Source organism: Cesiribacter sp. SM1 (genome assembly GCF_020178975.1).
Taxonomy (GTDB): domain Bacteria; phylum Bacteroidota; class Bacteroidia; order Cytophagales; family Cyclobacteriaceae; genus Cesiribacter.
This window is the reverse complement of the sequence record NZ_JAHXBU010000088.1, coordinates 230,687-288,357: the sequence shown is the minus strand read 5'-3', so window position 1 is coordinate 288,357 and position 57,671 is coordinate 230,687. Positions and strand designations below refer to the sequence as shown.

At 47.0% G+C, this 57,671-nt stretch carries 47 protein-coding genes, 1 tRNA gene and 1 riboswitch (2 of these 49 running past the window's edge); of the genes, 28 read left to right on the top strand and 20 right to left on the bottom strand.

What is annotated here, in order from left to right:
* On the bottom strand, nucleotides 1-1,241 hold the 5' portion of the coding sequence (locus KWJ01_RS15005; protein ID WP_224997431.1) for a SusC/RagA family TonB-linked outer membrane protein. 2,014 nt of this gene lie to the left of the window's left edge; only the first 1,241 of its 3,255 coding nucleotides appear in the window; it begins with the start codon at nucleotides 1,239-1,241; the stop codon falls past the left edge of the window.
* A gap of 601 nt (nucleotides 1,242-1,842) precedes the next feature.
* Here KWJ01_RS15005 and KWJ01_RS15000 point away from each other — a divergent pair.
* From KWJ01_RS15000 to KWJ01_RS14990, 3 genes are all read left to right on the top strand, one after another.
* On the top strand, nucleotides 1,843-4,929 hold the full coding sequence (locus tag KWJ01_RS15000; RefSeq protein WP_224997429.1) for a two-component regulator propeller domain-containing protein: 3,087 nt from the start codon (nucleotides 1,843-1,845) through the stop codon (nucleotides 4,927-4,929).
* 47 nt (nucleotides 4,930-4,976) lie between these two features.
* Nucleotides 4,977-5,603: a response regulator transcription factor gene (locus KWJ01_RS14995; protein ID WP_224997427.1), complete on the top strand. Its 627-nt coding sequence runs from the start codon at nucleotides 4,977-4,979 to the stop codon at nucleotides 5,601-5,603.
* A gap of 253 nt (nucleotides 5,604-5,856) precedes the next feature.
* Nucleotides 5,857-6,954, top strand: coding sequence for a PAS domain-containing sensor histidine kinase (locus KWJ01_RS14990; RefSeq protein ID WP_224997425.1), 1,098 nt, complete (start codon nucleotides 5,857-5,859; stop codon nucleotides 6,952-6,954).
* A gap of 114 nt (nucleotides 6,955-7,068) precedes the next feature.
* Here KWJ01_RS14990 and KWJ01_RS14985 read toward each other — a convergent pair whose 3' ends face one another.
* The 5 genes from KWJ01_RS14985 to rpsA all read right to left on the bottom strand — a co-directional run bounded on the left by KWJ01_RS14985 (nucleotide 7,069) and on the right by rpsA (nucleotide 13,556).
* Complete coding sequence (locus KWJ01_RS14985) at nucleotides 7,069-8,166, bottom strand: PAS domain-containing sensor histidine kinase (RefSeq protein WP_224997423.1); 1,098 nt, start codon at nucleotides 8,164-8,166, stop codon at nucleotides 7,069-7,071.
* A gap of 469 nt (nucleotides 8,167-8,635) precedes the next feature.
* The gene (locus tag KWJ01_RS14980) at nucleotides 8,636-9,628 is read right to left on the bottom strand and encodes a phosphotransferase enzyme family protein (RefSeq protein ID WP_224997422.1); all 993 of its coding nucleotides are present in this window, start codon (nucleotides 9,626-9,628) and stop codon (nucleotides 8,636-8,638) included.
* A 223-nt stretch (nucleotides 9,629-9,851) separates the two neighbouring features.
* Nucleotides 9,852-10,607: a YsnF/AvaK domain-containing protein gene (locus tag KWJ01_RS14975; RefSeq protein WP_224997420.1), complete on the bottom strand. Its 756-nt coding sequence runs from the start codon at nucleotides 10,605-10,607 to the stop codon at nucleotides 9,852-9,854.
* A gap of 668 nt (nucleotides 10,608-11,275) precedes the next feature.
* Nucleotides 11,276-11,346, bottom strand: a tRNA-Cys gene (locus tag KWJ01_RS14970).
* Nucleotides 11,347-11,555: 209 nt separating this feature from the next.
* A complete protein-coding gene (gene rpsA, locus KWJ01_RS14965; RefSeq protein WP_224997418.1) occupies nucleotides 11,556-13,556 on the bottom strand; it encodes a 30S ribosomal protein S1 in 2,001 nt (666 codons plus the stop codon).
* Nucleotides 13,557-13,823: 267 nt separating this feature from the next.
* On the opposite strand from rpsA, the gene KWJ01_RS14960 reads away from it, so the two are divergent.
* From KWJ01_RS14960 to KWJ01_RS14930, 7 genes are all read left to right on the top strand, one after another.
* Nucleotides 13,824-14,564, top strand: coding sequence for a TerC family protein (locus KWJ01_RS14960; protein WP_224997416.1), 741 nt, complete (start codon nucleotides 13,824-13,826; stop codon nucleotides 14,562-14,564).
* A gap of 298 nt (nucleotides 14,565-14,862) precedes the next feature.
* The gene (locus KWJ01_RS14955) at nucleotides 14,863-16,248 is read left to right on the top strand and encodes a DEAD/DEAH box helicase (RefSeq protein ID WP_224997414.1); all 1,386 of its coding nucleotides are present in this window, start codon (nucleotides 14,863-14,865) and stop codon (nucleotides 16,246-16,248) included.
* Nucleotides 16,249-16,350: 102 nt separating this feature from the next.
* Complete coding sequence (locus KWJ01_RS14950) at nucleotides 16,351-19,173, top strand: FlgD immunoglobulin-like domain containing protein (protein WP_224997412.1); 2,823 nt, start codon at nucleotides 16,351-16,353, stop codon at nucleotides 19,171-19,173.
* 38 nt (nucleotides 19,174-19,211) lie between these two features.
* The gene (locus KWJ01_RS14945; protein ID WP_224997410.1) at nucleotides 19,212-19,919 is read left to right on the top strand and encodes a tetratricopeptide repeat protein; all 708 of its coding nucleotides are present in this window, start codon (nucleotides 19,212-19,214) and stop codon (nucleotides 19,917-19,919) included.
* A 33-nt stretch (nucleotides 19,920-19,952) separates the two neighbouring features.
* On the top strand, nucleotides 19,953-20,957 hold the full coding sequence (locus tag KWJ01_RS14940) for an L-threonylcarbamoyladenylate synthase (RefSeq protein WP_224997408.1): 1,005 nt from the start codon (nucleotides 19,953-19,955) through the stop codon (nucleotides 20,955-20,957).
* A 143-nt stretch (nucleotides 20,958-21,100) separates the two neighbouring features.
* The gene (gene pgk / locus KWJ01_RS14935) at nucleotides 21,101-22,288 is read left to right on the top strand and encodes a phosphoglycerate kinase (RefSeq protein ID WP_224997407.1); all 1,188 of its coding nucleotides are present in this window, start codon (nucleotides 21,101-21,103) and stop codon (nucleotides 22,286-22,288) included.
* A gap of 211 nt (nucleotides 22,289-22,499) precedes the next feature.
* Entirely contained in the window at nucleotides 22,500-22,961 is a 462-nt protein-coding gene (locus KWJ01_RS14930; RefSeq protein ID WP_224997405.1) for a hypothetical protein, read from the top strand.
* A gap of 154 nt (nucleotides 22,962-23,115) precedes the next feature.
* On the opposite strand, the gene KWJ01_RS14925 is transcribed toward KWJ01_RS14930, so the two are convergent.
* Complete coding sequence (locus KWJ01_RS14925) at nucleotides 23,116-23,550, bottom strand: hypothetical protein (protein WP_224997404.1); 435 nt, start codon at nucleotides 23,548-23,550, stop codon at nucleotides 23,116-23,118.
* 91 nt (nucleotides 23,551-23,641) lie between these two features.
* On the opposite strand from KWJ01_RS14925, the gene KWJ01_RS14920 reads away from it, so the two are divergent.
* Nucleotides 23,642-24,103: a hypothetical protein gene (locus tag KWJ01_RS14920; RefSeq protein ID WP_224997403.1), complete on the top strand. Its 462-nt coding sequence runs from the start codon at nucleotides 23,642-23,644 to the stop codon at nucleotides 24,101-24,103.
* Nucleotides 24,104-24,258: 155 nt separating this feature from the next.
* The gene (locus KWJ01_RS14915) at nucleotides 24,259-25,338 is read left to right on the top strand and encodes a DUF3616 domain-containing protein (RefSeq protein WP_224997402.1); all 1,080 of its coding nucleotides are present in this window, start codon (nucleotides 24,259-24,261) and stop codon (nucleotides 25,336-25,338) included.
* Between the two features lie 82 nt (nucleotides 25,339-25,420).
* On the opposite strand, the gene KWJ01_RS14910 is transcribed toward KWJ01_RS14915, so the two are convergent.
* The gene (locus tag KWJ01_RS14910; RefSeq protein WP_224997401.1) at nucleotides 25,421-26,356 is read right to left on the bottom strand and encodes a glutamate--tRNA ligase family protein; all 936 of its coding nucleotides are present in this window, start codon (nucleotides 26,354-26,356) and stop codon (nucleotides 25,421-25,423) included.
* 309 nt (nucleotides 26,357-26,665) lie between these two features.
* On the opposite strand from KWJ01_RS14910, the gene KWJ01_RS14905 reads away from it, so the two are divergent.
* Both KWJ01_RS14905 and dprA read left to right on the top strand, forming a co-directional pair.
* Nucleotides 26,666-27,004 carry a MerR family transcriptional regulator gene (locus KWJ01_RS14905; protein ID WP_224997400.1) on the top strand — a complete coding sequence of 113 codons (339 nt, stop codon included), beginning with the start codon at nucleotides 26,666-26,668 and terminating at the stop codon, nucleotides 27,002-27,004.
* Between the two features lies 1 nt (nucleotide 27,005).
* Nucleotides 27,006-28,109 carry a DNA-processing protein DprA gene (gene dprA, locus KWJ01_RS14900; protein WP_224997399.1) on the top strand — a complete coding sequence of 368 codons (1,104 nt, stop codon included), beginning with the start codon at nucleotides 27,006-27,008 and terminating at the stop codon, nucleotides 28,107-28,109.
* A 127-nt stretch (nucleotides 28,110-28,236) separates the two neighbouring features.
* Here the strand turns inward: dprA and KWJ01_RS14895 are convergent, their stop codons facing one another.
* The 5 genes from KWJ01_RS14895 to KWJ01_RS14875 all read right to left on the bottom strand — a co-directional run bounded on the left by KWJ01_RS14895 (nucleotide 28,237) and on the right by KWJ01_RS14875 (nucleotide 33,066).
* Entirely contained in the window at nucleotides 28,237-28,875 is a 639-nt protein-coding gene (locus KWJ01_RS14895; RefSeq protein ID WP_224997397.1) for a tetratricopeptide repeat protein, read from the bottom strand.
* 236 nt (nucleotides 28,876-29,111) lie between these two features.
* A complete protein-coding gene (locus KWJ01_RS14890; protein ID WP_224997396.1) occupies nucleotides 29,112-29,549 on the bottom strand; it encodes a DUF6146 family protein in 438 nt (145 codons plus the stop codon).
* Nucleotides 29,550-29,730: 181 nt separating this feature from the next.
* Nucleotides 29,731-30,603 (bottom strand): hydroxymethylglutaryl-CoA lyase, encoded by an 873-nt coding sequence (locus KWJ01_RS14885; protein WP_224997394.1) that lies wholly within the window; start codon nucleotides 30,601-30,603, stop codon nucleotides 29,731-29,733.
* Between the two features lie 169 nt (nucleotides 30,604-30,772).
* Entirely contained in the window at nucleotides 30,773-31,489 is a 717-nt protein-coding gene (locus tag KWJ01_RS14880; RefSeq protein WP_224997392.1) for a GntR family transcriptional regulator, read from the bottom strand.
* 119 nt (nucleotides 31,490-31,608) lie between these two features.
* Nucleotides 31,609-33,066, bottom strand: coding sequence for a TolC family protein (locus KWJ01_RS14875; protein WP_224997391.1), 1,458 nt, complete (start codon nucleotides 33,064-33,066; stop codon nucleotides 31,609-31,611).
* A 581-nt stretch (nucleotides 33,067-33,647) separates the two neighbouring features.
* Here KWJ01_RS14875 and KWJ01_RS14870 point away from each other — a divergent pair.
* Nucleotides 33,648-34,799 carry a hypothetical protein gene (locus KWJ01_RS14870; protein WP_224997389.1) on the top strand — a complete coding sequence of 384 codons (1,152 nt, stop codon included), beginning with the start codon at nucleotides 33,648-33,650 and terminating at the stop codon, nucleotides 34,797-34,799.
* A 139-nt stretch (nucleotides 34,800-34,938) separates the two neighbouring features.
* Here the strand turns inward: KWJ01_RS14870 and KWJ01_RS14865 are convergent, their stop codons facing one another.
* Complete coding sequence (locus tag KWJ01_RS14865) at nucleotides 34,939-36,063, bottom strand: sugar phosphate isomerase/epimerase (protein WP_224997387.1); 1,125 nt, start codon at nucleotides 36,061-36,063, stop codon at nucleotides 34,939-34,941.
* 229 nt (nucleotides 36,064-36,292) lie between these two features.
* Here KWJ01_RS14865 and pxpB point away from each other — a divergent pair, with 229 nt between their 5' ends.
* The 8 genes from pxpB (at nucleotide 36,293) to KWJ01_RS14825 (ending at nucleotide 42,847) form a co-directional block, all read left to right on the top strand.
* Nucleotides 36,293-37,045 carry a 5-oxoprolinase subunit PxpB gene (gene pxpB / locus KWJ01_RS14860; protein WP_224997385.1) on the top strand — a complete coding sequence of 251 codons (753 nt, stop codon included), beginning with the start codon at nucleotides 36,293-36,295 and terminating at the stop codon, nucleotides 37,043-37,045.
* Nucleotides 37,011-38,045, top strand: coding sequence for a biotin-dependent carboxyltransferase family protein (locus KWJ01_RS14855; RefSeq protein ID WP_224997383.1), 1,035 nt, complete (start codon nucleotides 37,011-37,013; stop codon nucleotides 38,043-38,045). Before pxpB ends, KWJ01_RS14855 begins: the two co-directional genes overlap by 35 nt.
* Entirely contained in the window at nucleotides 38,042-38,809 is a 768-nt protein-coding gene (locus tag KWJ01_RS14850) for a LamB/YcsF family protein (RefSeq protein WP_224997381.1), read from the top strand. The genes KWJ01_RS14855 and KWJ01_RS14850 overlap by 4 nt, the downstream gene beginning before the upstream one ends.
* Nucleotides 38,809-39,996 carry an NRAMP family divalent metal transporter gene (locus KWJ01_RS14845; protein WP_224997379.1) on the top strand — a complete coding sequence of 396 codons (1,188 nt, stop codon included), beginning with the start codon at nucleotides 38,809-38,811 and terminating at the stop codon, nucleotides 39,994-39,996. The genes KWJ01_RS14850 and KWJ01_RS14845 overlap by 1 nt, the downstream gene beginning before the upstream one ends.
* Before the next feature lie 145 nt (nucleotides 39,997-40,141).
* A complete protein-coding gene (locus KWJ01_RS14840; RefSeq protein WP_224997377.1) occupies nucleotides 40,142-40,792 on the top strand; it encodes a hypothetical protein in 651 nt (216 codons plus the stop codon).
* A gap of 47 nt (nucleotides 40,793-40,839) precedes the next feature.
* Nucleotides 40,840-41,250 carry a RidA family protein gene (locus tag KWJ01_RS14835; RefSeq protein ID WP_224997375.1) on the top strand — a complete coding sequence of 137 codons (411 nt, stop codon included), beginning with the start codon at nucleotides 40,840-40,842 and terminating at the stop codon, nucleotides 41,248-41,250.
* A 116-nt stretch (nucleotides 41,251-41,366) separates the two neighbouring features.
* Entirely contained in the window at nucleotides 41,367-41,987 is a 621-nt protein-coding gene (locus KWJ01_RS14830) for an SET domain-containing protein (RefSeq protein WP_224997373.1), read from the top strand.
* A gap of 245 nt (nucleotides 41,988-42,232) precedes the next feature.
* Nucleotides 42,233-42,847 (top strand): prolyl oligopeptidase family serine peptidase, encoded by a 615-nt coding sequence (locus tag KWJ01_RS14825; protein WP_224997371.1) that lies wholly within the window; start codon nucleotides 42,233-42,235, stop codon nucleotides 42,845-42,847.
* 142 nt (nucleotides 42,848-42,989) lie between these two features.
* Here the strand turns inward: KWJ01_RS14825 and KWJ01_RS14820 are convergent, their stop codons facing one another.
* Nucleotides 42,990-43,688, bottom strand: a complete 699-nt coding sequence (locus tag KWJ01_RS14820; RefSeq protein WP_224997370.1) for a hypothetical protein — start codon at nucleotides 43,686-43,688, stop codon at nucleotides 42,990-42,992.
* Nucleotides 43,689-44,068: 380 nt separating this feature from the next.
* On the opposite strand from KWJ01_RS14820, the gene KWJ01_RS14815 reads away from it, so the two are divergent.
* From KWJ01_RS14815 to KWJ01_RS14800, 4 genes are all read left to right on the top strand, one after another.
* Nucleotides 44,069-45,463 (top strand): MBL fold metallo-hydrolase RNA specificity domain-containing protein, encoded by a 1,395-nt coding sequence (locus KWJ01_RS14815; RefSeq protein WP_224997368.1) that lies wholly within the window; start codon nucleotides 44,069-44,071, stop codon nucleotides 45,461-45,463.
* A 450-nt stretch (nucleotides 45,464-45,913) separates the two neighbouring features.
* Nucleotides 45,914-46,912: an Ig-like domain-containing protein gene (locus KWJ01_RS14810; protein WP_224997366.1), complete on the top strand. Its 999-nt coding sequence runs from the start codon at nucleotides 45,914-45,916 to the stop codon at nucleotides 46,910-46,912.
* 39 nt (nucleotides 46,913-46,951) lie between these two features.
* Nucleotides 46,952-47,503, top strand: a complete 552-nt coding sequence (locus KWJ01_RS14805; RefSeq protein WP_224997364.1) for an RNA polymerase sigma factor — start codon at nucleotides 46,952-46,954, stop codon at nucleotides 47,501-47,503.
* The gene (locus KWJ01_RS14800) at nucleotides 47,487-49,076 is read left to right on the top strand and encodes a hypothetical protein (protein WP_224997362.1); all 1,590 of its coding nucleotides are present in this window, start codon (nucleotides 47,487-47,489) and stop codon (nucleotides 49,074-49,076) included. Before KWJ01_RS14805 ends, KWJ01_RS14800 begins: the two co-directional genes overlap by 17 nt.
* A gap of 57 nt (nucleotides 49,077-49,133) precedes the next feature.
* Here KWJ01_RS14800 and KWJ01_RS14795 read toward each other — a convergent pair whose 3' ends face one another.
* Complete coding sequence (locus KWJ01_RS14795) at nucleotides 49,134-49,310, bottom strand: Lacal_2735 family protein (protein ID WP_224997360.1); 177 nt, start codon at nucleotides 49,308-49,310, stop codon at nucleotides 49,134-49,136.
* Nucleotides 49,311-49,777: 467 nt separating this feature from the next.
* Here KWJ01_RS14795 and KWJ01_RS14790 point away from each other — a divergent pair, with 467 nt between their 5' ends.
* A complete protein-coding gene (locus tag KWJ01_RS14790) occupies nucleotides 49,778-51,490 on the top strand; it encodes a DEAD/DEAH box helicase (RefSeq protein ID WP_224997359.1) in 1,713 nt (570 codons plus the stop codon).
* A 310-nt stretch (nucleotides 51,491-51,800) separates the two neighbouring features.
* Here KWJ01_RS14790 and metF read toward each other — a convergent pair whose 3' ends face one another.
* The 4 genes from metF to KWJ01_RS14770 form a co-directional block, all read right to left on the bottom strand.
* Nucleotides 51,801-52,754, bottom strand: coding sequence for a methylenetetrahydrofolate reductase [NAD(P)H] (gene metF, locus KWJ01_RS14785; RefSeq protein ID WP_224997358.1), 954 nt, complete (start codon nucleotides 52,752-52,754; stop codon nucleotides 51,801-51,803).
* Between the two features lie 105 nt (nucleotides 52,755-52,859).
* On the bottom strand, nucleotides 52,860-56,558 hold the full coding sequence (gene metH / locus KWJ01_RS14780) for a methionine synthase (RefSeq protein WP_224997357.1): 3,699 nt from the start codon (nucleotides 56,556-56,558) through the stop codon (nucleotides 52,860-52,862).
* A gap of 67 nt (nucleotides 56,559-56,625) precedes the next feature.
* A riboswitch (SAM riboswitch) is annotated at nucleotides 56,626-56,735 on the bottom strand.
* Between the two features lie 19 nt (nucleotides 56,736-56,754).
* Entirely contained in the window at nucleotides 56,755-57,483 is a 729-nt protein-coding gene (locus KWJ01_RS14775) for a hypothetical protein (RefSeq protein WP_224997356.1), read from the bottom strand.
* Between the two features lie 2 nt (nucleotides 57,484-57,485).
* Nucleotides 57,486-57,671, bottom strand: partial view of an LVIVD repeat-containing protein gene (locus KWJ01_RS14770; protein ID WP_224997355.1) — the end only. The gene runs 570 nt beyond the window's last position; only the last 186 of its 756 coding nucleotides appear in the window; its start codon lies beyond the right edge, outside the window; it ends in the stop codon at nucleotides 57,486-57,488.

Here is a 57,671-nt window from a genome sequence, read left to right as displayed (position 1 = left end):
GCAGAGAAATTCACCAGGTTCTTTTTGATCTGGCTGTTGGGTAAAATACCTTCCTCACTGTTTCTGGTGTAGCCTAGCTTATAGGTTGCCTTTTCGCTGCCACCATCCAGAAAAATGCTGTTGTTGGTAGAAACCGGGTTTCTGAAAAAAGTGATAGGGCCGTTTTCTGCTGCTACCCATGGCCGTTTTTTTCCAAAGTTCGGCGAACTGGGGTCAAAGGCATCCCAGTGGTACACCATTCTTTGCGGATCGAAAGGAGCGCCAAAGGAACCGTCATCATTGGTGTTAACAATTGTACCATCTGCTCCATTACCATCAAACCAGTAATATTCATCCGGGGTGGCCGGGTTCCGGTCATGGTCGCTGGCACCATAACCTGCACCATACCCTGTCTGATATTTCGGAAAGGTACTTTTATCTACAAAGCCTACAAACACACCAGAATTTACCGATACTCCTATACCCTTGTTCTTGGAGCCCTTTTTGGTGGTGATAAGCACTACACCATTGGCAGCCCTGGATCCATAAAGAGCAGTTGCAGCGGCACCTTTCAGTACGTTCACCGATTCAATGTCATCCGGGTTAATATCGGAGGCAGCATTGCCATAATCATAGCCACCTCCCCCCTGCTGCTGGTTGCGGTTTGGGTCTGCAGAGCCATTGGTGTTGGTGTTAGAGTTATCTACCGGCACACCATCTATCACAAACAGGGCCTGGTTGTTGCCGGTGAGGGAGGTTGCACCCCTGATTATTACGTTGGCAGATCCACCCATGGTATTGCCCTGGCGTATGTTGAGACCAGGCACACGGCCGGATAAGGAGTTGATAAAGTTGGCGTCGCGCTGCTGGCTGATTACGGTTCCTTCTACTTTTTCTGCTGCATAAGAAAGCTCATTTCTGCTTCTCTCAATACCGAGTGCAGTTACCACTACCTCACTTAGTGTCTCAACGTCTTCGGCCAGCTGCACATCAATTACAGACTGGTTGCCTACCGGTATCTCCTGAACTGTATAGCCTACAAATGAATAAACCAGCACTGCCCCTTCGGCAGGCACTTCAATTTTGTAAGTACCGTCCAGGTCGGTAATGGTACCTGCCGCTGTACCTTTAACCTTAATGGCAACGCCCGGCAGTCCCTGGCCATCGCTCCTGGATACTACCGTACCGCTTACTGTTCGCTGCGCCCAGGCTATACCAATAGCCATTAGCCAGACAACTCCTGCAAGTAAAATCCTTTTCATAAATGGTAAAAATGTTATTAGACAAAAAGCAGTCTGGAGGCAGATGGCTGTGTAAAAACACAGCCCTACACAACAGGCTCAATCAAAAGTAGAGACATAACAATTCCGTAACATCACCCAGATTGGGGGATGGGGTTGCTGCGTTTATGATCGTCCTACCTATAAAAAGTGAGTCCAATCAACAAAGCAGTAGCTCGAAAAGCAGCTGTAAACCAGGCTGGTAAACAGGCAGGCAAAGCATAAAACGCAATAGAAAACACCCTATGCAGATCAACAGGCAGCAGCATTATTGCTAAACAGCCTTAGCAGCAATCTTCCGCTTTACAATCTTCCAGAAGGCAAATTCAACAAAAGGTGCGTTTGCCTGCTTCTCCAAATTGGGGGATGGTTCCTCAAAATATTTACAGGAATTTTATGAAAGACTAAGAGCAGCAGCACAAGCCTCCCTAAAACAGGCTAAGACCGGGGTATAGCTACTGTTGAGGATACCGCTGGCATGTATGGGTAGGGAGTAAAAAAACAGTGCTGCAGAAAAATTGGGCGTTAGCTATTCAATATTTTCATTAAATATTTCTAGATTTCTTCTGTAAACAAAGTGTACATGCACTGGGCACATCGGATATGGCTGTTACTGTTTGTAGGCTCCGGTCTCTGCAGCTGGTATTCAGCAGCGGCCCAATCGCTGTACTTCAGAAATTACGACCTGGCACAGGGGCTTCCCTCCTCATCCGTTGTAAAAGTTACCCAAGATTCCATTGGCAACCTGTGGCTGGCAACCGCCGGTGGTGGCATTAGCAAGTTCGATAGTGAAGGTTTCACCAATTACAGCATTGCCGATGGCTTGCCCAACAGTATGGTGCACGACCTGGTCTCAAAACATCAAAAACTATACATAGGCACACACTCCGGCCTTAGTATTTTCGATGGTAAAAAATTTACAAACATACAGGTTGATGAGCAGTACGATCAAAAGCCTGTTTTTATGCTACATGTAGATGAGCAGGCTACGGTTTGGATGGGCGGCCCCTTTAATGGATTAAAGGCCCTGAAAAACAAAAAGATCATTCACTACTCTTTTCCGCTGGAGCCGGAAGAAGCCAGGGTACAGAGCCTAGCAGCCAGTGCCGATGGTTCTCTGTATATTGGCTTTGATACCGGCAGCCTCTACGTTCAGCGAAACGGCCGCTTTAAAAAGCTAAAGCAATTTTATAAAGCTGTAAGCGCTCTCCTGTTTACTTCAGATTCTTCCTTATGGGTTGGCACCCGGCAGGAGCTTTTCAGGCTAAAAGACAACAACTGGAGGCTGATAGATACCCACGCTGCCTTGATGATTCACATGGCAGAAGGAAAAGACAACAAGCTATGGGTAAACGATGGCAGGAATTTATACACCATCAGGGTACTACCCCACACCACAGAGAAAACCATTTACAAAAACCAGCCCCAACCCGATGCCGATATTGTAGGCGTGTTTGTTGATAAAGACAAGAACCTGTGGCTGAACTCATACCTGAAAGGTATTTTTCTGGGCTATGAGGCACCCTTCAGGTCACACCAGAGCCAGGAAGTAAAGCGGGCTTTTGTTTTTGGTATTCAGCAGGACAGCAAGGAAAACATCTACTATTCTACCCTTACCGACGGCTTACTGCGCCAAAGCAAAAGCGGTACTGTAGAGAATGTAACAGCCAGCTTGAAAATACCCACCACCACCCTGCTATCCGCACTGGTAGACCGGCAGGACCGGCTCTGGATCTCCTCTAGCTCGCATGGGGTAATTTGTGTAGATAAAGATAAAACCAGGAGCATTACTACCATAAATGGCAAAACCAGCAAGTATGGAAGAATACTTGGGCAGGATTCAGGTGGAAACATCTGGCTTTACAATTCACATGGACTCTATCGCTGGGATGGCAAACACTATACCAACTACACCACAGAAGATGGCCTCTACTCTCACCGGATTGGTAGTTTCTGCGAGCTTAAGTCCGGCGAAATCCTGGTGGGATCAGCAGGGGGTGTAAACCTGCTTAAAGATGGCGCCATCAGCCCTTTTCTGCCGGAGTACTTCGAAACAAAAGAAATTAGCAGAATTGTAGAAGATGCCTGGGGCAATTTGTGGTTTGCAGTCATGGGTGAGGGCCTGCTGTATTACAGGCAATCAAGCGGCAGGGCTTTTTCATCTAAGCGAATAACAGCCTTAAGCCAGCAGGATGGGCTGTTATCAGACATGATCTATACCCTTTTTACAGATGCACATGGTCATTTATGGGTAGGTACCACCAGGGGGATCAACAAACTAAAAATTGACCGGAACGGAATTCGCAGCATCGAAGCCTATGGCGAATCGCAGGGATTTGCTGGCAAGTTTACCAATCCGGCAGCTTTTCTGGTAAAAGACCGGGAAATTTACTTTGGCAGTGGTTTAGGGGTATACATTTACGATAGTTTGCATGACACCAAAGTAGCAAATGTAAAGCCATACCTGACCAATGTTACGCTCAACAACACCAAATGCAACTGGAAAACCCTGGGAGCAACCATCAATCCCTGGACGAACGTACCGGCAGCACTTACTTATGAAAGCGGCAACAGCACTGTTACCTTCAGGTTTAATGCAATAAACTATACAAACAAACAGGACATCGTATACGCCTACACCCTCCTGGGCCATGACAAAGGCTGGTCGGAACCAACCACTGCAGGCACTGTTACCTATGCTAACCTGGCGCCGGGCAAGTATACGCTGCAGGTGGTGGCAGGCACTCCCGATCAGCTTCATATTGCCACGCCCTGTTCTTATACCTTTACAGTAACAGCAGCCTACTACCAGACTGGCTGGTTTGCACTGCTTTGCCTTGTGCTGCTGCTTAGCCTGATCTTTTTTACCGACAGAGCCCTATCGCGCTACCGCATGCGTAAAACGCTGGCCTTTGAATCTTTTAAAAGCAAAGAACGCGATGCCATACGACATGCGCTGGCACGTGATTTTCATGATGAGATCGGTAATGTAATTGCAGGCATCAGCACCTACTCAAATGTGCTGCAGCTAAAGCTTAAAGATGCCCCTGAAGATATCCTCAAAACCCTTATCAAGATTGAGGCCGCCTCCAAAACGCTGTACTCCGGCACAAAAGATTTCATCTGGTCTATTGACCGCTCCAATGATGAGCTCGTTGAAATCTTCTTCCATGTGAAAGACTTTGGCGACCATTTTTTTACACCCTGTGGCATTGAGTTTTTTGCTGAAAACCGCCTCTGCGAGGGCCTGAAGGTGCCCCTGGTACAGGGGGCCAGCCGGCACATCACCAGAATTCTCAAGGAAATGATGACCAACGTGATGAAGCATGCAGAAGCCACAGAGGTACATTTTACCCTTGATTATGATACAACCATTTTTGCCTGGGTAATTACCTTCCGCGATAACGGCAAAGGTTTTTCGCTTATGGACCCGGGAGGTTACGGGTTAAAAAATATGCGGCAGCGGGCAGAAATGATAGGTGCCGAACTTGATTTTATTGCCCTTGAAAAAGGCCTGGCGGTAAGACTGAAGATTGAAGACAGAGATGCCGCCTCACAGGCAGGCAACCAAACATCAGCCCATAAAAACACTGATAAAGATGGCAAAGCCAGCCTCTGGAGCAGGGTGAGCAGGCGCTCCTTCTCCCGGGTACTGATGAAATGGCGCTAAGCCTTATTTTACCGCTGATTGAACATACATAAGAAACGTATAATTAAATGAGTCTTAGAACACGCATAGCAATAGTGGAAGACAACACTGCTGTACGGGAAGGTTTTGCCACATTGCTGAATAGCATTGATAAGTATATGGTTGTGGGCCTGCACGAAACTGCCGAAGAGGCCATTGTGCTAATGGAGCAGGAAAATCCGCATATTGTGCTCATGGATATTGGCCTGCCGGGCATGAACGGAATTGAAGCCATTCGTGAAATGCGCAGAATAAACGCCAGGTGCCAGTTTATCATAATCTCTGTGCACGAAGACAGTGAGCTGGTGTTTCAGGCTCTCTGTGCCGGCGCAACAGGCTATATCACCAAGAATTCAAACTATATGGAGATCCTGAATGCTATTAACGAGGTGCTTTCAGGTGGTGCTCCTATGAGCACCAAAATTGCCCGCATGGTAATCAGCTCCTTTCAAACCAGCACCTACACCCCACTCACCAAACGCGAAATGGAAGTACTGCAGGAGCTGGCCCGTGGTAAAAGCTACAGCATGATTGCCAAAAGCCTGGGCATTACCAACGAAACTTCCAGGAGCCACATCAAAAGCATTTATTCCAAACTGGAGGTGAACACCAAATATGAAGCCCTGGAGAAGGCTAAGAAAGATAAACTTATATAAGCGCTTTGAAAAACATTGCAGTGGTTACCCCTGTTCAGATCTACTTTCTGATGTGCTTGCAGTGATCCTTATCCTCAAACATAAGCATCTAAGGGTATAAAACTATCTATACCAGCTAACTCCCCGGGCTGATTATTTATCTGTAATTTAAACAGAGCCTACATTACGCTTAAAAAACATACAGAACCAAATCTAGGGTTACAGAGTTTGATACGTGGACCATACGCTTCAACAGTTCTAACTCATTCCTTAAATGCAAAACTCAGATCAACCTGGTTACCTTCGGTCACTGGAACAATTTGCAGAACGTACTTTGCAGATTATTTTTTCTTACGATATAGAAGGTAACAGATTTATATACCTTAGCCCGGCATTTGAGCAAGTCTGGAAAAAGAGTAGAAGCAGCGTAAAAGCCAATCCCTCACTGCTTTTGGATAGTATTCATCCTGCCGACAAGGAATACCTCCAATCAGAATACCAAAAGATAGTAAGTGGCGAAATCAAGAAAGATATAGAATTCCGCATTTTGCTTTCTGATGGCAGTGTACGCTGGTTGACCTTAAATGCATTTATAGATGACCAAGCCCTGGGGAAGCCCCTTTTAACAGGATCCGCAGAAGATAAAACTGAGCAGAAGGAAAAAGATGAATACACAAAAAAATTCACTGCCAAGAAAAACTCAATCCTGGAAATTCTTGCCCATGATCTGGCAGGCCCCCTGAATAACATTAAAATGGCATCTGCCCTTATTGCAGAAAAGTCCCAGGTAAATGAAGATCCGGAGCTGGCACAAATGATTGCCATTATCAGTAATACCAGTGAAAGAAGTATTCGGCTGATACGTGAGTTTGTTGCTCATGAGTTCCTGGAGACTACTACCACCCATGTAATCAAAAAGCGGGTTGATATTGTAGAAAAGTTTAATGAGATAATTGGGGAGTATAAAACTTCAGCAGATCACTTAGGTAAAACCTTTAGTCTGCAGTGCTCCCATGAAAAAATCTACCTACAGGTTGACGACATCAAGTTCCGGCAGGTTATTAATAATCTTATCAGTAACGCCCTTAAATTCACCCCTGATGGGGGCCAAATTGCCTTAAGTGTAGAAGACAGGCAGGCTTCTGTTTTATTTTCTATCGCCGACAACGGCATTGGCATTCCCGCCAGGTTTCATGAAAGACTGTTCGATAAATTCACCAATGCCCGTAGAAAAGGGCTTAAAGGTGAACCCTCTGTTGGCTTAGGTATGTCCATAGTTAAAACCATTGTAGAGTGGCACGGGGGCAGTATCTGGTTTGAGAGTGAAGAAAACAAAGGCTCCACCTTTTACATAGAGCTTCCTAAAACATAGCCATAACAGCTACTTGGTAAGTCGTCTTTTTTTGAAAAGTTGAACAACAACGAAAACTATACTGATCACATCAGGAAGGGCCTTTCAATATCTCCTGTTGCAGCAGGCCACTCACTACTCTTTTGGCAGTTCAATATAGAAGGTCGAACCTTTACGTTCTACGCTGTCAAACCAGATCCTGCCCCTGTGCCACTCCACAATGGTTTTGATCAGTGACATGCCAAGCCCGAGAGATGGCTCCCCTTTCAGGCCTGTTCTTTTGGCTTTGGTAAATTTTTCAAAAAGGTTTTGATGATATTTGGCAGGGATGCCAATGCCGTTATCAGCAACCGTTATTAATACATTCTCCTGCTTGTCTGCTATACTGATGGTGATGGTACCGCCATCCGGTGTAAATTTTATAGCATTAGAAATCAGGTTATTCACCACCTGGTTAAGCTTATACTCATCCACTTCGGCATAAATCTCATCATCAGAGGTTACATAGTTAAAGGTTTTGCCAAGATCCTCCCCTGATGCCTGGTACTGGCTTAGCACCTGCTTGATCATTCCAACAAGGTCAGTTCTTTCCCTGATCAGCTCCACATTTACCGACTCCATAAATTCCTGTTTTACAAATTCACGGATCATACCAATGCTTCGCTCGCTTGTGCTGGCAACCATTTCCACCAGCTTATCAAGCCTGGGGTTGTTATACTCCTGAAGCTCTTTGATCAGGAGTGAGGACAGTCCCTGGATGTTGCTTAGCGGGCCCGACAGATCATGGGAGAGAATTTCCAGCAGAGAATTTTTCCTGGCAGCAAATTTCTGTACATAGGCCTGGTTTTCACGCTGAATTGTTCGATCCTCTACAAAGCCTGCTATCAATTGTTGGCCACCCTCCTGTTGTAAAAGCAAAGGGCTTAGGTATAGCCACCGTACAAATTTGCCGGCAACAACTATTCTAAATTCCACCTCTTTTTTCACTGTTCCCATCAGAAGCTTCTGATAGGTATCTCTGATAAACGCTTTATCTTCCGGATGAACAGCTTCAAGCAGCACAGCCGGGTTAGCATACACACTTTCCCTGGTTTTGTTCCAGACCACCTCAAAGGACGGATTCAGGTAAATAAAGCGGTTAGAAGCTATATCATAACCAAAAACAACCTGCGAAGTGCGTTCAGCAACCTCTTCTAAAAAGCTTAGCGCCCCTAAAGCATTATCTTTATGCATAAATTCATCAAAGCTGACTCAATCCAGATTCAATCACTTAAACAACTGCTCACTACTATAAAAGTTAAAACTTACGTGTGAGTACAAACAGAGATAAAATCAGGGGTTTCTTAATACTTATCACCGTAACCGGTACAGCAAAAATGTAGCGCTATGGCCAGGGATTTCCAGATACCTTAACAAAGTGAGTTATGGGTTTAGCATCAGCGTCAACTGCTCCTTGATCGTCATCCCCGCGCAGGCGGGGATCTGTCAGCCAAAAGCAGATATGGTGATTTCATCTCTAAAAGCAAACAGATCTCCTCAGGGGAATGACAGCTTGTATTTAGCTGTAGAAGATGATAACAAGCAGATTAGCAGTAGCTCTCTAATCCATAACGCACGTTGAAAAAGTACTTATTAGGTCCTCATACAGTTAATAGTCCCGCCATTGAACAGGCAATAGGAGCCCAAGGCGGCATCTTCGGTATTAGTCTTTCCAGTATCTCTCCATTAACTGCCTGATCAGGGCAGTGCGTGCTTTAAGCTGCAAAGGCTGCAGCAAGGGGTAGAACTGATCATGTGTGGTGTAAAAATGGAGGTAAAAGAGCCAGAACCCCAGCCCCAGGTAAGGCACAGCTGCCAGTTCATCTTCACTCAAGGAACGGTACTCCCTGTAACCCTCCAGGAAAGTGGAATATGCTTTGTCTGCTTCCTCCTGCACGGCCTTTCCATAATGTACCTCGAGGCAGAGGTGTTGCCTAAAGGTCATTACATCATTGATAAGCCATCCATGGCCAAAAAAGTCAAAGTCGAATAAAGTAACTTTATCACCATCGAAATGGAAATTCTTAGGCATAAAGTCGAAGTGGCAATAACCTGCGGAAAATGCAGCCGTATTCAGCGTTGACAACTTATGCTGTACCCTGCTGGCTGCGCCACATAACCATTCGTAGGTTTCGGGATCTTCAGCAAAAAAAGGTTTAAGTCCTGCCAGGGGTTTAAAGAGCGTCGTTTCCAGGTTAAAGCACCAGCGCGAATTACCAAGATCAATCGCCGACGAAACATCATGAAAGCGAGCCATCTGGCGCCCCAGCTCACCCAGCTGCTTATCATTGAGTACAGTATATGCTTTACCCGGGGCGTAAGTAAACAGAACCGCATGCCGTTCTCCTTCAGCAGCCTGAATCCTCTGGATCTGATTCCCCGCCAGATCCGTAATGGGATAAGAAACAGCTACACGGGCCTCTTTCAAAGCCATCAGCAGTTCAGTCTCTGCTTTTATTTGTGCATAGTTGCGGTGTGAAGAACGATAGACCCGCAGAATAAACCTGCCCTCCGCTGCCTGAATGAGATAGGTATCTCCTACGCCTCGAAGCAACATCTTACAGCCAGCTTCGCTTAAACCATAATTCTCTGAAACCAGCCCAGCCAGGGCAGTTGTACAAAAGGTAGAGTAAGCTGTAGGAAATATCTGAGACATAGGCCAATGATCTTTTTATCTCGGTGGCAAAGTGCCGGAAGAGGTACGATATAGCAGCACACAGCTGTTGGAGCGCTGGTATTTTGCCATCGCTGCGCTAGATAGCTGAAGACTCAAAACAAAAATCAAAGGTAGTAAATGGAGCAATAAAAAGGGGCAACAGTTAACAACTGTCGCCCCTTCATTTATTGACTCTAGACTATTTTTTAAAGAGCCTGTTTCACTATTTACGATTACGATCCTTATCAGCATCGATTCTATCCACATCAACATCCTGTTTGCGTACCGAGCCACGAATGGTCTCATCGTGCTCGCTTACCTCTTTTTGAATGTTGACTTCTTCTACCACCCTGGCCTCTTTCTTCACTATTGGCACTTCAGCATGCTCATGGGCCTCAATGGTGGTATCCTTAAAGGCATTCAGGTCGGCTTCGCTGGCCGGACGGTTTACTGGATGGCGGTCTACCGTTACGTGCTCTTCGCGCAGACGTAAATGTTCCTCAACCGGACGCTCAATAATTCGGCTTCTGATACGCGTGCTTCCGGTTTCAACATCACGTTTGCCTACCTGCATGTTTTCTTCAATTACAGGAATAGACATATCGCCTGTTGCCTCTTGGGTATAGCCAGAGGCCGATCCTGCACCGGCACGGCTGTTCTGCCGTGAATCGCCTATTTCAATACTTCCAAATTTATCAAGGATTACAGCAGCACGCTCTGCTTCATTTCTGGAAGTGGCATGCACAGTAACTACTGTACCGCGATCTGCAGCGGCTGAATAACTCTGCACTTCATCATCGCTACCGAACAGCGATGCAAAGAAACCTTTATGTTTGCTGCTGCCAGAAGATTCTGCCTGGCCAGTGTTGCCTCTGGATATATCTACCGTTTCTTTCTGGAAGCCACTACGAATCAGCGCCTGCTCTGCCTCAATGGCTTTATTTCGATCGTTATAGATACCTATAACTGTTTGTTTCATGCTATCCTGGTTCATCATCTTACTGTTTTGTTCACAAAAAATTTTAAAGACTTCAAATGTATAATTCAGGCTGTATTACATACCTAAGGAATTTTGTACTTATTCAATAGCATTAAATAATGCACAAGTATTCAACATCATCTCATACATCAAAAAGTACCTCGCTTCAGATATTAATAAATTCATCTGAAGTCAGTCTGATTACACGCTGAAGCAAAAAGATAGTTGTGCTAAAAAAAGGGTGCTAATGGAAAATACAGGCTAAAACTGTCTTAGCTCCTCAAAACAAGTGGTTCAGCAGCAGAAACTTTTTTTTTAGAATAACAATACCATCTATCAAATGAATAGCAATGTTTGAACCGTTCATCTATATCATTACAGCGAAATACTACATTGCATTTTTCCAATGCACCACCAGGTTTGACTGCAGAATCCAGAACATAATTCCATCAGTTACTCAATAATACACAAAAAAAACCGCTGCCAGTGTTTCAAGGAAAGCCTTTAGAGACTAACTACCCAGACCTGGAGGTATGGCTGCGGAGTGAATCACAGAACATCAACCCGGACATGCTGCCTGATCCAAAAAATATGCCGACATCCATCATGTGATAAAACAAAAAACCCTGCAAGCTTTAAGCTTACAGGGTTTTGCGTCTGATTGTGTGAGGTCTCGAGCGGATTCGAACCGCTGTAGAGGCTTTTGCAGAGCCTTGCCTAGCCACTCGGCCACGAGACCTTGGTGTTGAATGGGAATGCAAATTTAACACTTTAGCCGGATCTGCAAAACCCTTTGGGCTTTTTTAAATCTACGGAAGCTAATCTTTTTCAGCTTTCAAGGCCTGAAACGCCACAAACCCTTATCTACCAGCACAATACTACCGAAATAAAAAAAGCACCCCCTAACCGGAGGTGCTTTCAATATAAGCGTACAAAGCGTACTAAAGCTTATGCTTTGGTTTCTTCGTCAGAGTCGCCTTCTTCAGCTTCTTTCTGTTCATTCAGCGCTTTGGCGTTAGCCCTGTCAGGGGCTGCGTCAGCTACTAGCTCTGAATCTTCAGATACTTCGTTGGCAATGTTTGGCGCCTTTTCATTTGCATTTGCTGGTTTGCTGGCCTGCTTGGCTTCGCTTTCCATCATTTGCTCTTTCAGGCTTGCTAGTGCATCAAGATCACCAAGGGTAGCACCTGAGTCACCGCCCTGTGCTGCAGGGGCAGCAGCTTTCTTCTTACCACCAGCAGCTGGGGCAGAAGTAGCAGCAGGGGCAGCGGCAGGAGCGCCTTTAGCAGGAGCGGCTTTCTTCAGGCCTTTGCTTTCTTCTTCACGGTAAGTAGCAGTGTGGCTTAATACAATGCGCTTATCGTCTTTAGAAAACTCGGTTACTTTGAAATCAAGCGTTTCGCCTACTTCAGCTTTGCTGCCATCTTCTTTCTGAAGGCTCTTGGTCAGGGCAAAGCCCTCGATACCATAAGGAAGCTCCAGAACGGCACCTTTATCGTTTTTGTTGATGATGGTACACTTGTGGTCAGAACCCAGGGTAAAGATAGTCTCGAAGGTATCCCATGGGTTTTCTTCAAGCTGCTTGTGGCCCAGTGCCAGACGACGGTTATCAACATCAAGCTCAAGAACCTGTACTTCCAGCTCCTCACCTACTTTGATAAACTCAGATGGGTGCTTGATTTTGCGGGTCCAGCTAAGGTCAGATACGTGCACAAGACCGTCGATACCTTCTTCCAGCTCAAGGAACAGGCCGAAGTTAGTCAGGTTGCGTACGATACCTGTGTGCTTGGTACCAACAGCGTATTTAGTAAGAACGTCAGACTTAGTCCAAGGATCTTCAGAAAGCTGCTTGATACCCAGAGACATCTTACGCTCATCGCGGTCGATGGTCAGCACTACTGCCTCACGCTCCTCGCCTACTTTCACGAAGTCGGCAGGGTTGCGCAGGTGCTGGCTCCAGCTCATTTCGCTTACGTGGATCAGGCCTTCAACACCTGGCATCAGTTCCAGGAATGCGCCGTAATCAGCAACGTTAACGATTTTACCTGCAACTTTGGAACCTGGTTCGATCTGATCGCCCAGAGAATCCCAGGGATGCGGGGTAAGCTGCTTCATGCCAAGGCTGATACGCTTCTTCTCTTCGTCAAAGTCGAGTACAACCACGTTTACTTTGTCGTCCAGGTTCAGAACTTCTTCCGGATGGTTGATACGTCCCCAGCTGATATCTGTAATGTGAAGCAGACCGTCTACACCACCAAGGTCGATGAATACACCGAAGTTGGTCATGTTTTTGATCACACCCTCGAGTACCTGACCTTTTTCCAGGTTCTCCAGGATCTCGGCCTTTTGCTTCTCAAGATCTTTCTCGATCAGTACTTTGTGCGATACAACTACGTTGTCGTTGGTGTAGTTGATCTTAATCACCTTCACCTCCATTTTCTTACCTACGTACACATCGAAATCGCGAATTGGCTTCACGTCGATTTGTGAACCTGGCAAGAACGCTTCCACACCGTAGATGTCTACGATCAGACCACCTTTGGTGCGGCGCTTTACAGTACCTTCAATGATTGTGTCCTGGTCAAGGGCTTCCTGGATAAGGGTCCAGGCACGTACGATCTTCGCTTTTTTGCGGGAAAGTACCAGCTGACCAAGAGCGTTTTCCTGCTCTTCAACGAATACTTCTACTTCGTCGCCGATTTTCAGGTTTGGCAGGTCACGGAATTCAGAGGCAGAAACAAGACCGTCAGATTTGAAGCCGATGTTAAGGATAACATCGCGGTCGTTGATGCCTACTACAGTACCTTTAACAACCTCTTTTTCAGTTACCTGATTAAGAGTGTTTTCATACATCTGGGAGAGTTCCTCTTTTTGCTTTTTAGAGTAGCCTTCGCCGAAACCTTTGGTTTCGTAACTTTCCCAATCAAACTCTTGTGGAGTATTTGCCATAAAGCTTAAAATTGGCTCTGTTATCACCACCTGCCGTGAGCCTGCCAGCAGGGGCTTTTGGTTCTACATTTATTCCCGGCATGCACCGAAAACCCCGCTCACCTGAACGGACTGCAAAAGTAAACATATTAGAGGTATTTTCCCTAGTATCATACATTATAATGCCAACATTTCATCCAATAATATTTAAAACTCGTGTAATGAGCTTTGAAAAACTCTTTTTATAATTTAGCGTTTTAACCAAAACATAAAATTTAGCTAAGTCTTATGGCAGAAATCTTTACCGGCGCAGGCCTGGTTGCTTTTTTCTCGCTCACGCTCATGGAAATTGTTCTGGGCATTGATAACATTGTTTTTATATCAATCCTGGTGGCAAGGCTGCCAAAGGAATCACAGCCAAAAGCCCGGTTCATTGGTATATCGCTGGCGTTATTGGTACGGGTAGCCCTGCTTTTTGCCATCACCTGGCTGATTGGCGCTTCACAGGATTTATTTACAGTATTTGGCATGGGCTTCAGCATCCGTGACCTGATCCTGCTGGGCGGTGGTTTATTCCTGCTTTATAAAAGCACCACCGAAATTCACCATAAACTGGAGGGCGAAGAAGAATCCAACAAGGAAGTAAAAGCTGCCAGCTTTTCTTCTGTTATCTTCCAGATCATTTTGCTTGATATCGTGTTCAGCTTCGACTCTATCCTAACAGCCATTGGCCTGGTAGATAACATCTGGATTATGGTGGCAGCTGTTATTATTTCTATGGGTGTAATGCTGATAGCAGCCGGTACCATTGCCTCTTTCATAGAAAAACACCCTACTGTTAAAATGCTGGCACTCTCCTTCCTGCTGCTGATTGGCGTAATGCTGGCGCTGGAATCATTCGAGGTGCACATTCCTAAATTCGCTATTTACGCAGCTATCTTCTTTTCACTTTTTGTTGAGTTCCTCAATATCAAGGTGCGCAAGAATTCAACTAAAACAGTTGACCTGCACCAGCAGTACAAAAAATAGCAGCCAGGTACATTTATCCAACACAGGCCTTCATCAGCAAATGGTGAAGGCCTTTTTATTTGTCGTTTGCTTGTGATGCAATGGTTTTGTTTACCTGCAAAAGTTGGAACACGGGTGTAGCTCTCCTTCAGGGCAAAGAAGCCGGGGATTGTGCACTGCTATGGCATTAGCAGGAGGTAAAATGTAAATAAGAGAATAGCCATAGGGCATACGGCTAAATTTAGCTATATTTAAAGCAGATTTTTTTCGAAAACCCAGCCCTCAAATTAATTGTTTATACAGGGCAGCGTACACATATATGGAAGATAACACCCTTGGTTTTGCAGGTTTTGGCTTAGCACCCTCCCTTTTAGAAAGTATCGATATTATGGGCTTTAGTGACCCAACGCCAGTGCAACAGGCGGCGATACCAGCAATTTTATCAGGAAAAGACCTCATTGCCTGCGCCCAGACCGGCACAGGAAAAACAGCAGCTTACCTGCTCCCCATCATGCATAAGCTTGAATCTCAGGAACGAATGGGGGGCGTAAATACCATCATCATATCACCCACACGGGAGCTTGCCCTGCAGATAGACCAGCAAATTGTTGGCCTCTCCTACTTTACATCGGTAAGCTCTATCGCTGTATATGGCGGTGGCACCGGCTCTGAGTTTGAGCGCGAAAAGCAGGCACTGAAATCGGGGGCCGATATTATTGTAGCCACCCCCGGCAAGCTTATTTCGCACCTTAACATGGGCTATGTGAATACCGACAGCATTCAGCACCTGATCCTCGATGAGGCCGACCGCATGCTGGACATGGGCTTTTATGAAGACATTATGCGCATTGTTGGCAAACTGCCGGAAAACAGGCAAACGCTTATGTTTTCGGCTACCATGCCTCCTAAAATACGGCAGCTGGCCAGCCGCCTGCTTAAAGATCCGGATGAGATCAACATTGCCATTTCCAAAACCGCAGAAGGCGTACACCAGGCTGCTTACTCGGTGCATGAAGATCAAAAGGAAGAGCTGCTGGAGAACATACTGGACCGCCCCAACCTCGAAAGTGTAATTGTATTCAGCAGCCGCAAAAGTACAGTCCGCAGCATTGAAAAGGGTTTGCTCCGCAAAGGCATCAATGCCAAGATCATCAGCTCTGACCTGGAGCAGCGCGAGCGCGAAGAAGTGTTACGCCAGTTCCGCAACCGCTCCTTCCCGGTGCTGGTTGCCACCGATGTACTGAGCCGTGGCATCGACATTGCCGACCTTGACATGGTGCTTAATTTCGACGTACCACACGATGCAGAAGATTATGTACACCGGGTAGGCCGCACCGCCCGGGCAAAATCAACCGGCGAAGCCATTACCTTTGTTACGCCCAAAGAACAGCGTAATTTCTATAAGATCGAACAACTCACCGGCATAGAAGTTGAAAAGCCCTCCCTTCCGGAGAAACTGGGCAAGGCGCCCGAATGGCAGGACCCCAGCCAGCTGCGCCGTGCTAAAACCGGCCCGCGTGGTGGCAGAGATGCTTCTTCTTCTCATCACAGGTCTGGCAGATCGGGCGGCAGTAGTGGCCAGGGCGGCGGTGGCAGCAGGCAGGGCGGCGGCAACAGGTCGGGGCGTAAGCCATACCGCAGAAAAAAAGGTCCGAACAGCGGACCAGGTAATGCTGCTGCAGGCCAGGGACCTGCCAAGGAATAATTACGCAGCAAACCTAAGTTGCTGCATGGGCCTTTTCCCGTGTTCAGAAAAAAAACTATACAAAGCTATAACCTGATATACTGCTTACTTCGTTGCTAAATAATGTTTCGCAAATATCTACCTCAACTGTTACTGGTGCTTGCCGCTGTTTGTGTAATGATGGGTCTGTACATCTGGCAACAACCCCAGGAAACCTGGTTGCAGGCGCCGGCCCCACTTCCAGATTCTCTGCTTAGCGCTTTTCAGGATCAGAAGTCTTCCATAAAAACAGAAGAGAACCCCCAGGCGCGGGCTCACTGGGAGTGGCTTATGCTGCGGGATCCGGCCACGGGGAAGATACCGGCCAACATCAGGCAGCGCGAACTGGCCTTTGCTAAACAATTGCCAGTGGCTAAAAGTACAAAGCCCGCCATACGAAAAGCAGAAACCGACTGGCAGTCTGCAGGCCCCTTCAACATAGCCGGTCGTACGCGTGCCCTGGCTCTGGATGTGCGAAATGAGCAGATAATTCTGGCCGCCGGTGTTTCCGGTGGTATGTGGCGCTCTACAGATGGCGGGCAGTCGTGGGTTAAAACCACTGCACCAGACCAGCTGCACAATGTAACTACCGTGGTACAGGATACCCGTCCCGGCCATGAAGATACCTGGTACTACGGCACCGGAGAGCTTATAGGCAATTCTGCACGGGGGGGCGATGCTCCCTACCGTGGTGATGGCATCTACAAAAGCACCGATAATGGCGTGAGCTGGTTTCAGCTGGCTGCCACCAGCACCAATGAGCCCCAGGCATTTGATAATCCATTTGATTATGTCTACAAGCTTAAAATCAATACCACTAACATGGCTGTGCAGGAGCTCTATGCAGCTGTAGCCGGTGGGGTGTACAGGTCTGTAGACGGAGGCGATACCTGGACAGTGGCGGTTGTAAATGATCAGTCACAATCAACAGATGTGGAAATAACCAGCAATGGTGTGGTATATGTAACCCTTAGTGCCATTACACTTGAAGGTGAAGTGGGCGAAGGTGGCGTATTCCGCTCTGCCACCAATGGCAATAGCTGGCAAAGCATTTCGGCACGTTTATGGCCCCCTGGCTTTGGGCGGGTAAAAATAGGAAGTAACCCACAAAACCCGGATGAACTATATTTCCTGGGCGACGGACCTGACTTTCCATTTTTGTTCAGGTACAGACATGCTGCAGGAGGCGGAACCTGGACCAACCTCACCCAAAACCTTCCTGAGCTGGAAGATCCTGTTGCCGGTCTCGATCTGCAGGGTGGCTATAATATGGTGGTAGAGGTGCACCCGCTGCAAAGTAATACGGTATTTGTAGGGGGCACCAATCTTTTCCGCTCCAGCGATGGTTTTACCTCTGCCGATAACACAGACTGGATTGGCGGCTACAGCCCCGAGAACGATGTGGCAGTGTACCCGAACCATCACCCCGACCAGCATGAGCTGCTGTTCTATCCCTCTAACCCTTCCCGGGCCATTTCGGCCCATGATGGCGGCCTGAGCCGCACCGAAAATATTCTGGCCAGCAACGACGATGAAATCCATGAAGTGGAATGGCAGTCGCTGAACAGCGGCTATGTTACCACCCAATTTTATACTGTTGGTTTAGACCAGAGCCAGCCAACGGACCTGATCATTGGCGGCATGCAGGACAACGGCAGCTGGCTCACCAATACGGCCACTGCCGCCAATAACAGGTGGATCAGGCTGCTGGGGGGCGATGGTGGTTATACCCATGTTGCCACAAGAGGTGCTTATTACTATGTATCTTTCCAGGAAAGCCAGATTTACAGGCTTACCCTCAACAATGAATACCGGCTTACCAGCTTTGCCCGTATCGATCCCATTGGCGGTGGGCAGATCATAGAACAGCCCTACCTGTTCATCAACCCCTATGTGTTTGATCCGACCAGTAAAAACCGCATGTACCTGGCAGCTGGCAATGTGGTGTACAGAAACCGCAATGTGAGCCAGATCCCATCAGGTGGTCAGCAGCCTGTATCCTTAAACTGGGATGAGCTGCCGGAAACCAGCATTTCATCAGGCTCCATCAGTGCCATTAATATTTCTACCACCCCTGCCGATATACTATACTATGGCACCAGCGTGGGTGAGGTTTTCAGGGTAACAGCTGCAAACAGCACAAATCCTGAAGTAAGCCCCATAACCTCCCCTCTTTTTCCCGAAGCCGGTTATACAGCACATATTTCTATCAACCCTGCCGATGCCAACGAAATTGTAGTGGTGTTCTCCAATTACAATGTTCGCAGCATATTCCACAGCAACGATGGTGGCGAAAACTTTTCCGATATCAGTGGTAACCTGGAGGAATTTCCCAGTGGCGAAGGCAGCGGACCATCTGTAAGACATGTTGAAATTATTCCGCTCACGGACGGCACCAGCCTTTACCTTGCAGGAACCAGCACAGGGGTGTACAGCACCCGCACCCTTTCGGGCCTGGCTACCCGCTGGGAACAGGAAGCCCCCGAACTGATTGGCCGTGTGGTGGTGCCACAGATCAGGCACAGGTCTGTAGATGGCCGGGTGGTTGTGGCTACCCATGGCAATGGGGTATACTATAAGAATTATGATGATGTGCTGAACACCTACATCGACCCCGAAGGCCAGCCCCTGAACCTGCTCAATCCCTACCCTAACCCATTTACACCTGCCGATGTGGTGGTAATACCTTTCAGCGTACCCCGTGATGGCATAGTAAGGGTACGGGTTTACAGTAGTACCGGGCAGCTCATTAAACTGCTGCTCTACAACCAGGTGTTTGCCGGCACCACGGAAATAACCTGGGACGGGCGCAATGTAGCGGGTGTACCTGTGGCACCAGGCACCTATGTGGTGCGCATGGAGTACGAAAATGAGGTGATCAGCAAAAAAGTAATACTCCTGCACTAAGCTTTTTTATTTGAAGGCTGTGCCTCTATCTTTGCGCCATGCTTAAGAAAACACCCTCCCTGCTTTGCCTGCTTTTACTAATTTTGTGGTCGTGCGGCCCCGATCCGGAAGAAAGGCTTAACCAAAGCCGCCAGCTGGTACAAAATGGCAACTATGCCGAGGCGATCAAACAGCTGGATGAGCTCCTGGCCAGTAATCCTGACAATGCCGCAGCCTACAATTTAAGGGGCGTAGCCTACCTGGAAAATGGCAATGCCGAGGATGCTGTTTCTGATTTCAGCCAGGCAATCCGCTACCAGCCCGAGGACTATAAATACTGGTTTAACAGGGCTAATGCCCGTTTTGAAACAAGAGACCTAAACGCCTCCCTGCAAGACTATAACGAAGCCATTAAGCTGAAGCCAGACGTTGCCGATGTATACCTGAACCGCTCCGCAGTATTCTACGAGATGCAGAATATTCCCGAAGCCCTCAATGACATTAGAGCAGCACTGGAAATGAGCCCTGAAGATCCGCTGATACAGTTTAATGCAGGAAAGCTTTATTATGTAATCGACAGCCTGCCCCAGGCCCGCCAGCACCTTACCGCTGCCATACAAAAAGACAGAAAGCGCGCAGAAGCTTTTTTCCTCTTGGGTAATGTTTCCCTGCGTGAAGGAAACCAGGAGGAAGCCTGTACATTTTTCAGGCAGGCAGTGCAGCTGGGCTCAGAGCCAGCAAAAGAAGCAGCCGCTTCCTGCTCATAAAAACATAAAGACCGCTTTTACGCTTTCTACTATATGGCAACGACAGGCACAGATCTGAACAGGGCGGTACACTATCTGCAGCAGGATGAGCTGGTGGCCATTCCTACCGAAACCGTTTATGGGCTGGCAGGAAATGCCTATTCAGAAAAAGCGGTGGTAAAAATATTCAGCACCAAAAAGCGCCCCAGCTTCGATCCGCTGATCGTACACACCAATGCGCTTGAATCTGCCAAAGATTTTCTGCTGGACATACCCGATACTGCCCATGTACTGGCTGAAAAATTCTGGCCCGGCCCTCTTACCCTTATACTACCTAAAAACAGCCGTATTCCCGACCTGGTAAGCTCCGGACTGAATACAGTTGGGGTGCGCATTCCCAGGCATCCGCTAAGCCTTCAGCTACTGGAGAAGCTCGATTTTCCGCTGGCTGCTCCAAGCGCTAATCCTTTTGGTTACATCTCTCCTACCACTGCACAGCATGTGGAAGAACAGCTGGGGGCCCACATCCCCTACATATTGGATGGTGGTGCCTGCGAGGTTGGGGTTGAGAGCACCATTCTTGGCTTCGATGGCGATACTGTGATCGTATACCGTTTAGGCGGTATGTCGCTGGAAGAGCTCCAGCAGTGGATTCCCGGCAAACTGGAGGTAAAAGCACACAGCACTTCCAACCCTGTTGCTCCCGGCCAGCTGGAGAGCCATTATGCACCCAGAAAGCCACTTATTTTGGGCAACATACAGGAATTACTGCAGGAGCATGGCAAAAAAGGCATTGGTGTGTTATCCTTCAAAGACATATACCCGGAAACCACCCAGTACACCCTCTCTGCCTCTGCAGATCTGGCAGAAGCTGCCAGAAACCTCTTTAAAGCCCTGCGTGTACTTGATAGTGCACCCGTAAATCTGATCATTGCAGAACGAGTGCCTGATTATGGTCTTGGCAGGGCAATAAACGACAGGTTGCGGCGTGCCTCTGCCGGTTCTGTTCAAAAAGAAACATTCAATTTTGATACCCCTTCTGAAGCCCTGGACCAGTAACAGTCGCTACCAGCCCCTGCAGGGCTAAGCCTGTAACAGAGGTGCTTTATATGGCAGTTTTTCAAAGAGCTGATTTATATCAGAAACTTTTTTCTTTAGAATGTGTAACTTGAAATCATAAACCTAAAACTGAAACTTTCAACATGAAAACGCTGGATCAGTACAATTTTTCTGGTAAGAGAGCTTTGATGCGTGTTGACTTTAACGTGCCGCTGAACAAGCAAAATGAAATTACCGACGACACAAGACTTAAAGCTGCCCTGCCATCTATCAATAAGATTATTAACGACGGTGGCTCCGTGATCCTGATGTCGCACCTGGGCCGCCCTAAAGAAGGTCCGGAAGATAAATATTCGCTTAGGCACCTGGTGCCCTACCTCACTCGTGAACTGGGCCGCGAGGTGCAGTTCGCCCCTGATTGCATAGGCGAAGAAGCCCGTCAGAAAGCCCGGAACCTGCAGCCAGGCCAGGTGCTGTTGCTGGAGAACCTGCGTTTTTATAAGCAGGAAGAAAAAGGCGACAAAGATTTTGCCCAGAAACTCTCTCAGTTAGGTGATGTGTGGGTGATGGATGCCTTTGGTACAGCACACCGTGCGCATGCCTCTACGGCAGTGGTAGCAGATTTTATGCAGGATAAAGTAGCCGGCTACGTAATGCAGGCCGAGCTGGATAATGCTAAAATGGTGCTCGAAAATCCACAGCGACCTTTTACTGCCATTATGGGCGGTGCTAAAATATCAGACAAGATAGAGGTAATAGAAAAGCTGCTCGATAAGGTAGATTACCTCATCATTGGTGGTGGTATGTCTTACACCTTCTTCAAAGCCCTGGGTGGCCAGATAGGCAACTCACTGGTAGAAGCTGATAAAGTAGACCTTGCCAGCGACCTCATCAAACGCGCCAAAGAAAAAGGCGTGGAAATCAAATTGCCTATCGACTCCATCATTGCTGATAAGTTCGATAAGGACGCCAACACCAAAGTAGCCAGCAACCATGCCATACCAGATGGCTGGATGGGACTTGATATTGGACCTGAAGCACAGGAAATTTTTCTGCGTACCCTGCGGGAGTCTAAAACCATTCTGTGGAACGGACCAATGGGTGTGTTTGAAATGGAAAAATTTGCCGAAGGAACCAAAGCTGTAGCCAAAGCCGTGGCCGAAGCTACCAGCAAAGGAGCTTATTCCCTGATTGGCGGGGGCGATTCTGCAGCAGCGGTTAACCAGCTGGGCTATGGCAACGATGTTAGCTATGTATCTACCGGTGGTGGTGCTCTGCTTGAGTATTTCGAGGGTAAAGAACTACCAGGTGTTACAGCGCTCAATAAGTAGAGAACAAGCAGTATTCATAGGAAAGCCGGCTCCATGCCGGCTTTTTTTTGCTCATTAAGCAGCTGAATCTTAGTGCCTTGAAATATTATAACGGCTAAAGGAACTATTTTCTCCTTTTCTGGCCCAGGCTTTGCATGTACATCATTAAAATCCTGTTAAAGGTAAGCCCTTACAGGGCCTCTGTATATGTTAAACGCCAGACTTAAAGACGATGAAAACATTACCTTCTTTTATCATAATCCTGCTGATTGGCAGTCTGCTGATATCCTGTAAACCCGAGAGAGATGCTGTTATACCATCTAACGTATTAAGAAGCGACAGAGGGCTGGTCATAGAGCTGGAGTGGAATACCGGTGGCAGCAGCAGCCAGGCTTTATACGACAGCGATCTTGATCTTTACCTGGACCAGAACGAAATACCGATAGAAGCCTCCGAAAACATAAATAGCTTCGAGGCCGTCTATTTGCGCGATGTATACAAAGATGGCTATTATGATATTCTGATAGGTGCCATAGATGTTAGAAGGCATACCGACTACAAACTCTTCATCTCTGCGCCGGGAGGTGAAATCATTCACCAGTACCATGGCTACTTTTTAGCCGGTGAAAACGGAGAGGTTCCCTACCTGCGGATCCGCAAGCAAGGCCGTACTTATACCTTGATAGATCTATAAACCTGCAACAGTAAGCACCCACAGCCTGTCTGGAAGCTGGCGGAGGGGTAAGATTTTCAGAGAACTAATGTATCATTTGCTTGGATATGAGCTGGCATAAACAAGAAAAGCCTGCAGTTACTACAGGCTCTCTGTTTAACCTGATCTAAGCACTTTATTTAAAGAAACCACCCAGCATACCGCCCAGGCCACCCGATTTGCCACCGCCCAGGATGCTGGCCAGTCCGCCCATACCTCCTTTGGTGTTCTGGAACCTGTCGCTCACAAAATTAATCATCAGCGGCACCACCACACCTTCTACCTGTTTGGCTACCTGCGGTGTTAAACCCAGGTTAGATACAAGTTTACCCACCAGGTTAGCACCTATTTTTCCAACAATTGGGTTTTCATGACTGGCACCTCCCTTCTGGTTCATCAGTCCCATTAAGCCCTGCAGGTTTCCCCTGCGGACCTCATCTTCTGCTACTTCTTTGGCGCTTTGTCCTGCCATTTCAATGGCACGATCAGCTTTGGCGGGATCAAGGCCCGAACGTTGCTGTACATCGTTTCCTATCGCACCCTTTAAATCTTTAATGATATCATCTAACATATTTTCTCTTTTTTATGATAAATCTGCCTGAGGCCTTTATTGTTTGGCAAGATATGGCTTACTGCTTATCTTGCCGCAAAACTTATCAACTATGACTTCCTATCAGATTTTTCTTTTTCTCCATTCCTGGATTCGCTGGTTTATTTTAGTACTGGGGCTGGTGGTGATCATCAAATCTTACAGTGGCTGGTTTGGCAATAAACCATATCTAAAGGGTGACAACGGCATGTCGGCAGGTTTTATAGGACTGCTACACCTTAACCTGCTCATTGGCCTTATTCTGTACTTTTTCCTCAGCCCTTATGTTCAACAGGCATTCAGTGATTTTGGAGCAGCCATGAGAGACTCTTACCTGCGCTTTTGGGCAGTAGAGCATATAGCTGTAAACATTATTGCAGTGGTGGTGGCCCAAATAGGTCGCGCCAGGTCTAAACGTGCTACAACAGATGTGGCAAAGCATAAAACCGCAGCCATTTTCTATACTATTGCCATGGTGTTGCTCCTGAGCCGTATACCCTGGGGTGAGGCTGAAAGGTGGTTCAGAGGACTGTAAACAAATTCAAAGTAAGCCAAAGGCTAATCTTTATGGAGGATTCTCTGTAAAGATTAGCCTTTCTTGTTTAACATAGAGCCAATACCCTTAGGCATTGGCAAAACAGTTTACAGCTTGTTGTATATTAACAGAGCAATACACCACCCCTTAATGTTATGAAGAAAAGTAAAGTACTAATTGACCTAACTGGCGCCATGGGCGATCATCTGATTGATAAAGACCTGCGCAACGGCCTCTCTGCAGCCACACGCAGCGGAAACTACCTGTGGGTAGCAGGTGATGAGCAGATCAGTATTCAACGCCTGGAAAAAACAGAAGAGGGCTGGGGTAACTGCACAACATTTCACCTGGGAGATTACATTGAACTTGTTAGCCAGATAGATGAGGCTGATGTTGAAGGAATGGATTTTGATGGCCGCTACCTCTGGATAACTGGCTCTCACAGCCTTAAGCGCTGCAATATTTCTAAAAAGACTGATGATCCCGAAAAAGCAGTCAGGAAATTAACTAAGGTATCTATGGACCCAAACAGGGTATTGCTGCTCCGAATACCCTGCCAGCCAAATGAAAAGGGCGAGTATGTGCTAAGCAAATCCTGCCCAGATCCTGAAGACCCAACTAAAACCCTGACAGCCGCCAAGCTTAAGCACGGCAAAAAGAAAAGTCAGCTTAGCAAGGCATTGAAGAATGATGAGCACCTGAAGGATTACATGAAGATACCGGGAAAAGACAATGGCTTTGATATAGAAGGGATGGCTGCTATTGGCGAAAGGGTTTTTCTGGGCCTGCGGGGGCCTGTTCTCCGGGGCTGGGCAATCGTTCTTGAAATACAAACCGAGCTGGATGAGAACCATGAGCTGGTGCTGAAAGAAATAGGCAGGAACGGGCTTAAGTACAACAAATTTTTTATGCAGCTGCATGGCATGGGCGTTCGCGAAATGGCAACAGATGGCAATGATCTGCTCATCCTGGCAGGGCCAACCATGGACCTGGATGGCACCATGGCAATCTATCGCTGGAAAAACGCTGCCACACACGATGAGAAGCCCCTGATCACCAGGCAGGAGCTGGAGGAAATTGCAACCATACCTCACAAAAGTAATACCCATGGCATTAACAAGGCCGAAGGCATGGTACTGCTGGAGGATAGAGGACTGCTTGTGCTATATGATAGCCCCGGTAAAGAAAGGCTCATGGGCGAGCATGCGGTAATGGCTGATGTTTTTCATCTGTGAGAAGCATCAGCACAATAAACAAAGCTGCACCTTGCAAAAACTGATCGCCAGCACCGTTGCCAGTTTGCCAGCATTTCTAATATCATCCAGGACCGAAGAGTGTTGCCAGCACTTTAGTTTCAGCAACTGCTTTCTGCAGGCTGCTGAGCGAAGCTGCGGCATCGGCTGGTAAAGACAGGAAATCTGCCACCAGTGAATAGATAGGCATGGGATTGCCACCTGCCTCCCGAAGGCTCATGATTGAGGTGCTTCCTGCAGATTTAGATAGTTTTTTCCCCTTCTCATCCAGCAGCAGGGGGTGATGTAAAAAAACTGATTTCTGAAAAAGCAGCGCTTTTTGCTGTAGCTCCTGGTTCTTCGATTGAGAGGTTAAACAACTGGCTATAAACACCTGGGCTGCAGTGGAATACAACAGGTCTTTTCCACGAACAATGAAGTTGATACCATGGGCCATATCATCGGAAAGGGAAGCAAGCTGGTAGGCAGGAATACCTTCTTTGCGCCTAACCACAAAATCTCCCATTTCCTGCGCCAGTGGCAGACAACGCTCCTCCTGCCCCACCTCCCGGAAACAGATTGTTTCTTCGGGCACCACAATTCGCCATGCTGTTCCTGCAGTATCGAAAGAAAGCCTGCTTTCCCTGCAACTGCCTCTGTAAACACCACCATTCCAGCGCTCACGCACCCTGCTTCTGCTACAGTCACAGGCATAGAGATAACCTTCATTTTTAAGTACCTCCAGCAATGCATGATACTCCTCAAACCTTAGCTGCTGAGAGTATTGAGAGGTGAAATCAGCCGGACTTTCCGGCCCCTCATCCCAATCTAGTCCCAGCCAGTCGAGGCACCTGAAGATTTCCTGGATATACTCCGGCCTGGAGCGGGAAGTATCCGAATCATCAATACGCAACTGCAGCATCCCCCCGGCACTACGAACAAGCAACCAGGTGAGTACGAACGAAAAAGCATTACCCTTATGCAGGTAACCACTTGGCGTTGGAGCTATCCTGCTTTTCAATAATGGAACTTCCTGATTATTAGACCCTGCGCCCATTGTGGATAAAGATTTACTGGAACCTACTTTTTCAACAGGTTGAAAATTTGTTATTTTAGATTACTCATACAAGCAGAAGCCTTTAAATAAAAAAGAATTCCTGCGTTCTGTACGCACTTATAATTTTATTCAAAGAACTCTGTTTAAATTTTATCTGATTTTAAAGAAGAAATTTGCACAAAAACTTAGTTGTTTGTGCGTTTAAAGCTTTATCTGCTGTATTTTTACAATAAAATATAAGCAGACTTTACAATACGTAAACCGGATCGGGCCGTGGCATACAAAGAAAAGAAAATAGAGAAAAAATATTTTTCCATCGGAGAAGTGGCCACCCAGTTAGGGGTAACAACCTCACTCATACGTTTTTGGGAGAATGAGTTTGACATCATAAAGCCGAAGAAAAACCGTAAAGGCAACCGCCAGTTTACCAGGGAAGATATTGAAAATGTTAAGCTCATCTACCACCTGGTAAAAGAAAAGGGATTTACGCTGCAGGGAGCTAAAGATATGCTCAAGAACAACCACAGCCGTATGCAGGACCGTCTTAAACTTATTGATTCACTCAAGGATATCAGGGTATTCCTGGATGAGCTGAAGAACAGCATGCCTTAACATGGAACAGGAAAAGCTATGCCAGGTTGCTTTAACTCGTGTTGCGGGCGTAGGTCCGTTGCTTGCTAAAAACCTGGTCAGCTACTGCGGTTCTGCTGCTGCAGTTTTTTCCTCCAACAGAAATAAGCTTAGCCGGGTACCTGGGATCGGTGAAAAGATCCTCTCCAACCTGGCTTTGGCACAGCCCCTCAAAGAAGCCGAAAGTATTTTGCAAAGAGCGCAACAGGAAGCGCTGCAGATACTGATGTACACAGAGGCCGACTACCCCTACCGCCTGAAGCAAATAGCAGATGCCCCCATTGTGTTGTACTACCGGGGTAAATCAAGCTTAAACCACCCCCGTACCATTGCCATTGTTGGTACCCGCAAAGCCACCAGTTATGGCAGAACTGTAACAGAGCAAATGGTGGAAAGCCTGCTGCCCTACCAGCCTCTTGTTGTGAGCGGCCTGGCCTATGGAATTGATGTTATCGCCCACAGGGCATGCCTCAAAGCCGGCTTAGCCACCATTGGTGTAATGGCCAGTGGCCCTGATATCATCTATCCTCCTGCCCACCGCTCTACAGCAACTGATATGCTCAGGGATGGTGGCCTGCTTACAGAATACCCTTTTGGCACCCAACCGGATGCCTACAATTTCCCTGCCCGAAACCGCATTATTGCCGGCATGGCCGATGCCGTTGTAGTGATTGAAGCTGCAGCCAAAGGTGGTGCTCTTATCACTGCAGAACTTGCCCTTGACTACAACCGGGAGGTATTTGCCGTTCCCGGCAGCCTCATGAGTGAGTACTCTGCCGGTTGCCATGCACTCATTAGCAGGCAACAGGCACACATTTACCGCTCTGCCGAAGACCTGGTGAACGAATTACGATGGAATAGCTCCAAAGAAGAAAAGAAGCCCCTGGCTGCCAGTATACCAGATTTAAGTGAAAGAGAGCAGGCTGTAGTGAACCTGCTGGAGCAGCAGCCGGCAGGTTACCAGATAGATGAGCTGAGCTGGCGAAGCCAGATTCCGCTTTCGCAGCTGGCCGGTGTGCTTTTAGAACTGGAGCTGAAAGGCCTGGTGCGCGCCCTGCCAGGTAAGAAGTTTGCCCTTAGCCTCTAGAAAATAAAAAAGCTCTGGAATAACCAGAGCGCACATACATAACACCTATTTAATCAATTAATCTATTAAGCAACTGGCTGCGCATGATACATGCTGTTCAGCGAAGAAAAGCATGCATCAGCAACAACTAGTAAGCCTCTCGAACAAAACATTTCTGATTACACTTCTCACGAATTACTTCGTAAGCCTTGATATCTCCCAGCTCGCCAGCTTTGCTTAAATCAAGGCAACCGGCTTCGGTACGGCCATGCTCAATACGCAGCAGGCCACGTAAAAAGTAAGCATCTATGTTCCTGGGGTTAAGCTCTATCAACTTTGTACAGTCGTTGATGGCATCTTCGTAAGCTTCGATTTGCTGTTTGGCCATGCCACGGCTGTAATAGGCCTGCTGATGGCTTGGGTTCAGGTCTATCACTTTTGTAAAATCGTAAATAGCACCATAGTAATCCTGCAGCTCAAATTTTAAGGTGCCTCTTATAAAGTAGGCATCTATCAGGTTATGGTTCAATTCGATTGCTTTGTTCAGGTCCTTCATGGCACCATGCAGGTCGTCGAAAGCTTTTTTGGCATTACCCCGCATATAATATGCCTGGGCAAAGGTTGGATCTGCCTCAATGGCTTTGTTAAAGTTCAAAAATGCCTCTTTATAGTTTTTAGAAGCATAGTGTTTACTGCCATCTTGCAGGTATGCGATAGCGTCGCCCTGTGCATTGGCACCGAAAGTGAGCAACAGGAACGAAAAGCAGGTCAGGATAAAGGATTTCATAAGCAAAAGGAAAAAGGTATTTACCTCCAATTACAACGCTAAAGTAGCAGGTCCTGCCGGGGCAATCTAACCCAAAGCCCCCTAATCCTGTACCATGTAATATTTGCACAACAAACACAGAAAACCTAACGGTGCACATACAAATTAAATTACGGAAATCCCTGATACATAAAAAAGAGCAAAACTTCAGTCAGTTCTGCTCTTTCCCTTTGCTCATCTATTGTTCAGTAATGAGATTATGAATTCCTGCCGCCTAAACCAAAACCATACCTGCGGCCATACAATGATTCTATGTACCGGAAATACCAATACAGCTCATAATTTAGTTCCAGGCCATAGTCAGTGTCCATCCTGTAGTCAATATAGTTTTCAAATGGAAAATCTGCACTACCAAAGCTGCCCCGCTGGGAAACCAGCGAATTCCATTGAATAACATACTGCTTATTTCTTTGCTCGTAGTGGGTGGGGGTGTAATAATTTACAGGCCTGCCATGCAGGGCAAACCAGCGTTCAAAGCCCGGGTCTATGATGGTAAGTTCATACTCATCTTCCTCCCCCTCCGGAGAAACCAGGTTGGGTGAGGCTGGCTTATCTACGGTGGCAACCCCGCCAGATGCACAGGCCGTTGCCACTAATAACCAAATACTTATATATGCTAATAATCTGAGTTTCATATCTGTTGCTTTTATATAAATAACGCAACAGATCCCTTTTTAGTTGATCATCAACTAACAGAGTGTAAAGAAGAGCGGCACCCTATACGTACTCTGCCTGACTGGAATAAGATGCTGACTATTTTTTGGGCCATACATAGCAGCATGTGGGCTTTAGCCATACAGTACAGTAAGGCTGCGGCTATCGTGCTGGGAATATTGTGCCTGCCATCAGCAGACTTTTATGCAACTCCTCCTGGTTTAGGCCGGGTGCCACTCCAAGTTCCTCCAGTGCCCTGATCACTTCTTCCGTGGCCATATTACCCACCAGACTATCATTGGCCATGGGGCAGCCACCAAAGCCTTTCAACGCACCATCTATTCGCCTGCAGCCTGCCAGCCAGGCAGCCTTGGTTTTTGCAGCTACATCTGAATAACGTGCATGCAGGTGTACGCCAGTCTCTATATCAGGGAATGCACCGCTGATGCGCTTAAACAAGAGGCTTACATCTTCTTCAATAGCAGTTCCTACAGTATCGGAAAGGCTCACTACCCTAACTTCCATCTGCTTAAGCCGGTTCACAAACGCTTCTACAAGTTCAATACTATAGGCATCGCCATAAGGATTGCCAAAACCCATGCTGATGTAGGTAACAAGGGTTTTGTGGTGCCTGATACATAAGTTCTGGATATTCTGTAAAATATTAAAAGCCTCCTCAATGCTGCGGTTTGTATTGCGTTGCTGAAAAGTTTCGCTGATACTCAGCGGAAAGCCCAGGTAATGGATTTGCGCATGCTCAACGGCTGCTTCTGCCCCACGCTCATTGGCTACAATGGCCAGTAACTTTGTGGATGTTTGGCTTAAATCCAGCTGCTGCAGCACCTCTGCGGTATCGCGCATTTGTGGTATGGCCTTTGGTGAAACAAAGGAGCCAAAATCCAGTGTGGAAAAGCCTACCCGCAGCAACTGGTTAAGGTAAGCTGCCTTGCGCTCAGTAGGGATAAAATCGTGAAGGCCCTGCATGGCATCCCGGGGGCACTCTACCAGGTGGATAGGCTGTGACTCTCTTAGCATAAAAAAATTGTATTAGATAGCAGCATCAAAGATACCCCCTGCCCTGCCTTTAAACAAAAAACATTGCGTACTTCCTGAAGTAAAGGGAATTTACTGCGCTGCCCTTTGAATCAACTCCCATGGCAGAAGATCGATAAAAGTTAAATACGTACAGGTATATCCCTGTTTATCAGGAAATAAAAGACCCCATGGCATACTTTTGGGTGTTGCAGTAGATAGAGCTGTAGATGTAAAAGTTGCCACGGTTAGTACCATATTTACGGTACAAATGAATAAGTGGGCTGCCGGGTTCCATCATTAATTTTTCGGCAACGGAAGGATCTGCCAGCACCGCCCTTACATCCTGCTCCATATTCATGATCTCAACTCCATATTGCAGGGCCAGGGTGGCAAAAAGCGAGTCGTTGATGAGCTTTCGGGAGCTGAAAGCCGGCAGGTCCAGGTCAGGAATGTAGGTATGCTCCAGCATAACTGCATCCTCATCTGCAAAGCGCAGGCGCTCCAGGTAAATACAACCAGCTTCTGACTCGGATCCATTCAACTCATAGAAGAAAGGAGCCGGCCAATTCAATGATTGGGGGCCGTAAAGGATCTGGGTTTTTACTGTATGCTGTGCACTGCCCACCACCTCTGTAAACCCTTTGAAAGACAGCAAGCCAAGGCTATTTCTTTTGAGCTGAACCACACTGCCCTTTCCCTGCCGTTTGGTAATGTACCCCTCCTGCTCCAGCACACTTAACGCATGGCGTACCGTTACCCTGTTGAGACTGTGTGTGCGGCTAAGTTCATTTTCAGAAGGCAGCAGATCTCCATCTGTATACATTCCCGACAGAATCTGGCTCTTCAGCTTTTGCTGAAGCTTCTGATATTGTGGCGCTGATGACATATAAATGATTTACCTTAACTAAGGGGCCGGTAATTAGAATAGAAAGAAATCTTAAAAGCTGCTATGAGGGTACCCCTCTTAACTAACCTTACATAGGTTGCTCACACTCAGTGAAATCTTTATAAAACGATGCTGATGTTATGCTCAAAATCATACAGGGTTAGCTTGCGCAACTGGTAATAGGCTTTCCAGAATTCCTCCAATGATGCTATATAACTTCTCTTGGCTTCGTCCTTCTCCTGCATGGCAATATTCAGGTCTGTAATGCTTATTTCTCCCAGCACATACCTTCTTTGTGCAATAGCATAACGCTTCTGGGCAATTTCATCGCTTTTCTTTGCTATTGTTACCTGCTGTTTGCGCATACTGAACATACGCACATGGGTAATTACCTCCTGTTCAAAGTTTATCTGGTCCTGCTCAACTGTGTAATCCGTTAACCTCTGGTTTGCTTCTGCTGTTTTGTATCGCGATTTCTGGCGGCCCCAGTCCATAACAGGTACACTGAAATTGATCATGACTGCCTGCTGATCGTCCGGGGCATTGTACACTTCTGTCAGCACATCGCCGCGATTAGTGAGGCCAAAAGTGGCTTCGATGTTAGCATCCAGCCCACCACTGCCTTTCGCCCAGGCAACACCTTTTGCTGCTTCCAGCTTTCTGCGTTCAAAGGCTACAGAGGCCCTTCTGTTTTTATGTGCTTGTGCAAGGGCAACTTCAGTATCTACTTTAAATTCAGGAATAACACTGGGCTGTACCAACGAAAGTGGTTCATCGTCTGATATGCCTATGTAAGCCTTAAGCCGTAGTGTATTAGTTTCCAGATCGAGCTCTGCTTTTGCAACCTGCTGCCTGGCCCGCATTACTGTGAGCTCCAGCTGCAACAGTTCATTTTCATTTCCATTTGAATTAGCCGCTCTGTCCTGGGCCATCTGGTAAAGGTCTTCGTTACTTGCCAGGTTCTTTTTGGCTATATCCAGGCTTGCCTGCGAAATCAGCAGATCAAAGAACAAGTCTGTTACGCTTACTGCTATCTGTTCCATTGCCTCTACATACTCGCGCTTGGATTCCTCGTACTGAAGGGGAGCAATTTTTTTATCCCACTTCAAGCCGTTGAAGAAAAACAGTGGCTGGCTTAAGCCTATAAAAGCAGGGTTTCCGCTAAAGAAAGCAGTATTGTTATAAAAGTTATCGAAGCGGTTAAGGCTGGAGCTTAGAAAAATACGGCTCCCGGTAAAACCAACCTGCTGCTCCAGCGAAAGCGCCAGTGAACTTAAGTTCTGGTTTACCTGTGGAAAGGCGTACGTACCGTCGTTTTGCCTGGTGGCCACTACCTCACGGCTAAACTCATTACTACCGTTAAGTACCAGCTGCGGCATATAATTAGACTGGTAAGTTTTGTACTGCCAGTAGCGGTTTTCTTTAATTGTCTGGGCCTGCAGCGCCGCCGGCGACTGGTCTTTAGCTAATGCAATCAGCTCGTAAAGTGTAAAGCTATTACGGAGACTGGTGTTTTGTGCAAAAAGAGTAAAAGTGCTAAGACAAGTGCAAAATAACAGACCTACAAATTTGTTCATACCGGCTTTAATACTACAACTGGGGACAAAAATATTGTACGCAACTTGTGTAGACAAGTTAAAATATTCTTAAAAAATGTCATCGGTTTTATACGCAAAAATTGCTGTATATGAATAAAAAAAGCAGCTTACCGTCTGCTGGAATCTATATACATGATATCTGCCTACGCCTCCCTGCTATAAAGCACATGATATGGCACATGTTCCCGCTCGTTCTGTCAGGAAGATGCTTTGAGTCTGGATAGCTATAATGTTGCTTTTAATGCTTAAATGCCCGATCAGGCAAGAAAGAAGAAACACCCCGAAGCGAAAGCTTAATCGCTCCACTAACGTTCACCCTGGCCAGGGCGATTGATTTGTACATGCACTGGTGTATACCCTTGTTAGGAATAGTCAGACTAGTTTTGTTAGCAGATGTTCCTGTTTCAAAGAAAAGTACTAGATTATTTCAAAATATAATTATAATTTATTTATATTTCATTTAGCTATTTCTATACGAGCTGTTGGATTAGAGGAAGTGTATTTAAGCTAGCTTCTGTTTAACATACTTAGCAGTTTACCAACCAACCATTTTTATTCATATGAAGCTTGTTTTTAAAACCGCAGTTGTGGCAGCGGTGCTGCTGACTCTCTTTAACAGCCATCGGGCAGATGCTCAGGGCTGTGTAGCCATCAGGCATTTCTCTTCCTGCAACGGAAACACCCTAAGCTCAGCAATACTAGCCAAAGGAGACTGGCAGCTGGGTAGTAACTACAGGTATTTCAAGTCATTTCGCCACTTCAGGGGAACACATGAAGAACCCGACCGAATTGCTAATAATACGGAGGTTATAAACCATTCACACGCATGGGACTTTAGCTTAACTTATGGTATGAGCAACAGGGCTTTTGCTTATCTATCGCTTCCACTGGTGCTGAATGAACGATCTTCTCTTTACGAGCATGGCCGAACAAGCAGAAACACTACGTTTTCAAGAGGCATTGCCGATGTGAGGCTGGGAGCTGGTTACTGGCTTATATCTCCAGACAAAAATACAAAAGGCAACCTGGCAGTGGGCTTAGGCATAAAATTACCAACTGGTAACTACCAGGCCACCGATATATTTTATAATGTTGGCCCACAGGGAGAACCGCAGGTTAGGCCGGTTGATCAATCAATACAGCCTGGTGACGGGGGCTTTGGCTTTTCTGCCGAAATACAAATGTACCGGCAACTTGCCAACAGGGTGTTTGCCTATGGCAGTGGCTTTTACCTGCTAAACCCGAGAGAAGCTAACGGTGTACGTACATTCAGGGAAACCCTTAGCCCTGTTTTGCAAAATGAAGCAATTATGTCGGTACCCGATCAGTATGCACTGCGTGCCGGTGTAAACTATGGCCTGGGCAACTCTGGCCTGGGTGCTTCTTTAGGTGCCAGGCATGAAGGGGTTCCTGTAAGAGACCTGTTAGGCGGAAGTGCCGGCTTCAGACGCCCCGGCACTGTTACTTCTGTTGAGCCTGGTATCAACTACCAGAAAAAGGATATTTCTTTTAGTCTTTCCGTACCTGTTGCCATACACAGGAACAGACCTCAAAGCGTAACAGACCAGGAGGCCGAAAGGCTTACCGGAACCTCCCGCCACGGTGATGCCGCCTTTGCAGATTACCTCATTAACCTGGGCATACAATACCGGATAAAAGGAAAGGCAAAAGCCGGCGAAACTAACTCATCGCCTATGTTTCACACAAACTAGCAGATGAGTCATCTTATTCTTTCTAGTATGAGCAGAGGTCAGGCATGGTAAAAAACCATGCCTTCCTTATTTGATAAGGAAGGCACTATAGCGGTTTTAGTTATTCCTTCACCTGCCTGTGCATTGCTTCCGTGCCAGGCTATACCAGATCTTTCATTGTCACAGGCGGAATATCTTTAACTGTAAGCTGCTTCAGCTCCTGAAAACCTGCGGTATTGTACTGGTACCCATCGGGGCCAAGACTCCAGAGCATGGGAGCCAGGTAAAGCGTAGTCGCTTTCATGCCCTGCACAATAGCTGCCATATTGCCGGTACCCTTTGATAAGGCTGCTTCATTTTCAATTTCAAAAGGACCTTTGAATCCCTTCTGTTTCAGGGTATCTGCAAAGGCGCGCCAGTCCATGCTGTCGGAGCCACCAAAACCTGGCAGCATGGCTTCGTAGTTATGCCGGTCCCATTCATTTGCAGGAACAGGCACAGCTGCACGATTGGCCAGTTCCCTTTCTACCTGCTGCATGGGGTACATATTTCCCCAGTACACATTATTCTTTTTCCTGGTGGCCTTTACATGTATGCGGTGCAACCGGCTCATATCTGTGTGTTCTATTACCTCGCTGGGGTTAACATGCTGCCATACATCATGCGATGGGTCATAAATTTCGCCATGTGCTTTACTGGGAATCAGCTCATACATCAGCTTACGGGCAGCCAGTACACCACTTAAGTTATTGAAGGTTTCTGTGTAGGCTGCAGAACGCCAGCCTTCCATAGGGCAGTTCTCATATAAAACAGTTACGCCAAGATCTTCTGCATATTTGATAATAGGACTGAAAACCCTTGCATACTCCTCCAGGTTTTTCTGAAAGCCTCCCTCCTGCTTGCCCAGCTCGTGGTTGTAACCTACAAATGTACCTACCTTCACATCATTGGCATCTCCACCCAGCAGGTGTGCAATGCGGATGAGGGCGAGCAAATGGTTCTGGTTTTTCAGCCTTTGCTCCGGGTCTCCGCCAATAAGATTATCAAATGCACCAACAGAAAGCCTTAAGCGGGCTTTGTTAAAGGTTTCCAGCAGCACTTTTGCATCTTCCAGCCCAAACTGCTCATAATCCAGGTGGGTGGCTACAAAGTCGTTGCGGGTACCATCTCTGCGAAACACGCATAAATCGAGCCCCTGCACCCCTACTTCCTGTGCTTTTTTGATCACCTCCTCCAGGCTTAGCTCGTTGAACGCCGAAGTCATGATCCAGATTGGGTTATTCATGGTTTCTAGATTGCTATGTTGAAGAAAGTCTTTGCTACTCCTTAAAAATAGTAATTTTATAACATAGCCGGGGCTAAATGCACAGTTGAAAAAAAGTGCTTTATTAATGGCTCAATAGCTTCTGCAAGGAAAACAGTTTAAACATCAAACCTCTTACCGAAGGAAGGGTTGTATAGATGCATTTATGATGAATGCGTAGATCTGGATTGGTGATTTTCAGAAAAAAGAATTGGAATATCAGCCGTTACATGTATCCGAAGCTGCCGAAGCTACATTCAAACACTTCCCTCTTGGCGATACTGCTATGGTGCTGCAGTTTGGTGAACAAATAAGCCCGGAAGTGCACCTTAAAATACAGGCTTTTGCAGCCCTGCTGGAGAAAAACACTCTGGCGGGCATTGTTGAGTGGGTGCCCGCTTATACAACCCTTACCATATACTACGCTCCCCTGCTCATAGGTAATGGCGGCAGTGAGGATCCATACGATGTGCTTTACAGGCACCTGGCCAGCCTGGCTGCAAAGCTGGAAAATATCGCACCAATGCCCGGACGACTGGTAGAAATACCGGTATGCTATGGCGGTAGCTTTGGACCAGACCTGGATATTGTGGCTGCTCATCACAACATAAGTCCGGAAGAAGTAATTGCCATTCACAGTCAGCAGGAGTACACGGTTTATATGATTGGCTTTGCTCCCGGCTTTCCCTACCTGGGAGGATTAAGTAAGAAAATTGCCTGCCCCCGCAAAGCAGCTCCACGCTCCAGCGTACCGGCCGGATCCGTGGGCATTGCCGGCCTGCAGACTGGCATTTACCCTATATCAACGCCGGGTGGCTGGCAGTTAATTGGCCGTACCCCAATAACGCTTTTTGGTTACTGTAAGCAGCCTCCCAGCCTTTTACAGGCAGGCGACAGGTTAAGGTTTATGCCTGTTTCCGCAAAAGATTATGAACGAATGGAAAGGAGCAGGCATGAGCATTAAAGTCATAAGCCCCGGCTTGCTCTGTACCATACAGGATGCCGGCCGCCACCAATACAAAAAAGATGGCATCATAACGAGCGGGGCCATGGATTTAGATGCCTGTAAAATAGCCAACCTGCTAACAGGCAACAACATGGAGGAAGCCTGCCTGGAAATATGCATGAAGGGTCCCGAACTCTACTTTGAGAACAGCTACCTGATTGCATTAAGCGGGGCAGATTTATCGCCCATGCTTGATGGTGTTGCCGTAAAAATGTGGCGTCCTATATGGGTGCCAAAAGGCAGCACACTGTCTTTCGGGGCGCCCCGCAGCGGATGCTTCACCTACCTGGCTGTTGCAGGTGGTTTTAACATTCCTAAGGTATTGGAAAGCTACTCTACCTACCTGGCTGCCAGGTTTGGTGGTTATAAGGGCAGGGCATTGATGAAAAATGATGTGCTGGAATGCAACACTGCTAAAGAAATACTTCCCCTTTTAAATTCTATCTACAGGCTGGGAAGCGGCAACCATGTAGTGGAAGCTCACTGGGCACCTGATCCGCAGCTGCTGCCGGCTTACGACGAAAACCCAGTGATCAGATTCATCAGGGGACCGGAATGGCAGCTCTTCAGCAAAGCCAGCCAGGATGCTTTACTAAATGAGCCTTTTAAAGTATCGGCCCGGTCGAACCGCATGGGCTACCAGCTGCAGGGGCCGGAACTTAGCTTAAGCAGACCCGCAGAGATTCTTTCCAGTGCAGTCACTTTCGGTACGGTACAGGTACCAGGCAGTGGCAACCCTATCATACTTACAGCCGACCACCAGACCACCGGCGGATATCCCCGCATCGCAAATGTTATTTCTGCAGATTTTTCTCCACTGGTGCAGACACAGGCAGGAAAAAATATCTATTTTAAAGAAACAACATTAGCCGATGCGCACCAGCTGCTTTCAGAACAGGGAAATAAGCTTGAGCTGCTAAGAATGGCCATTCATCTTAAACTAAACCAGCCGGTATGAGCAGCTTGTCTATAGACCTTAACTGTGACATGGGTGAGAGTTTTGGCAACTTTACCATCGGAAATGATGAGGCATTGCTCCAGTATGTTTCTTCTGCAAATATTGCCTGCGGCTTTCATGCTGGCGACCCGGCTGTGATGAGAAAAACAGTAGGCATGGCGATTGCAAATGGTGTGGCTGTAGGTGCCCATCCGGGCCTGCCCGATCTGCAGGGTTTTGGCCGAAGAGAAATGGCTGTTAAACCAGAGGAAGTCTATGAGTTTGTGCTCTACCAGGTAGGAGCCCTGATGGCTTTTACCCGCGCCGAAGGAGCTGCACTCCGGCATGTAAAACCGCATGGTGCCCTCTACAACATGGCTGCTGTTAACAGCAGAATTGCAGAAGCCATTGCCGAGGCTGTGTACAAAACAGATCCGGCACTGGTACTGTACGGACTGGCAGGCAGTAGGCTTATAGATGCCGGCAGGCGTGCCGGGCTTAGAACAGCCCAGGAGGTATTTGCAGACCGCAGCTACCAGCAGGATGGCACCCTTACCCCCAGGAGCCAGCCTGACGCCCTGATTACCGCTCCGGAGGCAGCGGCTAATCAGGTACTGGAAATGGTCAGGCACAATAAAGTTACTACGCTGCAGGGCACACAGTACCAGCTGCAGCCAGATACAGTTTGCATACATGGCGACGGACCCCATGCACTGGAATTTGCTCAAAATATTTACCAGAAACTACAGGAAGCCGGCATCGAAATAAAAGCGATAGAAGACTGATGGCAGCAAAGAAAAACTTAAACGTGCTGCTTGGAGCTGCATTTCTGATGGCAACCTCTGCTGTGGGCCCTGGTTTTCTTACCCAGACCACTGTTTTTACCCAAACCCTTGCAGCCAGCTTTGGCTTTGTTATTCTTGTTTCTATTGTGCTGGATATTGGTGTGCAGCTGAATGTGTGGCGGGTAATAGCCGTATCGGAGAAACGTGCACAGGAAATTGCCAATATGGTATTGCCCGGCATGGGCATATTTATTGCGGCACTCATTGTACTGGGCGGACTGGCCTTTAACATTGGCAATGTTGGCGGTGCCGGTCTGGGTTTCAATGTATTATTTGGCATAAGCCCCGAGTTTGGTGCAGTACTGGGTGCCGGTATTGCCATTGCCATTTTTCTGCTGCGCGAAGCAAAAAGAGTGATGGACCGATTTACCCAGCTAATGGGACTCATGATGATCATGCTCATCATGTATGTGGCCTTTACCTCTGCTCCACCTCTCAAGGAAGCGCTGGTGAGATCTGTGCTGCCTGAGCAAATAGACATTATTGCCATCATTACACTTGTTGGGGGCACGGTTGGTGGCTACATTACCTTTGCTGGTGGCCACCGGCTGCTGGACGCAGGTATCAAAGGCAAAGATGCTTTGCCCCAGGTAACAAGCAGTGCTGTTTCAGGCATCAGCATTGCCTCTCTAATCAGGATTTTTTTATTTCTGGCTGCGCTGGGAGTGGTAAGCCAGGGATTTACGCTTGACCCGGAAAATCCACCTGCTGCAGTTTTCCGGCTGGCAGCAGGCAACACGGGCTACAAATTGTTTGGTATTGTAATGGTATCTGCCGCCATTACTTCAATTATTGGATCGGCCTATACTTCAGTAACATTCATCAAGTCTTTCAACAAGCGGCTGGAGCGTTGGGAAAATTGGGCTATCATAAGTTTTATTGCTATCTCCACCCTTATCTTCATTACCATTGGCAAGCCTGTTGCACTCCTGATCCTTGCAGGCGCACTCAATGGATTGATTTTACCCCTGAGCCTCGGAACAATACTGCTTGCAGCTTATAATAAAAGAATCGTGGGCGACTACAGGCATCCGCTCTGGCTCACGGTTTTTGGCATACTGGTAGTGCTGTTAATGACATGGATGGGCGGATATACCCTGCTTTACCAACTCTCCCAGTTGTTTTAAATAAATAGTTAACCGCTGGTGTAAACACTGGTGCAAGCTATCAGGCAATTTAATACTTTCGCCTATCAGATCAGGAACAATAGGTTTACCCTTTGTTTGCTAAAATTTAGCTGTTTGTAATTTTAATTCAATCTGCATCAGCGGGATGAAAAGTATAGCTATCAGCCTGTTTTGCCTGCTATGCCTGCAGTTGCAGGGCTACGCACAACTCGATATTTTCCTGAAAGGTCGCACCACCGACTACAGGGGCAGTTTTGGCAACACCTATTCCGGGCTGGGCCTCGAAGCAGGACTAACCATAAACGCTGAAAAGAATGTATTAGCCGGTGGTGTCCATTTTAACAGCAACTGGCTTGGCGCTTTACCGGCAACAGCTTACACCCCTGAGCTGGAGGTATACAGTAACACATTCTGCCTTCATTATGGTGGTAAAGCCACCCTGGGCAAATACTTCCACCCCTTTGCCTTTGCAGTAGCGGGCTTCAGAACACTTAAATTCTCCGACCCCTCTCTTGGAGAATCCTATGATCCTTTTTTCAACTCTCTCACCCCTACTTTTGGTGCACGTGCAGGCCTGCAGATTGGCGGCAGAAAATGGAGAATCGAAGGCAGCATAGACTATTTAAGCGGAACCTATGCCAAATACCTGACCACCCAATCCATTACCAATGCCGAAAAAACCGGCAGGCCTTACAGAGATTTCGCTGCAAAATCGCTGATGAATAACCTCTCTGTTGGCCTGGGTGTTGTTTATGTAATTAACTGGCCCGACTGGGTTAACCCTGTAGATGAATAACAAGTTTTTGATAGATAATCATCTGTAAAATATTTTAACCTGGAAGTATGAATACACCCTCTCTCCTTTCTCCAAACGTTCAGCGTGTTTCAAGCGGGTCGGTATGGGAACCACTGGTAGGTTATAGCCGTGCCATCAGATGGGGCAACATAATTGAAGTAGCGGGTACCACTGCTGTTAAAGGTGGAATGGTGGTAGGCGAAGGCGATCCCTACGAGCAAACCCGCCGCATTTTACAAATCATAGGAGATGCCCTGCAGCAGCTTGGAGCAGACTTTAAGAATGTAGTCCGTACCCGTATTTTTGTTACCGACATCAAACAATGGGAGGAAGTGGCAAGGGCTCATGGAGAGGTTTTTGGAGAAATAAGACCAGCCTGCACCATGGTAGAGGTTGCAGCACTAATAGACCCTGCCCTAATGGTAGAGATAGAAGCCACTGCTATTGTGAATACTTAAAAAGGCCTGCTAATTTTATTGTTGTACAGGCTGGCTGCTCTTGTATTTTCTGGTGAAATCTGTATAACTTGTAAGTTGCTGCAACCTTAACCCGCTGCAGTAGTTTACTAGCCTATATGATACACCCTGATCTGGAGTTACGCTACATCAATGATGAAATTGGCTATGGTGTTTTCGCCAAGAAATTCATCCCCGAAGGTACCATCACCTACATAAAAGACAGCCTCGAAATTGAAATTTCTCCTGAAGCCTATAAAACGCATCCACTGGTAATGCAGCAGGCCATTGAGAAATACTCCTATATCGACGAACGAGGCTACCGCATTGTAAGCTGGGATATTGCCAAATATGTAAACCATTGCTGCCAGAGTAATACAATCAGCACCGGCTATGGTTTCGAATTTGCCCTTCGGGATATTCAGGCTGGCGAACAGGTTACGGATGAATACGGCATCTTTAACCTTCAGTATGAAATGGAAGTATACTGCGGAAACCCTGGTTGCCGCAAAGTGATTAGACCTGATGATTTCGAAAAGTATTACCAACAGTGGGACGAGGCGATCCTGAAGTCACTGCCCAGGCTACACCAGGTTCCTCAGCCCCTCATGCCCATGATGGACCCCGAGTTGCGTATTGAACTGGATGCTTTTTTTAACGATGTTAACCAGTATAAATCCGTTTACTCACTCAGAAGCAAAAAGATACAAAGCCCGCTGTACAAGAACGGCAAGGCCTGATGGCTGGCTAAACTTTGTTACCCTTAAACTGTGCCGCTCATATTTGTGCGGCACTTTCTTTTTACAGCCCACGAGCCTGTAACACAGAGGAGTACAAACGGAATAACATTTCCCGCCGGCAATGTTCCAACTTTTTCGAACACACAAGTATGCTTTGTTAATACATTCAATTAAAAATGAATTTGCCCTGCCATTTCCAAAACAAAGTATTCTCTCCATAGGTACTTATATAAAAGCATCTACTTATGGAAAACCCCTATCCATATGATATCTATTATCCTGAAAGTTACCAGCAGGATGGGGCCAAAAAATGGCCCTTACTGTTGTTTTTACATGGTGCAGGAGAAAGAGGCAATGATTTAAAAAAGCTTAAGGCTCAGGGACTGCCATCGGTACTGGAGCATAAAAAAGATTTCCCCTTTGTGGCAGCCTACCCCCAGTGCCCCCACCGTTCGTACTGGACGGTAGCCGGTCTCAACGCATGGCTTGAGGAAGTACAGCAAAAAGTTAATTATGATGAGGAGCGGGTGTACCTCACTGGTCTGAGCATGGGTGGATACGGTACCTGGCACTGGGCCGCAGCGCATCCGGAAAAATTTGCTGCCATCATTCCTGTTTGTGGCGGGGGCGATCCATCACAGGCAAAAAGCCTAAAAACACTCCCTATCTGGGCTTTTCATGGTGCTAAAGATAACATTGTGCCGGTTGAGGAAACACATCAGATGGTCAATGCAGTTAAACGTGCAGGAGGCGATGTAAAAGTGACCATTTACCCCAATCTTTTTCACGACTCCTGGACCCCCACCTACAACAATCAGGAAATATATGACTGGCTACTGCAGCACAAGAAAACACGCTAGTATCGTAATTGCTTAGAAAGCTTCTGTAAAGAGTAGATATACAACCTGTTTGAATCAGAGGGGGCTGATAACAGCAGTGCTACAAGCAACAGCAAATATCCCGGCAGTACCAGTACTACAGGAACAGGCGTTCCATTAGCCATTACAAGCCACTACTGAAGCTTAGCAGCTGCTTAAGATCTTCCTCTTTATCGAAGTCTGTTTTATGGGTTTTGATAAAGTTCTGAATAGCGTTTTTATGATTTGGGAACACCTTTAAAAAGTTTCCCTTTGTTACTGGTATAAGATCGCCCCCATTGGCCTTCATAAAGTATTTAACAGATTTTACATACAACGCATACTGGTCTGGAGAAAGGTCAACAGTTCTGCCATCAGCCTGAATGTTATTTAAGGAAGTTGAGGCCTGGGTTGCAGAATATTGACCATAAGCGGCACTTTTATGGGTAGATGAATACTTGTATTTCTTGCTTACCATCAGCACTGCATTGCCATAACTGGCAACCTGTTCAAGAAATTCATCATTGAGTGCATCATAGTAAAAAGTATCTGCCTCTATAGCTATAAAATTAACCTTATCCAGTCCTGTAAGGGCTAAAGTATCGCGCCTTCTATCTATAAAATGCATTTCCCCCAGCAATAAATTAAAATTCATGCGGCTGCTACCAAAGGCACCATTCCTGAAATGCACCTTACCCTCTTTAAAATCGGGGTAACGGTAAACTCTGGCTGCAACCTCCTCTTCCCCACCAGACTTAATTTTTAGCCGGTCGTCTCCCTGGGCGAACAGGTTACTGCAAAAAAGCGAAAGCACACAGCATAGCATTAAATAATAGGGCTTCATGTTCTTATATTTTTAAGCTCAGCGCCAAAGTTTCAGGCAATACCCATATGCTGTAGTTGAACTGACATTTACTGAAGGCAACTAAAGGCCTCTCCAAAAGCATCAGCCACAAAACCAGCGGCTTATCCTATTAAGGTACAAAATTTTCATTTACAGTATATATGGTTTTCGCCTGTTTATGCAAATGAGCTAAGCTTAAAAAATACTTGAACCGCGCCTTTTTAACCGGATGGGCAACATGCCACCAGAAGATTTATTTCTGCTTAACCCCACTTAGCAGAACAAACTTTTCAGTGCTCCGTTTTGCAGTAGCACGGGCTTTACCTGCTAAATGGCTTTCTTAAGCGGCAATGAATATTTTTTAATCTACAGCAACACATATGGAAATCTCTTTTTATGGAGCAGCAAAATCAGTAACTGGCAGTAAGCACCTGCTAACACTGGAAAATGGAAAACGGATTTTGCTGGACTGCGGCATGTTTCAGGGTGGTGGAGACCATGTGCATGATCTGAACCGCGATTTTGGTTTTGATCCGGAAAGCCTGGATTACCTGGTGTTATCCCATGCCCACACCGATCACACCGGACTTATACCACGGCTGGTGAGCATGGGCTATCGGGGAAAAATTTACTGCACCCCACCTACCCAGGAGCTTTGCCAGCTGCTGCTGATCGATGGGGCCAATATTCAGCAATCCAATGCCAGAAAAAGCAATGGCAGCCAGGAAGAGCCCCTTTACTCCCAGAAAGATGCTGAAGAAAGCCTGGAACGGTTTGTAAGCGTTCCTTACAATAAGCCCTATACCATAGATGATAGCATAGAGCTGCTCTTTACGGATGCCGGGCATATGCTGGGCAGTGCAGCAGTAAATCTTACCATCAGGGAAGAAAATGAAACCATCAGGCTTTGCTTTACAGGAGATGTTGGCCGCTATGAAAACCGCATTCTACGGGCTCCGCAGGAGTTTCCGCAGGCCGATGTAATCATTTGTGAATCTACTTACGGCAGCAAGTTTCACGCACCGCTGGAAAAAACAGAAGAGCGGCTAAGAGATATAGTGCAGGAGACCTGCATTGAAAAGGGTGGCAAATTGCTGATTCCCGCCTTTAGTATTGGCCGAACCCAGGAGTTAGTTTATTCTCTGAATATTCTGGCAGAAGACGGTCGCTTACCTGAAGGTGTCAATGTGTTTGTTGACAGTCCGCTATCGGTATACGCAACAGACATAACCCGCAGTTACTCAGAATACTTCAATAAGGAAATGCTTGAGTTTATCAAAACAGACCCCGATCCCTTTGGCTTTGAACGCCTGCATTTCATTACCGAACAGGAAGATTCTAAGATTCTGAATGCCCTGGATGCACCCTGCGTAATCATATCCTCCTCTGGCATGATGGAAGCCGGCCGTATACGCCACCACCTTAAAAAGAATATCTCCGACCCACGCAATACAATACTGGTAACAGGCTACTGCGAACCCTCTACCCTGGGGGGCCGCCTGCTGAATGGCGCAAAAAAAGTAAACATCTTCGATGAGGAAATGGAGGTTAAGGCAGATGTTATCCTGATGAATGAATACAGTGCCCATGCAGATTTCTCTGACCTGGTAAAGTTTTTACATTGTCAGGACAAGGAGCAGTTGCAAAAGATCTTCCTCGTACATGGCGAAGAATCGGTGATGAAGAAATTCAAGGCAGATCTGGAAGACATGGGATATCAAGGTGTTGAAATTCCTGATTTCCGGATGTCATATAAGATTCAGCTCCATAAGTAATCAGTAGGCACAGGGATATCATACCATTGCCTTTATATCTGCTCTCTTTACATCCGAGAAGAAACTAAAGAATAAAGCTTGATCTAAACTTTCTGTTTTCTACAGACTGTGATTTACCTTTTAAGCTGAAGTAGCTGAATAACAGTCATTATTAAATCAGCAGCATTACGCTGTGTGTTTCTGCATGCCCTTTTGTTCTTTTTGCCGCTGATAATCAAAAGACTCTGCCTCCAAGGAATAGGAATTTTCCAGCATCTACTTATCTTTATAGAAGCTTTTCAAAAACTTAGATGATATGCTGCTCATGATCTGTAAGTGAAGGAGCCTAGTGCTCTACAGCCATAGCATTAAGCCAGGTGGTACTCCAAAGAGTTTCTAAAAAATCTTTAGAACAGCAACCAACCCTTTATCGCTGTGGGCTGTCATACAGGTATAAACGCAAACCACCAGATGAGATCCATTCCTAATCTTCTACTCTGCCTTGCAGCCATACTTGCACTAAGTACCAGCTGTGATAGCCTGGCTGAAGATGTTGCCCCTGCAAATTTAAATGAAAGAACAGATGTGGGAAATTTCGAGGTCTATACTTTTCCCGGCGGCGCTACTGTAATTAATATACAGGAATGGATCGTGGCTGCAACACCAGCCAACAGCAATGGCAGGCCCTCAACTTTTCAGATCAGCCAGCAACCCCAGTATGGAAATATTTCACTAGATCCGCGTGGCTATGTTATTTATGAGTCTTTTAATACAATCACACAGGCTACAGATTATATAGGCTTCAGAATTGTGCATGAAGACCAGTCAATAGCAAACTACCTGGCCAGAATCCACATTTCATCAGATAGGGCTGCTTTTCCCTGCGATGCCGGTGCCATCAGTGATAGTATAGCCATAAAAACAGATTCAGAGCATAACCTTCTGGATGTACTAAGCAACGACAGGATCTGCACAGATGCTGCTGTACTGGCATCTGTTTCTGCAATACCATCCAGGGGTAACTTAAGCGTTATTAATAATACCTTTACCTATACCCCAAATGCCGGCTACAACGGATCAGATTATTTTATTTACCAGATTTGCCAGACCATAGAGGGTAAAGGAACACGCTGCACCCTGGCCTATGTGCAACTGGAGGTAAGCCCTGACGGAGGTGCATGCGCCCCGCTTGCAAAAAATGATGAGTACAATATAGCAGCTTACATTCAGGAGTATGGAGAAGCCGAATATGTAGCACTGGATGTACTGGAAAATGATGAACTGTGTGCTGATGAACTTTCTTCCTTTACCATCACCGGGGCTGCACAAAAAGGGAATACATATATTGAAGGTAACAAGATTTACTACCAGCCCGGAAAAGGTTATACAGGAGCTGATTCCTTAAGGTATGAAATATGTAATACGGCCGGTAACTGTTCCGGCAGTAGTGTTTCTTTAAATTTGCTGTAAATAAACAAGGATGCACATCCTCTACTACCAGACTGCAACATGAGTATCCAGGAGCTTCTGGAGGGCTGTAAAAAAGGCGACAGAAGGGCACAACGTACTTTTTACGAAAGGTACCACCATAAGCTTATGGGGGTGTGCCTGCGTTATGCCCGCTCAACTGCAGATGCAGAGGATATTTTTCATGAAGGTTTTGTGAAAATTTTCAAGAACATCAGCACTCTTAAGGTTCCTGAAGCCCTTGAAGGCTGGATGTGCCGCATCATGATCAACCATGCCATAAACCATTATAAGGCCTCTGCCAAGATGATGGCCCATGTAAATGTGCAGGATGTTCATGTTGAAGATGATACCTATAATAAAATTATAGATAGTTTAAATGACAGTGCACTCACTGAGCTGATTCAATTGCTGCCCGAAGGCTACCGACTGGTATTTAACCTGTATGTGGTAGATGGGCATACCCACCCGGAAATAGCAGAAATGCTGGGCATAACGGTGGGTACCTCAAAATCGCAGTTACATGCTGCAAAACAACTACTTCAGAAAAGATTGTTAGAAATGGGAGTGACCAAGTATGAAAAAGCAATTTAACCCCTGGGAGGAAAAACTGGGCGAGCGGCTGCAAAACCTGCAGGGCACACCGGCTTTCGATGCCTGGGACCGCATAGAGGCAGAACTGGAGGATAAACCCCGCTGGCCCTGGTTATGGATTGCGGCAGCCATTGCCCTGCTTTTAGCTCCTGCAGGATTCTGGATGTGGCACACCAACGGAGACTTAACAGCCGGTTCACCTACACTGGCAGGTAACACCACAATAGCGCGTGAGCATGAAACAGCAGCTGCATCAGAAAACCCATCAATTGAATCTGATGAAAGTGCTTCTTCCGGTTCAGTAGCAGGTTTGGGGCACAAACTTTCAACTGAAGAGCAGGGGCCCACTTCGCCTGCCAGCCCGGCATCATCTGCAACACTGGCTAAGGTGGGCGAAAACCCCGCCACTGCCAATGGGGCACAGCAGCAAGAAGTATCAGTCGCTAAGAGCAGTAAAAAAGCAGCTAATGCCGAATCAGGCAGCAATATGCCAGCCACTGCTGAGGAAAACAGCACCAGTACTACAAGTGAGTACGCATTGCAAACTGCTCCTGGCGCTACAATCGATGCAGATGGCACTGCAGTTGCACAGCACCAAGATAATCATGTTACAACTGAGACTGCTGAAGCGGAACCTTCTGTGGCTGCAGCTGAATTTAAACAGGGAAAACCGGCTGAATCTGCTGTTCGCACTGATGTTGCAGCGCTGAACGGAACTAAAGCTTTCCGTGATAACAAGCTGCTTAGTGAAACTGAGCAGCTCACTGAAGCAGCAATAAAAAGTGAGACCACAGTTCCGCCTGTAAACTTAACAGAAGAGGAAAAACAGCATACACTTATTGCAATTGTACCTGGTGAAGCACCTCTGCGCTACAACATAGAGGCCCCTGAAGTTCAAGTAGCAAAAGCGGTACCACCTGTTTTTAAAAAGGAAAAACGTGAAAAGCAGCGGTCTATGGCTACCATGTGGGTAAAAGCACAGCCAACCCTCTCCTACAGCCAGGTAGAACCCAGCAAAACCGATGGCATCATTATCACATCGCTGGCATCTGAACCTGCAGTTTCGGGCTCCAGAATGGGTGGGCAATTAGCGGCGGGCGTTTCTTACCCACTCTTAAAAAGCCTGAACTGGAAATCGGGTGCCTACTACTGGTACCAGCAACAGCGCCTTTCTTACACCTATCATAACGCCAGACCCGATGCTTACCAGCGTTTGTACGCCGATGCCAATGCATTAAGTTACTCACCAACACATTTTGAGCAGAGCCAGACAATTGAAAAGTCTTATCATAACGTAGGCCTTTCCACTGGCTTAAGCTATAAACTGCCAACAAGGTTTGTAAACAGTTTTCTGGATATAGAAGCCATGCTGCACTACAATGCAGAGCAGCGCATTAACACCTTCTTAAGCCTTGGCTATTCAGTTAAAGCAAAGCTCGATGGAAAAACATCCCTTAGTGTGGGCCCGGCTGTACAGTTTCAGCTTAACAACAACGAGAGCATAAGCCCTCATTTTGATGAAAAGCCACTTATCTTTGGCCTGCAGTTCGGCTTATTGCTAAATGACAAATAGGCAACATCCGGGAGAGTATAAAGGCAGGGGGTGCCTTATACAAATGAGGCTTTGTACTTAGTTTTGCTTTTGCTTCAGCAATTCCAGCTGTTTCATCACACTGTCTGCTTCTGCAACCTTCTGGTCGCTGGCCTTGCGGTTAGTATGTGAGAGTGTATAAGATTCAGCCATCAGCTTCTCATAGCGCTCACGGAGCTTTTGCTCCTCTGTTTTAGATTTAAAAAGTCCGAACATTGTCTGTGGTTTTAGCTGTGATAGATGTTAAGTCAGGAAGCGAAGCAGCATAAACTCTTCCTGTTTCCTGTTTCCTGTTTCCTGTTTCCTGTTTCCTGTTTCCTGTTTCCTGTTTAAGAAGGTACGAAGATCACACTAGTTTGTTCAATAAATATTTAATTAAATTAAACACAAAAGATTTATATAAAGTTTTCACTAATGTGGAACTTAAGGATACCTGCCTTAGGTTATACATTCTGAAAGGCAGTAATTAAGCTGCCAGGCAGCGCGATCTGCTGAATTAGATTTCATAAGTACGTATTGTACAGGGGCTTCGGCCGCATTACGTATTTCGTTTTTCTCACTTCCCCCCACAGAAAAGCGACCGCTCATTCCCGTTATCGCTAATTGCCTCAATTTGAGAATTATTAGTAACATGCCGCAAAGCTGAAAAATTATTGTAGCTTTGCAGCTTCAAAAATCATTAATTGGAAGAATTTCGTTCATTGGGTGTCTCCGAAACCGTACTGGCGGCTTTGGAGCAGAAAGGTTTTGACACACCCACACCAATCCAGGCCCTAACAATCCCTCTACTGCTGAATGGCGACACCGACCTGGTGGCCCAGGCACAAACCGGAACCGGCAAAACTGCTGCTTTTGGTATACCCGTGCTTGATAGAGCAGAGGAAAGAGCTGGATTTATACAAGCTATTATTCTTACGCCAACCCGCGAACTTTGTATGCAGGTTGCAAGCGAGATTGAAAGTTTAAAGGGCAAAAAGAAATTGTCTATCGTAACTGTTTATGGTGGACAAAGCATTAGCCTACAAATAAAGCAACTTAAAAAGGGTGCCGACATTGTAGTGGGTACTCCTGGTCGTGTAATAGATATGCTGGAGCGCGGCGTATTAGACCTACAAGGGGTTAAATATGTAGTGCTCGACGAAGCAGATGAAATGCTGAACATGGGCTTTGCCGAAGATGTTGAGCGTATCCTGCAAAGCGTAAATCCGGCTCGCCGTATGCTGCTGTTCTCGGCTACCATGCCACAGCGCATTCTGCAGCTGGCCAAAACCTACATGGGTAACTACCAGAACCTGGTAGCTAAACGTGAGGATGTAACCACCGCCCTGATTGATCAGGTGTATTACGAGGTTCGTGCCGACCAAAAGTTTAACGCACTTGCTCGTCTGATCGATGTAGAGGACAACTTCTACGGCGTGATCTTCTGCCGTACCAAAGCCGAAACTGCCGAGCTTGCTCAGCAGCTGGAAGCCCGCGGTTATCCTTCTGAAGCCCTGCATGGCGATGTAGCCCAGGCGCAAAGGGAGAAAATTCTGCAGAAGTTCCGTGATCGTAAAACACAGATCCTGGTAGCTACAGACGTAGCCGCACGTGGTATAGACGTAACTGACCTAAGCCATGTGGTTAACTACCACCTGCCTTATGAGGCGGAGAGCTATGTGCACCGCATTGGCCGTACAGGCCGTGCCGGTAAGCAGGGTACTGCCATCAGCCTGGTGAGTCCTTCTGAAAGACGCCTGCTGGGCAATGTTCGCCATGCAGCAAAAGCCGACATCAGGTTGGGTAAAATACCTACAAACCAGGAAGTACTGCAACGCAGGCTTGATGGCTTGAAGGTGCAGGTTAGCGGCGTGATCGCCAGTGGCGGCACCAGGGATTTCAATGCCCTTGCTGCTGAATTGCTTAGCCAGTACTCTCCAGAAGAAACTGTTGCAGCTCTGCTGAAGCATGCGGCCGGTCCGGACATTACCAATATGCCGGAGATCCAGCCCATACAGGACAGAAGAAGAGATTCTTCTGAAAGAGGTGAGAGAAGCGACAGAAGAGATCGTTCTGAAGACAGCAACCAGACTCGTTTGTTTGTAGCCATGGGACGCCGCGACGATATGAGCAAAACCGATCTGTTGAATTACATTCAGCAGGAAACAGGTATACGCCCTGCTCGTTTAGGCAAAATCGAGATGTTCGATTCTCATGCTTACATCAATCTGGGTGAGGCCGAAGCTGAAAAAATACTTCATGTTTTCACTACGAAGTATGGACGTCAGAATCCGCTTTTCACAGCAGCACCCAAAGAAAAAAGAGCTAAAAGTAAAAGCTCTACCTCTGGCTGGGGCGGCGATCGTGATAAAAAGAGATCTAAAGGCAGCAAAGGCTCTAAAAGCCGCAGCTGGTAACCCTTAGGATATATAATTAACAGAAGGTAGTGAGGCTTTGCTTTGCTACCTTTTTTTTATGGCTGAAACCCTACTATTAAGTCCCTCACTCCCCCCTGTGGTAAATTAGGAATGGTTAACTGCCTCACTTTTCAAGTCAGCAGGATACCATTTGACAAATCCCTGACTGAAAAAGCTACTGGAGCAACATAACAGAGAATTTAGAATGAGGAAAGTTATATCCATTTATTCATCCAAATTCCTAAAAAAAGAAAAGAGCAGCTGATAAGTGTCAGCTGCTCTTATTTATTGTATACGCTATTTCGCAGGGTTAAAACATCGCCTTGGCAATGGAATAGACACTATCACTTTTGCCCATGCTGTAGTAATGCAGGCATGGCACCCCCCACTCCATTAATTCCTTGCTTTGCTTGATTGCCCATTCAATCCCTATCTGCTTTGCCGCTGCATCATTTTTGCAGTTCTCAAGCTCAATCAGTAGCTCTTCAGGTATATCAATGTGGAAGATCTTTGGCAAAACTGCCAGCTGCCGTTTTACAGTTATAGGCTTCAGGCCCGGAATGATGGGCACAGTTATTCCTGCCTCGCGGCATAACTCCACGAAGCGGAAGTACTTGCTGTTATCGAAGAACATTTGCGTTACCACATAATCGGCACCGGCCTCCACTTTTGCTTTCAGATGCCGAACATCTGCCTGCAGGTTTGGTGCTTCCTCATGCTTTTCCGGGTAACCTGCAATGCCAATGCAGAAATTAGAAGGCGCAGAATTTTCCATCTCCTCGTGCAGATAGATGCCCCTGTTCATACTTTTCACCTGCTTCACCAGATCAATGGCATAATGGTGGCCTTCGGCCTCTGGCACAAAACGGGCTTCTGATTTGATAGGATCGCCACGCAGCACAAGCACATTATCTATCCCCAGGTAATCAAGGTCAATGAGCGCATTTTCTGTTTCACTTTTGGTAAAGCCACCACAAATGATATGAGGAACAGCATCAACATTATAGCGGTTTTTGATGGCAGCACAAATACCTACGGTACCGGGGCGCTTGCGTATGCTCACTTTTTCCAGCAGGCCATTCTCGCGCTTTTTATAAACATACTCCTCCCGGTGATAAGTAACATCAACAAACGGAGGGTTAAACTCCATGAGCGGATTCATATGCTCATATAAGCTGTGAATGCTCTGCCCCCTAAGTGGTGGCAGCACCTCAAAAGAAAACAAGGTTTTTTTAGCGCTGGAGAGATGCTCTGTGATTTTCATTTATTTCTAAGTCGTTAGAAGAGAAGGTAGAGGCTAGAAGTTAGCGTAAGTACAATTGAAGCCAGAAAGCAGTCTAACATCTGTATTCTAACTTCTAGCCTCTTATTAATCATAATTCAGGTTTGGCTTCAGCCAGCGTTCCATTTCTTCAAATGGAACGCCTTTTCGCCTGGCAATGTCTTCTACCTGATCTTTGCCAATTTTGCCCAGGCCAAAGTAACGGCTATCGGGGTGACTGTAGTAAAGGCCACTAACGGAGGCTGCGGGCGTCATGGCCAGGTTTTCTGTCAGGTGCATGTCTATGGCCTCGGCATTCAGCAGGCGGAAAAGGGTAATCTTCTCAGTATGATCCGGACAGCCAGGATAACCCGGGGCCGGGCGCACACCCTGGTATTTTTCCCTGATCAGGTCTTCGTTGGCCAGAGCCTCATCAGGAGCGTAGCCCCAGAATTCACGGCGCACACGCTGGTGCATCAGCTCTGCAAAAGCTTCTGCCAGACGGTCGGCTATGGCTTTGGCCATAATGGAACTGTAGTCGTCGTGTTTTGCTTCGTACTCTTTCACCAGTTTATCCAGGCCAATACCGGCCGTAACAGCAAAGCCACCAACATAATCAGGTAGTCCGGTTTCTTTGGGAGCTACAAAGTCTGCAAAGCTGATGTTAGGCACTCCTGCTGCTTTTTGTCCCTGCTGACGCAGGGTCAGGAACTGGTCCAGCACCTGCTGCCTGTTATCATCTTTGTAGAGCAGCACGGTATCGTAGTTCTCCACACAGGCAGGCCAGAAGCCTATCACTGCATTGGCCTGTAGTTTACGGCCACGGATAAAATCCTGAAGCATTTTCTGTGCATCCTCAAATAGCTTAGTGGCTACCTCTCCCTGCTTTTCATCTTCCAGTATATTAGGATAGCGGCCCTTTAGCTCCCATGTCTGGAAGAAAGGTGTCCAGTCGATGAACTTTGCAATTTCCTCCAGGGGGTAATTCACAAACTTCTCCGTGCCTAAAAATTTTGGTTTAGGTGGCTGGTACCCCTCCCAGTTAATTGAAAAGCGATTATTACGTGCTTCTTCAATAGCTAAGTAATTTTTATCGCGCTGGCGCTGACCATGGCCTTCACGCATATGATCGTACTCCTGGCGTATTTCGCTGGTATATGCATCACGTTCACTGCTCATGAGTTTTGAAGCCACAGTTACGGCACGGCTTGCATCTACCACATGGATTACGGGGCCGGAATATACAGGAGCAATTTTAACAGCCGTGTGTATGCGGCTGGTAGTGGCACCGCCAATCAGCAGGGGCTGCTTCATTTTCCGGGCCTCCATCTCCTGGGCTACGTAAATCATCTCATCCAGTGAGGGTGTAATCAGGCCACTAAGCCCGATGATATCTGCACCCTCTGCCTCAGCCTGATCCAGGATACGCTGCAGGGGCACCATCACGCCCATATCCACCACCTCATAGCCGTTACAGCCCAGTACAACACCTACAATGTTTTTACCGATGTCGTGCACATCGCCTTTTACGGTGGCCATCAGTACTTTTCCTGCACTGCTGCTGGTTCCCTCCTCCTTGGCTGCTTCAATGTATGGCAGCAGGTAAGCCACCGCACGCTTCATTACCCGGGCGCTTTTCACCACCTGGGGCAGAAACATTTTACCTTCACCAAACAGGTCTCCCACCACGTTCATTCCTGCCATCAGCGGGCCTTCAATTACCTCCAGCGGTTTGGCAAACTGCTGGCGTGCTTCCTCCACATCAGTTTCTATATGCTCTACAATACCTTTTACCAGGGCATGCTTTAAACGCTCTGCCACCGGCTCCTGCCGCCAGGCCTGTTCCTGGGCTGCGTTACGCTCTCCTCCCTGGCCTTTTATTTCTTCGGCATAGGTAATAAGGCGCTCTGTTGCATCCGGTCTTCTGTTCAGCAGTACATCTTCTACCCGCTCTTTCAGTTCGGGTTCAATCTCTTCATAAACCACCAGCTGGCCTGCATTTACAATGCCCATATCCAGCCCCGCCTTAATGGCATGATACAGAAAAGCACTGTGAATGGCCTCACGTACCGGATCATTGCCCCTGAAGGAAAATGAAACGTTACTCACACCACCGCTTACCAGTGTACCTGGCAGGTTTGTTTTGATCCATTTAACAGCCTCTATGAATTCAACAGCATAATTATTATGCTCTTCCATGCCGGTAGCAACTGTCAGGATGTTAGGGTCGAAAATAATATCCTGTGGGGGGAAGCCTACTACCTCTGTTAAGAGCTTATAGCTGCGTGAAAGAATCTCAATGCGCCGCGGCAGGTCTGTGGCCTGTCCTTCTTCATCGAAAGCCATTACCACCACCGCTGCACCATACTGGCGGGCCTTACGGGCATTTTCAAGAAATGCCTCCTCTCCTTCTTTTAAGCTGATTGAGTTTACAATGCTTTTACCCTGCACACACTTCAGGCCAGCCTCCAGTACACTCCATTTACTGGAGTCGATCATGATCGGAAGGCGCGAAATATCAGGTTCAGAGGCAATCAGGTGCAGGAAGTGCTGCATGGATGCTTCGGAGTCGAGCATGGCTTCATCCATGTTCACATCCAGGATCTGGGCACCACCTTCTACCTGCTGCAGCGCAACAGTCAGAGCTTCTTCGAAATTACCCTCCTTGATAAGCCTCGCAAATTTGCGGGAACCCGTTACATTGGTGCGTTCGCCAATGTTCACAAAGTTGGTTTGTGGTGTAATGGTGAAAGCCTCCAGGCCGCTGAAGATTGGTTGTGCAGAAGGTTTTGGGCGCTGTCTTGGTTTATGCTTTGCTGCTACTTCTGCAATGGCTTTGATGTGCGCCGGTGAGGTACCACAGCAGCCACCAATGATATTTACCAGTCCTTCTTTACAAAACTCATCTATGATACCCGCCATTTCTTCGGCAGATTGGTCGTAGGCACCAAACTCATTTGGCAGGCCTGCATTAGGGTGAGCACTAACGCCACAGCTGGCCAAACGGCTTAGCTCCTGCAGGTAAGGCTTCAGCTGTCTGGCACCTAGTGCACAGTTAAAACCAACACTAAGCAGTGGCGCATGGCTTACACTGGCCCAGAATGCTGCAGGGGTTTGTCCGCTAAGCGTACGGCCGCTGGCATCTGTAATGGTGCCACTGATCATGATGGGCAATTCCTGCCCGGATTTCTTTTGCCACTCCAGAATGGCATAGATGGCCGCTTTACAGTTAAGGGTATCAAATACGGTTTCTACCAGAAAGATATCCACTCCACCATCGGCCAGCCCCTGCACCTGCTCAGCATAGGCCTCTACCAGCTGATCGAAGGTAACTGCCCTGTAGCCAGGGTTATTTACATCCGGAGAAAGGGAGGCTGTTCGGTTTGTGGGCCCGATAGATCCGGAGACAAAACGTGGCTTATCGGGATTCTGGCGGGTGTATTCATCGGCTGCTTCACGGGCCAGGCGGGCGCTCTCCCTGTTCAGGTCGTAAACAGCAGATTCCAGGGCATAATCGGCCTGGGCAATAGAGGTACTGCTAAAGGTGTTTGTTTCCAGAATATCAGCCCCGGCCTCCAGATACGCCCGGTAAATAGCACTGATGATATCAGGCCTGGTAAGGCTTAACAGGTCATTATTACCTTTCAGATCATGGGAATGGCTGGCAAAGCGATCGCCGCGAAAGTCGGCTTCCGTGAGGGTATATTGCTGAATTTGTGTACCCATGGCACCATCGAGCACCAGAATACGCTTTTCAAGCTGCTTATATAAAAGTTCAGTACGGGAAGTTGTTGCTGTAGAAATCATAATTATCCGCTCATGTAGGCTTACCCATCAAGGGGGGAGGGAGCGGATGCACCAGTTTGCACGGATGCGCTCATCTTCTGCCTTAAACCAGGCATGGGAGTTAGCACCACCAGACAAAGTCTGTCCAGGTTGCTAAGACATCATAGGGCCCATTCCCTCCGTCTTTCTGGATAAGCACTGCAAAATTGCAGAAAAACTATTGATTCTGCAAGCCTGTGGCAGGATCCTTTCTTTTACTAAGGGTGAAAAAGAAGTTTACCCCCAGGTGCAGGTAGGGTTCCAGTGCAAAATGTTCACTTTTTGCTATTACCCTGTTTTTGCCAAAATACCCCTCCGACCTGTACAGGGGAAAGTATGTACCCCTGAGACCCAGGCTTGAAAAAAAGTTAAAATGAAGAATGCCATGGGTGGTAAGTACCAGTCCAAAATTACCAGCCAGCGTTGCTGTATGCGATTGTAGGGGTCTGAAGTTACGGAAGTAGGCACAGCCGCCACTCCAGCCATTATCCTCACATTCAAAGCCTTTCACCAAATTATGTTCGCTGTACAAATAGGCAATGCTGGCACCATGATACCAAAAGGCTGGCTCTGTTCTCCTATGGTAAATTCTAAGCTCGTTTTTTAGCTGCACGCCATGCAGGTTGCCGTAGTTATCTTCCCACCATTCATCTTGGCCGAATGCAAAGAGCCCATGGGCAGCGTTGAAATAGGCAAGCTCATGGTTCCACTGCATGTTTGGCTTCCACTCCCAATGATAGCCCAAACGAACCCGCTCTTTTGTGATAGGCCACAATTCAAATCCAAAAGTAATACCCCTGGTGAAGGGAGTGAGCCCTTCTGTTGCAGTTACGGAGTCTGCTGTCTGGCTTAATACCGCAAAAGGCAGAAGCACAAAAGCCACTGCCAGCAAAAACATATGCTTCATCTTTATTCTACAGGAACTACAGGTATTATACTCAGCTGTTGCAGTTTAGCCGGATCGGCAGGGTTGTATTGCACCAGCCCGTCTTTGCCAATCATCATCAGGCTGCGGGGTGTAAAAATAACATCGTAGCCATCGAAATCTTTGTACTCTTTAAGTATTTTGATATTGAAGGGATTGGTAACATCCAG

Bases quoted from the DNA above. Each gene is read 5' to 3' on its own strand.
- KWJ01_RS14925 (WP_224997404.1), bottom strand. From the start codon at position 23,550: ATGTTAGATGATATCATTAAAGATTTAAAGGGTGCGATAGGAAACGAT.
- KWJ01_RS14875 (WP_224997391.1), bottom strand. From the start codon at position 33,066: ATGAACAAATTTGTAGGTCTGTTATTTTGCACTTGTCTTAGCACTTTT.
- KWJ01_RS14985 (WP_224997423.1), bottom strand. From the start codon at position 8,166: ATGCATAAAGATAATGCTTTAGGGGCGCTAAGCTTTTTAGAAGAGGTT.
- KWJ01_RS14995 (WP_224997427.1), top strand. From the start codon at position 4,977: ATGAGTCTTAGAACACGCATAGCAATAGTGGAAGACAACACTGCTGTA.
- KWJ01_RS14890 (WP_224997396.1), bottom strand. From the start codon at position 29,549: ATGAAACTCAGATTATTAGCATATATAAGTATTTGGTTATTAGTGGCA.
- KWJ01_RS14820 (WP_224997370.1), bottom strand. From the start codon at position 43,688: ATGAAGCCCTATTATTTAATGCTATGCTGTGTGCTTTCGCTTTTTTGC.
- KWJ01_RS14990 (WP_224997425.1), top strand. From the start codon at position 5,857: ATGCAAAACTCAGATCAACCTGGTTACCTTCGGTCACTGGAACAATTT.
- KWJ01_RS14825 (WP_224997371.1), top strand. From the start codon at position 42,233: ATGGAAAACCCCTATCCATATGATATCTATTATCCTGAAAGTTACCAG.
- KWJ01_RS14775 (WP_224997356.1), bottom strand. From the start codon at position 57,483: ATGAAGCATATGTTTTTGCTGGCAGTGGCTTTTGTGCTTCTGCCTTTT.
- KWJ01_RS14945 (WP_224997410.1), top strand. From the start codon at position 19,212: ATGCTTAAGAAAACACCCTCCCTGCTTTGCCTGCTTTTACTAATTTTG.
- KWJ01_RS14895 (WP_224997397.1), bottom strand. From the start codon at position 28,875: ATGAAATCCTTTATCCTGACCTGCTTTTCGTTCCTGTTGCTCACTTTC.
- KWJ01_RS14850 (WP_224997381.1), top strand. From the start codon at position 38,042: ATGAGCAGCTTGTCTATAGACCTTAACTGTGACATGGGTGAGAGTTTT.
- KWJ01_RS14885 (WP_224997394.1), bottom strand. From the start codon at position 30,603: ATGCTAAGAGAGTCACAGCCTATCCACCTGGTAGAGTGCCCCCGGGAT.
- KWJ01_RS15000 (WP_224997429.1), top strand. From the start codon at position 1,843: ATGCACTGGGCACATCGGATATGGCTGTTACTGTTTGTAGGCTCCGGT.
- KWJ01_RS14840 (WP_224997377.1), top strand. From the start codon at position 40,142: ATGAAAAGTATAGCTATCAGCCTGTTTTGCCTGCTATGCCTGCAGTTG.
- KWJ01_RS14955 (WP_224997414.1), top strand. From the start codon at position 14,863: ATGGAAGATAACACCCTTGGTTTTGCAGGTTTTGGCTTAGCACCCTCC.
- KWJ01_RS14810 (WP_224997366.1), top strand. From the start codon at position 45,914: ATGAGATCCATTCCTAATCTTCTACTCTGCCTTGCAGCCATACTTGCA.
- KWJ01_RS14975 (WP_224997420.1), bottom strand. From the start codon at position 10,607: ATGAAACAAACAGTTATAGGTATCTATAACGATCGAAATAAAGCCATT.
- KWJ01_RS14915 (WP_224997402.1), top strand. From the start codon at position 24,259: ATGAAGAAAAGTAAAGTACTAATTGACCTAACTGGCGCCATGGGCGAT.
- KWJ01_RS14835 (WP_224997375.1), top strand. From the start codon at position 40,840: ATGAATACACCCTCTCTCCTTTCTCCAAACGTTCAGCGTGTTTCAAGC.
- KWJ01_RS14950 (WP_224997412.1), top strand. From the start codon at position 16,351: ATGTTTCGCAAATATCTACCTCAACTGTTACTGGTGCTTGCCGCTGTT.
- KWJ01_RS14800 (WP_224997362.1), top strand. From the start codon at position 47,487: ATGAAAAAGCAATTTAACCCCTGGGAGGAAAAACTGGGCGAGCGGCTG.
- KWJ01_RS14930 (WP_224997405.1), top strand. From the start codon at position 22,500: ATGAAAACATTACCTTCTTTTATCATAATCCTGCTGATTGGCAGTCTG.
- KWJ01_RS14830 (WP_224997373.1), top strand. From the start codon at position 41,367: ATGATACACCCTGATCTGGAGTTACGCTACATCAATGATGAAATTGGC.
- pgk (WP_224997407.1), top strand. From the start codon at position 21,101: ATGAAAACGCTGGATCAGTACAATTTTTCTGGTAAGAGAGCTTTGATG.
- KWJ01_RS14920 (WP_224997403.1), top strand. From the start codon at position 23,642: ATGACTTCCTATCAGATTTTTCTTTTTCTCCATTCCTGGATTCGCTGG.
- metF (WP_224997358.1), bottom strand. From the start codon at position 52,754: ATGAAAATCACAGAGCATCTCTCCAGCGCTAAAAAAACCTTGTTTTCT.
- KWJ01_RS14815 (WP_224997368.1), top strand. From the start codon at position 44,069: ATGGAAATCTCTTTTTATGGAGCAGCAAAATCAGTAACTGGCAGTAAG.
- KWJ01_RS14805 (WP_224997364.1), top strand. From the start codon at position 46,952: ATGAGTATCCAGGAGCTTCTGGAGGGCTGTAAAAAAGGCGACAGAAGG.
- KWJ01_RS14865 (WP_224997387.1), bottom strand. From the start codon at position 36,063: ATGAATAACCCAATCTGGATCATGACTTCGGCGTTCAACGAGCTAAGC.
- KWJ01_RS14845 (WP_224997379.1), top strand. From the start codon at position 38,809: ATGGCAGCAAAGAAAAACTTAAACGTGCTGCTTGGAGCTGCATTTCTG.
- rpsA (WP_224997418.1), bottom strand. From the start codon at position 13,556: ATGGCAAATACTCCACAAGAGTTTGATTGGGAAAGTTACGAAACCAAA.
- KWJ01_RS14960 (WP_224997416.1), top strand. From the start codon at position 13,824: ATGGCAGAAATCTTTACCGGCGCAGGCCTGGTTGCTTTTTTCTCGCTC.
- KWJ01_RS14855 (WP_224997383.1), top strand. From the start codon at position 37,011: ATGAACGAATGGAAAGGAGCAGGCATGAGCATTAAAGTCATAAGCCCC.
- KWJ01_RS14795 (WP_224997360.1), bottom strand. From the start codon at position 49,310: ATGTTCGGACTTTTTAAATCTAAAACAGAGGAGCAAAAGCTCCGTGAG.
- KWJ01_RS14940 (WP_224997408.1), top strand. From the start codon at position 19,953: ATGGCAACGACAGGCACAGATCTGAACAGGGCGGTACACTATCTGCAG.
- metH (WP_224997357.1), bottom strand. From the start codon at position 56,558: ATGATTTCTACAGCAACAACTTCCCGTACTGAACTTTTATATAAGCAG.
- KWJ01_RS14870 (WP_224997389.1), top strand. From the start codon at position 33,648: ATGAAGCTTGTTTTTAAAACCGCAGTTGTGGCAGCGGTGCTGCTGACT.
- dprA (WP_224997399.1), top strand. From the start codon at position 27,006: ATGGAACAGGAAAAGCTATGCCAGGTTGCTTTAACTCGTGTTGCGGGC.
- KWJ01_RS14880 (WP_224997392.1), bottom strand. From the start codon at position 31,489: ATGTCATCAGCGCCACAATATCAGAAGCTTCAGCAAAAGCTGAAGAGC.
- KWJ01_RS14980 (WP_224997422.1), bottom strand. From the start codon at position 9,628: ATGTCTCAGATATTTCCTACAGCTTACTCTACCTTTTGTACAACTGCC.